The 57,671-nt window shown below is 74.8% G+C and carries 12 protein-coding genes and 1 pseudogene (1 of these 13 running past the window's edge); 9 read left to right on the top strand and 4 right to left on the bottom strand.

What is annotated here, in order from left to right:
* The 4 genes from ACFYYT_RS34565 to ACFYYT_RS34550 form a co-directional block, all read right to left on the bottom strand.
* Positions 1-294: the 5' portion of a VC0807 family protein gene (locus ACFYYT_RS34565; RefSeq protein WP_351820744.1), read on the bottom strand. Its footprint begins 393 nt before the window's first position; the window shows 294 of its 687 coding nt (coding positions 1-294); it begins with the start codon at positions 292-294; the stop codon falls past the left edge of the window.
* A gap of 184 nt (positions 295-478) precedes the next feature.
* Complete coding sequence (locus ACFYYT_RS34560) at positions 479-1,603, bottom strand: histidine kinase (protein WP_351820747.1); 1,125 nt, start codon at positions 1,601-1,603, stop codon at positions 479-481.
* A gap of 281 nt (positions 1,604-1,884) precedes the next feature.
* Entirely contained in the window at positions 1,885-4,392 is a 2,508-nt protein-coding gene (locus tag ACFYYT_RS34555; RefSeq protein ID WP_388610488.1) for a TOMM precursor leader peptide-binding protein, read from the bottom strand.
* Positions 4,389-4,577 (bottom strand): hypothetical protein, encoded by a 189-nt coding sequence (locus ACFYYT_RS34550; RefSeq protein WP_351820750.1) that lies wholly within the window; start codon positions 4,575-4,577, stop codon positions 4,389-4,391. Before ACFYYT_RS34550 ends, ACFYYT_RS34555 begins: the two co-directional genes overlap by 4 nt.
* A 249-nt stretch (positions 4,578-4,826) precedes the next feature.
* Between ACFYYT_RS34550 and ACFYYT_RS34545 the strand changes: the two genes are divergently transcribed.
* From ACFYYT_RS34545 to ACFYYT_RS34505, 9 genes and pseudogenes are all read left to right on the top strand, one after another.
* Entirely contained in the window at positions 4,827-5,630 is an 804-nt protein-coding gene (locus ACFYYT_RS34545; protein WP_351820753.1) for an AfsR/SARP family transcriptional regulator, read from the top strand.
* Between the two features lie 2 nt (positions 5,631-5,632).
* Positions 5,633-8,434 (top strand): AAA family ATPase, encoded by a 2,802-nt coding sequence (locus ACFYYT_RS34540; RefSeq protein WP_351820756.1) that lies wholly within the window; start codon positions 5,633-5,635, stop codon positions 8,432-8,434.
* Positions 8,435-8,639: 205 nt separating this feature from the next.
* Complete coding sequence (locus ACFYYT_RS34535; protein ID WP_351820759.1) at positions 8,640-9,914, top strand: activator-dependent family glycosyltransferase; 1,275 nt, start codon at positions 8,640-8,642, stop codon at positions 9,912-9,914.
* On the top strand, positions 9,914-10,666 hold the full coding sequence (locus ACFYYT_RS34530) for an NAD-dependent epimerase/dehydratase family protein (RefSeq protein ID WP_351820762.1): 753 nt from the start codon (positions 9,914-9,916) through the stop codon (positions 10,664-10,666). The genes ACFYYT_RS34535 and ACFYYT_RS34530 overlap by 1 nt, the downstream gene beginning before the upstream one ends.
* Positions 10,667-10,728: 62 nt before the next feature.
* Positions 10,729-21,399, top strand: coding sequence for an SDR family NAD(P)-dependent oxidoreductase (locus ACFYYT_RS34525; RefSeq protein ID WP_388610483.1), 10,671 nt, complete (start codon positions 10,729-10,731; stop codon positions 21,397-21,399).
* A 58-nt stretch (positions 21,400-21,457) separates the two neighbouring features.
* On the top strand, positions 21,458-28,018 hold the full coding sequence (locus ACFYYT_RS34520; protein WP_351820768.1) for a type I polyketide synthase: 6,561 nt from the start codon (positions 21,458-21,460) through the stop codon (positions 28,016-28,018).
* A 121-nt stretch (positions 28,019-28,139) separates the two neighbouring features.
* Positions 28,140-38,801 carry an SDR family NAD(P)-dependent oxidoreductase gene (locus ACFYYT_RS34515; protein WP_351820771.1) on the top strand — a complete coding sequence of 3,554 codons (10,662 nt, stop codon included), beginning with the start codon at positions 28,140-28,142 and terminating at the stop codon, positions 38,799-38,801.
* A gap of 130 nt (positions 38,802-38,931) precedes the next feature.
* A pseudogene (locus ACFYYT_RS34510) lies at positions 38,932-53,094 on the top strand (type I polyketide synthase); the annotation flags it as partial.
* Between the two features lie 102 nt (positions 53,095-53,196).
* Positions 53,197-57,671 (top strand): beta-ketoacyl synthase N-terminal-like domain-containing protein (locus ACFYYT_RS34505; protein WP_351820776.1); only part of this gene is annotated, 4,475 nt, incomplete at its 3' end.

The raw sequence follows: 57,671 nt of genomic DNA, 5'->3' as shown, positions 1-57,671 counted from the left end.
GCCGCAGGCCATGACGCTCAGGGTGAAGAGGGTGACGGAGGCGACGCGGCGCTCGGTGACCATCTTGTAGATCAGCTGGCCCAGGGGAAGGGCGCCGCTGATGAGCAGGGAGAGCCACTGGCCGAGGCCGGCCGCCCGCAGCCCGTAGTAGAGGCCGAGGGGCACGCCGACGTCCATGAACGCGGTGCGGATCAGGGCCGCCTTCGGGTCCTTGGAGTCCTTGGGGTCCTGCGGCGCCGTGGTGGCCGGCTTCTGCTCGTCGGCCGGCTGTCCGTTCGTCTGCTGCTGCTCCACCGTCATCACCGTGTGCTTCCCCTCGCCTTGCCTCGACCGGCCCGTTGTCCGGCCGCCTTCACACCCATGACGCTACGGGGCGGGCAACGGGCCCGTAATGGAGCTGTGAGCACACCTGGAGTGGAGAAAACTCCACCCCCGGAGCCGCGTGGGCTGCCGGGGGTGGGGGTGGGGCGGGGGGAGGTCAGACGGTGGCGTTGGGGCGGCCCGCGAAGCGGGGGCCCGGCGTGGGGGCCGACTCGTGCGGGACCTCCGGTACGAGCGGCGCGACGGCGGTGAGCCGGAAGTTGCCCTCGTCGTCGATGTCGGAGGTGAGGTGGCCGCCGACGGCCGCGAGCCGCAGGCGCAGGTTGCCCAGGCCGTTGCCGGAGTCCGGTGCGACCGCCTGGGGGCCCCGGCCGACGCCGTCGTTGACGAGGGAGAGCGATACGTGGGCGCCCTCGCGGGTGGCGCGGATCGTGCAGTGCCGCATCGTGCTGTGGCGCAGTGCGTTGGTGACTCCCTCGCGCAGCACGGTGGCGAGGACGGTGTCGATGTCCGGGTCGAGCGCGCCCAGGGTGACGTCGACCTCGGCGGTGATGTCGGCGGCGGTCAGGATGGCGCGGGCCGAACGGGCTTCGGTGCTCAGGGACATGTCGCGGTAGCCGCTGGCGACCGTGCGGACGTCCGCGAGGGCCTGGCGCGACAGGTCGAGGACGCCCGCGACTTCCTCCTGGGCCCGCTCGGGGTAGGTGGTGATCAGGCGGGCCGTCAGCTCGGACTTGAGGGTGATGGCGGACAGGCTGTAGCCGAGGAGGTCGTGCAAGTCCTGGGCGAAGCGCAGCCGTTCGTTGGAGACGGCGACGCGCGCGAGTTCCTTGCGGGCGGCGAACAGCGCCACGATCAGCCGCGACAGGGTGGACAGGCCGTAGATGACGAGTCCGGTGAGGGCCGTGGCGATGGCGAAGTAGGCGGTGTCGTTGGGGCCCATGCCGAGGGCGACCGGGTAGGCGATCATGCTGAGCGTGATGGCCAGGTAGAGGACCCAGCCGACCCAGAGCGGGGTCAGCAGGAGGACGGAGGCGGCGAGGAAGCCGGCCATGCCGCCCCACTCCCAGCCGAACAGCGTCAGCGGCAGGTACGTCATGAGGGCCTGCGCGGAGAGCGTCATCGCGCGCGAGCGGCGCGAGGCGAGGCGGGCGCCGGGGGCGGAGTGCTTCATCTGGAGGACGAACAGCACGGCCAGGCAGGCGCAGCAGGCGAGGAAGGTCGGGCGGTCCGGGTGCACGGCGCGGACGTTGAGCAGGGAGATCACCGCGTAGCAGGTCACGGCCACGACGGTGATCGACCGGGCGAGGGTCGGTGCGGGTACCGGCTCCTCGGCGAGGGAGGGCTTCCCGGCCGCCTCGGAGCCGTGGGGCGCGGAAGGTTCGGTGGGTCTGGTTCGGCTCGTTCGACTCGCTGACGATCCGGACCAGCGAAGACCGAACATCTTCCACCCCTTTTTTGCAACCCCGTGATGACTCAGAGTCGAATATAGGTCGAATATGGCTTGAGTGCCCCGGGGTGGAATGTAACGTCGAACACGTCCGGCGAGTCGGCTTGGGATGTTCAGACGAACAGCGGTACGGGGTTGAGGTCCTCGTAGCGAGTCGGTTCGGAGAGTCTGCCGAGGGCGACGGGCACGTCGAAGAGGCGGCCGGGCGCGAAGCGGGCCCAGAAGTGACGCAGCCCCGGGACCAGGACCTTCACCACGGGCAGGCCGATGTCGGGCCGGGTCTGGTCGAGGACCATCAGGTCGAGTCCCCGGGCGCGGGTGAGACCGACGATCGCGTCGACGTCCTCGCGCAGGTCCGCCCGGGGCACGAAGGTGTAGCTGCCGGGGGTGCGGGGGGCCTGGTTCGGGTCGGGCAGCAGGTACGGCTGGCCGGCCACGGTCGCGCCGGTCCACCAGGCTCGGGCGGTGGGGTCGTCCACGCCGTAGCCGGTGCCGTCGGGGCGGACGTCAGCGACGGCCGGGAGGAGCTGGTTCATCTCGGTGACCGCGCGGCGCAGCGCGATGCGCGGGTCGAAATGGGCGCCGAAGCCGAACAGGACGTCCTCGGCCGGCTTGTCGGTGCGCCGGGACAGCGCCACCATCACCGGGATGCCGAGGTCGGAGGTGAGGTCGAGGACCCAGGTGCGGCGGTTCATGTCCGCGTACGCGCGGGTGGTCCGCTCCAGCCACGGGTCGTCGAAGGAGGTGAGGTCGACGGCGGGCTGGCGGGTGCGGTTGTACCACCACAGGGCGACGGCGTCCCGCTCGACCAGTTCCAGGAAGCCCTGGACGATGGCGTCCTCGCGGCTGCTGCCGGCGGCGTTGCCGTTGGAGTCGGCGCGCACGGCCGTCGTCCGCGCGACGGTGTCGAAGTAGAGCAGGGAGGTGGGCAGCAGCCGTTGGCGCTGTTCGCCGAGCGACCACACAGGCGTCCAGTCCATGGCCTCGCGCTCGTCGAAAGCGGAGCACACGTACTGGAAGCCGGAGTGGAGGGCGTTCCACCGCTCGCGGTCGCGGACCTGCCGGGGGTCGAACAGCTGGCTGGTGTCGGGGTGGACGGCGATCTCGCCGAGGCCGCGCAGGCTGTCGCGGACGACGAGTTCGTCGCCCTGGCGGGTGCCGCAGTAGCGCTCGACGGTTTCGCAGAGGGTGCTGACCTTGGCGTCGAGCTCGGTCACGCCCTTGCCGCCGCTGAGCGAACGCAGGCCGGCGCGGAGCGAGGCCAGGTTCTGGCCGGAGCCCGCGGCGAGGTTGCGGCCGGAGGTGTACGAGTGCAAGAACGGGGGAGTGCGGGGGTCGCGGCGCAGTTGCTGGACGACGCCGGTGACGGGGCTGACCAAGTGGCCGTAGCGGTCCAGCATCTGTTGGGGCGTCAAGGCGCGGTGTCCGCCGGAGACTTGCACCGCCTTGGGCCGGGATTCGACGGTGACCGGGCGGCGGGTCTGCTCGGCGACGAGCCCGGGGTTGCCGCAGTCGGGGCACTGGGGGCGTCGGGAGACGGTGTGGTGGCGGCTTTCGAGGGTGAGGGTGTCGAGCGTCCACACCGCGTCCTGGCCGGGGTGGCGGGTGCCGGCGAGCCACTTGGCGGCTTCCAGGACGGCGGTGTGCAGGCCGAGGGCGCGGCCGGCGGCGATCGAGGCGTGCGGGCGGGGCACCGGTCCGTCGAGGCCGAGGGCCTGTCGGACGGGTGACTCCGACATGCGGTGGTCGCGCAGCCGGGAGGCCAGGCAGGACCAGCAGGCGCCTTCGCCGGGACGGAAGAGCGGGCCGACCCAGGTGTCGGCGCCGGAGGTCCGGGCGAGCAACCAGGGCCGGCCGGCCGCGCGTTGGCGGGCGTCGATCGCCCGCAGCCGCGGATCCAGGTAGTCGTCGCACAGCACCAGCGTCAGCGCGGGCGACGCGTCCGCGTCGGGGTTGGGGTTGGTGGCCGGGTTCGCGTCGGTGGCCGCGTGGGCGGCCGGGTCCCCGTCCGGGGCTGCGTCCCCGCCGGCGGCCGGGTCGGGGGTCCGTGTGGCGTCCGCGTGGGTGGCCGGGTCGGTGGCCGCGTGGGCGGCCGGGTCCCCGTCCGGGGCTGCGTCCCCGCCGGCGGCCGGGTCCGCGGCCGGGTCGGTGGGCCGGGGAGTCGGGGACACCGTGAGGCCCGAGGCGCGGCAGGCTTCTGCGGCGGGCTTCGGGTCGGTGTCGCCGAGGGCGAGGATCTCGACGGTGCGAGTGGCGAGGCGGGCGGAGGAGCGGGGGCCGTCCAGTCCGGCGAGGTCCCAGTAGGCGTCGGCGCTCGGATCGGCCGGGGCCCCGTCGGCGCGGAAGCCGACGAGGCCGGCGGAGGCCAGCCCGCGCAGCGTCCGGCCGACTTCGGCCGCGGTCAGTTCCGCCGACGCCTCGTCGACCAGCTCCCGCATGGTGCGGGTGCCGTCCAGCAGCGGCGCGAGCACCTGCATGGAGGGGCTCGGCAGCGCGGTCACGTTCCGCTCCGACAGGAGGTAGGTGGCCTCGCCCGGGACGACCTCGGCGCGCAGGTGGTTCTTGAACCCGATGCGCGGCGCGCCCGCCCCGCCCCCGCCCCCGCCCCCGCCCGACGTCACGCGGCGACCGCGCCGATCGTGGCGAAGGGACCGGTGGACTCGATGGGCTGGGACATGCAGAAGGTGAGCATGGCGACGTTGTTGTCGCGGAAACCGTCCAGGTCCTCGACGATGAATCCGTCCCCCGTGGTGGCGGGACCGCAAAGGGCCAGCAGCTCGGCTTCGAACGCGTCAACGACCTTCATGAACTTCTCCCCGTGATGATTCGGCCGCTCACGTCCTTCGACGACGTGATCGGCTTGATACGGAGGATTCTGCGCGAGGGGTGATCGCTCTGCCAGTGCCCGGGTCATGACGTGCATGTGAGATCTTCACCGCCGTCTCGTTAGCCCGGCACTGGGGCCGAGGGGGTCCCCGGTGCCAGGATCCGTAGCGGCCGGTCGGCACTCGACCGACCGCAACCGGAACATGTGCGACGCCTGGGGGACAGTCACGTGGAGGTCAAGGTTTTGGGCCCGATGGAGGCCTACGAAGACGGTGTGCCGATCGTGCCGAGCGCGCCGAAGCAACGCCAGATCCTGGCGCTGCTCGCGTTGCAGGCACCGCAGGCGGTCACGGTCCCGAGCCTGATGGAGGAGCTGTGGGGGGAGGACATCCCGCGCAGCGCGTCGCCGACCCTGCAGACGTACGTCCTCCAGCTGCGCCGCCGCATCGGCGCGGCGTCCGCGGACCCCGGGGTGCGGCCCAAGGACGTGCTGGCCACCCGCTTCGGCGGCTACCTGCTGGACGTGCCCGCCGACCGGGTCGACGCCCGCGAGTTCGAGCGCCTCGCCCAGGCGGGGCGGCGCGCCTTCGACTCCGGTGACGATTTCACGGCCTCCGAACTGCTGCGCACCGCGCTGGACTTGTGGCGCGGGCCGGCCCTGGTCGACGTACCCGTGGGCCCGGTCCTGGAGCTGGAGCTGATGCGGCTGGAGGAGGGCCGGATGGCCGCCCTGGAGCAGCGCATCGAGGCCGACCTGCGGCTCGGGCGGCACGCCGTGCTGCTGGGCGAACTGCGGGTGCTGGTGGCCCAGCACCCGCTGCACGAGAACCTGTGTGCCCAGCTCATGATCGCGCTCTACCGCTGCGGAGCGGCCGGCCGGGCGCTGGAGGCCCATGCGCGGCTGAGCGACAGCCTGGTCGAGACGCTCGGGCTCAATCCGTCCCCGCGGCTCCAGCGGCTGCACCGTGCGGTCCTCACGGGGGACCCGGCGCTGGAGCTGCCCGACGCCGCCGCCCGGGTCGCGGCCCGCTGAGCATGCCGGGGGCCCAGGTGGAGACGACACGGCAACAAACGGAACGGCGGACGGAAGGACGGGCACGGCACCGCGGCGACGGCCTGGCAGGGCTCCGGGCGGAGCACCGGGCACGGCCGCACGCCCTCCGGGAGGCGTACTCCCGCACCGTCGCGGGCGAGGGAAGTGTGGCGGTCATCACCGGGCCGGTCGGCTGCGGGAAGACCGACGTCCTGCACGACCTGGTCCGGCACGCCGCCCTCGGCGGGGCGCTGGTGCTCACCGCCACCGGTGCGCGCGCCGAGCGGCACCTCGCGTTCGGGGTGCTCGGCCAGCTCTTCGACGACCCGGCGCTGCCGCACGGCACCGCCGAACGCGTCCACGCCCTGCCGGCCGCGGCGCAGCAGGAGCCCGACGGCCCGGCGGTGTCCGAGGGCCGGGCGGGGGAGGCGCCGATGCGGCCGGAGCTCGCCCGTGAACTGGACGCCCTGTGCGCCGCGCTGCGCACGGCGGCCCGGCAACGGCCCCTGGTCATCGCCGTGGACGACCTCCAGCACGCCGACCCGCTCTCCCTGGCCGCCCTGATGTACCTGCGGCGCCGGCTGCGGGCCGCCCGTGTGCTGCTGGTGTTCGCCGACGGCGGCGCCGACGGCCCGGACGGGGCCGGACCGCGCGCCGAGCTCGCCGGTGACCCGGACTGCCGTACGGTGCGGCTGGCCCCGCTGTCGCGCTCCGGCGTCGCCGAGCTGCTCGCCGCCCGCCTCGATCCGTGCGCCGCGGACCGGCTCGCCGCCGAGTGCCACGCGCTGACCGGCGGCAACCCGCTGCTCGTGCACGCCTTCGCGGACGACCGGCTGGCCGCCGCGGGCGTCGACGCGGACCTGCCCGTCGGCAGCTCCTTCGCCGCCGCCGTCCGCACCTGCCTGCTGCGCTGCGACCCCACGACGGCCGAGGCCGCGCGCTGCCTGGCGGTGCTCGCCGACATCGCCCCGGTCCCGCTGCTGGCCCGCATGCTCGGTACCGGCACCGCACCCGCCGCCCGGGCCGTGGCCGCCCTCACGGAGGCCGGTCTCCTGGACGACGGCCGGTTCCGCCACCCCGCCGCGCACGCCGCGGTGCTCGCGGGCTGCGAGGACGCGGACCGCCGCGCCCGTCACCTGCGCGCCGCCCTGCTGCTGCACGAGGACGGCGCCGCATGCACCGCCGTGGCCCGTCAGCTGGTCGCCGCGGACGAGGTTCCCGGCCCGTGGGCGGTCACCGTGCTGCGCGACGCCGCCGAAGCGGAACTCACCAACGAACCCGGCCGGTTCGGCGCCGACTGCCTCAAGCTCGCCGCGCGCGGCTGCCGCGATCCGCGCCGCCGGGCCGCGCTGACCGCGCTGCTGGTGCGCACCCAGTGGCGCAGCGGTCCCTCGGTCGCCGCCCGCCACCTGGGCGCGCTGGAGGCGGACGCCCGCGACGGACTGCTCGACGCCCGCGACACCGCCGCCCTGACCCTGGGGCTGCTGTGGCTGGGCCGCGACGCGGACGCCGTGCCGCAGGCCCCGGCCACGCCCCGGGCGGCCTCGTACGCGGACTTCGACCCGTACCGCGGCGAGGTGCTCAGGGCTCGGCGCTGGCTCTACTGGGACCTCGCCGGCGACGATCCGCAACCCTCCGGCGAGGCCGTCACCGCGGACGCCGAACTGACCTTGCAGAGCACCCGTATCGGCGACACCTCCGTGGAGTCGGCGATGTCCGCCCTGTTCGCACTGCTCTACGCCGACCGCCCCGACCAGGCCGCCCAGTGGTGCGACGCGCTCCTCGCGGAGGCCACCGCCCGCCGCGAGACCACCTGGCGGGCCGTGCTGACCGGCGTCCGGGCGGAGATCGCCGTGCGCCAGGGCGCACTCGCCGACGCCGAACGCCACGCCCGTACGGCGCTGGCCCTGCTGCCGGCGGAGGACTGGGGCGTCGCCGTCGGCCTGCCGCTGGCCGCCCGGCTCGTCGCCTGCACCGTCACCGGCCGGACCGAGGAGGCCCAGCGGGTGCTGGCGCAGCGCGTGCCCGAGGAGATGTTCCGCACCCGCTTCGGCGCCCAGTACCTCTACGCCCGGGGCCGGCACTACCTGGCCGCCGGCCGGCTGCGGGCGGCCCGGGAGGACTTCCTGCGCTGCGGGGAGCTGATGCGGGCCCGCGGCGTCGACCGGCCGGCCCTCATCCCCTGGCGCGGCGGCGCCGCGACGGCCTGCCTGGGCCTGGGCGTACGGGAGTGGGCCGGTGAACTCATCGGCGAGCAGATGGAACTGTCGGACCCCGAGCACGCCCGGGTGCGCGGCGCTTCGCTGCGCACCATCGCGGCCCTCGGTGAGGCGCGCCGCCGCCCGGCCCTGCTGTGGGAGGCGGTGGCGCTGCTCCAGGCCGCCGGTGACCGCCTGGAACTGGTGGGTGCGCTCGCCGACCTGAGCAGCGCCCACCACGAACTCGGCGACTACAACCGGGCCCGGATGATGGCCCGCCGGGCCATGCAGCTCGCCCGGGACTGCCAGGCGGAGTCCCTGTGCGAACGGCTGCTGCCGCATCCGGCGGCCCTCGACCTGACGGCGCGCACGGAGAAGGGCCCCGCCGACGCCCGCACCCGGGCCATCGCCACACTGAGCGACGCCGAACGGCGGGTGGCCGCGCTGGCCGCCGTCGGCCACTCCAACCGGGAGATCGGCCGCGAGCTGTTCATCACCGTCAGCACCGTCGAACAGCACCTGACCCGGGTCTACCGCAAGCTGCGCATCAACCGCCGCGCCGACCTGCCCGCCGAGCTTCCGCTCGGCCTCACCGGCACCGCCTGACGCCTGACGCCCGCCGCGGCCGGCGCCGCCCCACGGTCCCGCCCCACGATCCCGCCCCACGATCCCGCCCCACGATCCCGCCCCACGATCCGCGCCGGTGACACCACCGGCCGCCCAGCCCGGTCCGTGAGCCCCCTCGGCAGCTCCCGGACCCTCGCACCACCGTGCCGAACCGTCCCTCGACACCTCGCAGACGGGAATACCCATGCGCGTCCTGTTCACCACCTTCTCCGAACGTGCCCACTTCTACAGCCAGGTGCCCCTGGCGTGGGCGCTGCGCGCCGCCGGGCACGAGGTGCGCATCGCCTCGCAGCCCAAGCTCACCGACACCATCACCGAGGCGGGCCTGACGGCCGTACCCGTCGGCGAGGACCACCGGCTGGCCGAGATGCAGAAGGACCACGCCGACGCCTGGGGCGACGGCGCGGGCTTCGGCGGCCTCCACCAGGGGGAGGGCGAGACGGCGACCCTGGAGGAGCAGCTGCGCCGCCAGAAGCTCCTCACCAACCTGTACAACGGCCCCATCAACAACGACGCGTTCGTCGACGGTCTCGTCGAGTTCGCCCGCGGCTGGCAGCCCGACCTGATCATCTGGGAGCCGCAGACGTACGCGGGCGCCGTGGCCGCCCGCGTCGTCGGCGCCGCCCACGCCCGCCTGATGTGGGGCCCGGACGTGATGATGCGTTCCCGCGAGACCTTCCTCGCGCGGATGGCGGAGCAGCCCGAGGCCGAGCGCTGCGACCCGCTCGCCGAGTGGCTCACCGGGCTGCTGGAGCGGCACGGCGCGACCTTCGACCCGGAGGTCATCACCGGCCAGTGGACGATCGACCCCTGCCCCGCCGGGGTACGGCTGCCCGTCGGCGTGAACACCGTCCCGATGCGGTACGTCCCCTACAACGGCCCGGCGGTCGTGCCGGACTGGCTGCGCGAGGAGCCCACCAAGCCGCGCGTTTGCCTCACCATGGGCGGCTCGCTGCGCGAGCACATCGGCCACGACGGCTTCCCCATCTCGGCCCTCGGCATGTTCGCCGACCTGGACATCGACCTGATCGCGACCCTCGTCCCCTTCCCGGGCGAGACCGACCCGCAGGTTCCCGACAACGCGCGCGTCATCCCGTTCGTCCCCATGCACGCGCTGCTGCCGACCTGCTCGGCCATCGTCCACTACGGCGGCGGCGGCACCTGGTCGACCGCCCTGACCTACGGGGTGCCGCAGCTGCTCATCCCCAAGATCTGGGACACCGTCGCCAAGGCCGAACACCTCCAGGAAGAGGGCGCGGGCCTGTTCGTGCACGCCGACAACGTGACGGGCGAGGCCCTGCACGACGCGCTCGCCCGGCTCATCGAGGAGCCCTCCTTCAAGGAGAACGCCCTGCGCCTGCGCGACGGAATGCGCGCGGACCCGAGCCCGGCCGAACTCGTGGCGACCCTGGAGAAGCTCACCGCGGAATACCGCGAGAACACCGTGGCGACCGTCTGATGGAGGTCATCGGACGGGGATTCCTCGCGGGGAATTTCCATAGGATTTCCGGCCGGCACCCCGACGTCACCGTCATCGCCGCCGGGGTTTCCGCCACCGGAGTCGAAAATCCGGCGGAATTCGCCCGCGAATCGGAACTCGTCCGCTCGGTGACCGACGGGTGCCGGCGGCGGGGCCGCACCGTGGTGTTCTTCTCCACGGCCTCGCACGCCATGTACGGCACCACCCGGGTGCCCGCCGCCGAGGCGGACCCGGTGACGCCGGCCAACCCCTACGGGCGTCACAAGGCCGCCCTGGAGGGCGAGGTCGCCGCCCGGGCGCACCACTGGCTGACCCTGCGGCTCAGCCACGTCGTGGGGCCGCACCAGCGGCCCCACCAGCTGATCCCCGCCCTCACCGCGCAGGTGAGGGCGGGGGCGGTACGCCTGTACGAGGGCGCCCACCGGGACCTGGTCGACGTCGCGGACGTCGTCGGCGCGGTCGACGCGCTGCTCGGCGCGGGCGTGCGCGACCAGGTGGTGAACATCGCCGCCGGCACCCCCTACCCCATCGGGGACATCGTGCGGGGCATCGAGACCCGGCTCGGCCGGACGGCCGCCCGGGAGCACGTGCCCGCCGCACCGCAGCGCACGGAGGTCTCCGTCGAGCGGCTGCGCGCCCTCGCCCCCGACGCGTGCCCGCGCGGCGGGACCGCATATCTCTCCGCGCTCCTCGACCGCCACGTCGGGCCGGCCGATTGCGGGGTGTCCTAGGGGCACATAGGGGTGGGGGCGACGGAGGTCGGCTCTTTAACGTGGAATTTGCAGAATGGCGCATGACGGGTCGCGGGGTGTTCTCGATGAGCAGGACGGCATTTCTCTTTACCGGCCAGGGTGCGCAGAGGGCGGGAATGGGGGGTGCGCTGGCGGCACGGTTCCCCGAATTCGACGAGGAACTCCGGGCGGTCTGCGCCCAGATGGACCCCCACCTCCCCCGCCCGCTGCGCGAGGTGCTCACGGGCGAGGACGGCGGGCTGGACGCGACACAATTCGCCCAGCCCGCCCTCTTCGCCCTGGAGACGGCCCTGTTCCGGCTGGTCACGGCACGGGGCATCGTCCCCGACGTGCTCCTCGGGCACTCCCTCGGCGAGATCACGGCCGCCCACGTGTCCGGCGTGTTCGACCTGCCGGACGCGTGCCGGCTGGTCGCCGCCCGCGGCCGGCTGATGCAGGAACTGCCCGCCGGCGGAGCCATGCTCGCCGTGCGCGCCCCGCACGAGCAGCTCGCCCCGCTCCTGCCCGAGCACCCCGGCGTGGCCGTCGCCGCCGTCAACGGACCCACCGCGCTGGTGCTGTCCGGTACCGCCGGCGAGGTCGCCGCGCTCGGCGCGCGGCTGGCCGGGCAGGGCATCAGGACCCGACCGCTGACGGTCAGCCACGCCTTCCACTCGCCGCTGATGGAACCGGTACTGGACGCCTTCCGCGAGGTCCTCGACACCGTGGACTTCCGGCCGCCGTCCCTCCCCGTCGTCTCGAACCTCACCGGCGACGTCGCCACCGCCGAAGAGCTCCGCTCGGCCGACTACTGGGTCCGCCACGTCCGCGCCACCGTCCGCTTCGCCGACGGCGTGCGCACCCTCCTCGACACCGGCGTCACCCGCTTCCTGGAACTGGGCCCCGACGGCGTGCTGACCGCCCTCGCCCAGGACTGCGCGGCCGCCCGGCCCGGCCCGGCCGGACCCGTACGCTTCGAGGCCGTCCTCGACCGGCGCCGCCCCGAACCCGACACCCTGCTGGAGGCGCTGGACCGGATCCGGTCCGCCCGGACCGCGCCCGGTCCGGCCCCCGCCCTCGCGGCGGGCGCCGGACCGGAGCCGGGCCGCCGACTGCTGGAGCTCACCCTCGGCCACGTCGCCGACGTACTCGGCGCAGCCGCCCCCCGCCCCGTCGACCCCGACCGCAGCTTCGAGGACCTCGGCTTCGACTCGCTGGCCGTCGTACGCCTGCGCACCCGCCTCACCGAAGCCACCGGACTGCCGCTGCCCGCCACCGTCGCCTACGACCACCCCACCCCCGCGGCGCTCGCCGCCCACCTCGCCGCCCGGCTCTCGGGCCACGGCCACGCGCCCGACCGGAACGAAGCCGCCGCCGCCCCGGGCGCGACGGACGACCCGGTCGTCATCGTCGGCATGGGCTGCCGCTACCCCGGCGGCGTGAGCACCCCCGAACAGCTGTGGCGGCTCGTCGCCGAAGGCACCGACGCCGTCTCGGCGTTCCCCACCGACCGCGACTGGGACCTCGCCGCCCTCCACGACCCCCGCCACGAACGGCCCGGCACCTCCATCACCGCCTCCGGCGGCTTCCTCGACGACCCGGCCGGCTTCGACCCGGCCTTCTTCGGGATGTCCCCGCGCGAGGCCCTCGCCACCGACCCCCAGCAGCGCCTGCTGCTGGAAACCGCCTGGGAGGCGGTCGAGCGGGCCGGCATCGACCCGGCCGCCCTGCGCGGCACCCGCACCGGGGTCTTCGCCGGCTCCAACGGCCAGGACTACTCCCTGGCCCTGAGCGGGGCACCCGGCAGCGCCGAGGGCTACGAGAACACCGGCAGCGCCGCCAGCGTCCTGTCGGGGCGCGTCGCCTACGTCCTGGGCACCGAAGGCCCGGCCCTCACCGTCGACACCGCCTGCTCCTCCTCCCTGGTCGCCCTGCACCTGGCCGCCCAGGCCCTGCGGGGCGGCGAGTGCTCCCTGGCACTGGCCGCGGGCGTCACCGTCATGGCCACCCCGCGCCGCTTCGTCGAATTCACCAAGCAGCGCGGCCTCGCGGTCGACGGCCGCTGCAAGTCCTTCGCGGCGGCCGCGGACGGCACGGGCTGGTCCGAGGGCGTCGGCGTCCTCGTCCTGGAACGGTTGTCGGACGCCCGCGCGAACGGCCACCGGGTCCTGGCGGTCCTGCGCGGCTCCGCCGTCAACCAGGACGGCGCCAGCAACGGCCTCACCGCCCCGAGCGGCCTCGCCCAGCAGCGCGTCATCCGCCAGGCCCTCGCCAACGCCGGCCTGACCGGCGCCGACGTCGACGCCGTCGAGGCCCACGGCACCGGCACGACACTCGGCGACCCCATCGAGGCGCACGCGCTGCTCGCCACGTACGGCCAGGAGCGCGGCGAGGGCGGGCCGCTGTGGCTCGGCTCCCTGAAGTCCAACATCGGCCACGCCCAGGCCGCCGCCGGGATCGGCGGCATCATCAAGATGGTGCAGGCCCTGGAACACGGCCTGCTGCCCAGGACCCTGCACGTGGACGAGCCGTCCCCGCACGTGGACTGGGCCGCCGGGGCGGTGGAGCTGCTGACCGAGGAGCGGGAGTGGCCGCGGGGCGAACGCCCGCGCCGGGCCGGCGTCTCCTCCTTCGGCATCAGCGGCACCAACGCCCACGTCGTCATCGAAGAGGCCCCCGCCGAAGCGGCCGGAGCGGCTGAAGTGGGTGCACCGGGTGCTGCCGCCGAGGCGCGCGCCGCGGCCGTTCCGTGGCTCCTCTCCGGCGGCTCGGACGAGGCGCTGCGCGCCCAGGCCGCCCGCCTCGCCGCGCAGGTCCGCCGCCACCCCGAGTACGCGGCGGCCGACATCGGCCGGGCCCTCGCCACCACCCGCACCGCCTTCGAGCGGCGCGCCGCGGCCGTCGGCAACGACACCGCCCAGCTCCTCACCGCCCTCGACGCGCTCGCCGCGGGCGCGACCGCCCCCGGCCTCACGTACGGAACCGCGCGCCACCGGGCCCGCGTCGCCTTCTTGTTCACGGGGCAGGGTGCGCAGCGTGCGGGGATGGGGCGCGAGCTGTACGACGCGTTCCCGGTGTTCGCGCAGGCGTTGGATGCGGTGTGTGCGGCTGTGGATGAGGAGTGGGGGCGGTCACTGCGGGAGGTGATGTTCGCGGAGGGCTCTGGCGGGGAGTTGGACCGTACGGAGTTCACGCAGCCTGCGTTGTTCGCCATCGAGGTGGCGTTGTTCCGGCTGGTGGAGAGCTGGGGTGTGCGGGCTGATTATCTGCTCGGGCATTCGGTGGGTGAGATTGCGGCTGCGCATGTGGCGGGGGTGTTCTCGCTGGCGGATGCGGCGAGGCTGGTCGTGGCCCGTGGGCGGCTGATGCAGGCGCTGCCCGAGGGCGGGGCGATGGTGTCGGTGCGTGCGGCTGAGGCGGAGGTGGCCGAGCTGGTCGCCTCGTACGAGGGCGTGAGCATCGCGGCGGTGAACGGTCCGCAGTCCGTGGTGATTTCGGGTGCGGCCGAGGCCGTGAGTGAGATCGCGGGTGTGCTCGGCGGGCGCGGGGTGAAGACGAAGCGGCTGACCGTCAGCCATGCCTTCCATTCGCCGCTCATGGACCCCATGCTGGACGACTTCCGGGCTGTTCTGGATGCCGTTGAGTTCGCGGCGCCGTCGATCCCCGTCGTTTCGAACCTCACGGGTGACGTCGCCTCGGCGGAAGAGCTGTGCGCGCCGGAGTACTGGGTGCGGCATGTCCGTGAAGCTGTCCGCTTCGCCGACGGGATGGCCGCCCTGGAGGCCCAGGGCGTGACCCGGTTCGTGGAGCTCGGACCGGACGGCGTGCTGTCCGCGATGGGCGCCGACTGCGTCGAGGACGCCGTGTTCGTCCCCGTCCTGCGCAAGGACCGGGCGGAGCCGGAGGCGGCCGTCGGCGCACTCGCGCGGGCGCACGTCCACGGCGTACCGGTGGACTGGGCCGCGTACTTCGCCGGGAGCGGCACGCGCCGCGTGGACCTGCCGACGTACGCCTTCCAGCGGCGGCGCTACTGGCCCGAGGCCCCGGCGCGGGCCGCCGGTCTGCGGTACCGGCTCGACTGGCTGCCGCTCGCCGAGCGGTCCGATCCCCCCGTCCTGGCCGGGCGGTGGCTGGTGGTGCGGCCCGTCGGCGACGGCGTGCGGGAGGTGGCCGAGGACCTGGCGGCCGGCCTGCGCCGGTACGGGGCCGAGGTGGTCACCGCCGAGCTCGACCCGGCGGTGACCGGCCGCGGCGCTGTGGCGCGGACCCTGCGGGACCTGCTGCCCGCCGACGCCGCCGAGCCGTTCGGCGTCCTGTCCCTGCTCGCCCTGGGCGCCACCGGGCCGTTCCCCGACGGCGGGGCGAGCGCCGCCACCGCGGCCCTCGTACAGGCCCTGGGCGACCTCGGCGGCTCCGCCCGCCTGTGGTGCGTTACCTCGGACGCGGTGGCCGCCGGGGCGGACGACCTCGTCACCGCGCCCGGCCAGGCGCAGCTGTGGGGGATGGGGCCCGTGGTGGCGGCGGAGTACCCCCACCTGTGGGGCGGCCTCGTCGACCTGCCGCGCGGGCCGCTGGACGAGACGGCGGTACGCCGCACGTGCGCCGTCCTCGCCGGTGAGGTCGGTGTGACTGGTGAGACCGGCGAGACCGGCGAGGACCAGGTGGCCGTGCGGGCGACCGGTGTCCTGGTCCGCCGCCTCGGCCGGGACGTGGCACCGCGCCGCCCCCGGCGGAGCTGGCGGCCGTCCGGCACCGTGCTGATCACCGGCGGTACGGGCGCCGTGGGGTCCCGCATCGCCCGCCGCATGGCCGAACGGGGCGCCGCCCACCTGCTGCTGCTCAGCCGGGCCGGCGAACGGGCCGAAGGCGCCGGGCGGCTGCGCGCGGAGCTGACCGCGCTGGGCGTCGACGTCACCATCGCCGCCTGCGACGCGGCCGACCGCGAGGCGCTCGCCGCCGTGCTGGCCGCCGTACCGGCGCACCAGCCGCTCACGGCCGTCGTGCACGCCGCGGGCGTCCTCGACGACGGGGTGATCGACTCCCTGACCCCGCAGCGGTTCGCCGCCGTGGCGCGCCCGAAGGCCGAGGCGGCCGCCCACCTGCACGAGCTGACCCGCGACGCGGACCTGTCCGCCTTCGTGCTCTTCTCCTCCGACACCAGCGTCCTCGGCGGCGCGGGCCGCGCCAACTACGCCGCCGCCAACGCCTACCTGGACGCGCTCGCCGCGCACCGCCGCGCCGCCGGTCTGCCCGCCACCAGCGTCTCGTGGGGCGCGTGGGCGGAAACCGGGATGGCCACCGGCGAAGCGGCCGCCGAACACCTGCTGCGCCGGGGCATCCTGCCGATGGACCCCGACACCGCGCTCACCGCCCTGGACCAGCTCCTCGACGAGGACCTCACCTGGCGGCTCGTCGCCGACGTCGACTGGTACCGGGCGGCCGGCGCGGGCCGGGCGCAGCGCCCCGACCGGCTGCTGCGCTCCCTGACGGCGGACACCGCGACGGCTCCGGCCGCGCCGGCCGCTCTTGCCGCGGGGACCGTACGGGCCACGACGGATGGCGGGGCCGACGGCGGGGACCCGTTCGCCCGCCGGCTGGCCGACGCGGCGCCCGCCGAGCGCGGGCGGCTGCTGCTGGACGTCGTGCGCACGCACGTCGCCGCCGTGCTCGGGCACGCGGCCCCGGCCGGCATCGACCCCGACCGGGCCTTCAAGGACCTCGGCTTCGACTCGCTCACCGGAGTCGAACTGCGCACCCTGCTCGGCGCGGCGACCGGCCTGCGCCTGCCCGCTTCCCTGATCTTCGACCACCCGACGCCCCGGGCGCTCGTCGACCACCTCCGTACGGAACTCCTCGGCGAGGAGGGCGAGGAGGGTGACGAGGGCGGCCCGGCCGAGGACCCCGCCACCGGCACCGGCGGATCCGCCGACGAGCCGCTCGCCGTCATCGGCATGAGCTGCCGCTTCGCGGGCGGCGTCGACAGTCCCGAGGACCTGTGGCGGCTGGTGCTCGGCGAGCACGACGCCACCTCGGACTTCCCTGCCGACCGCGGCTGGGACCTGGCCGCCGTCCACGACCCGGACCCGGACCGCACCGGCACCTCGTACACCCGGCGGGGCGGCTTCCTGAACGACCTGTCCGGCTTCGACCCGGGCTTCTTCGGGATCTCGCCGCGCGAGGCCCTCGCGATGGACCCGCAGCAGCGGCTGCTGCTGGAGACCTCGTGGGAGGCGTTCGAGCGCGCGGGCATCGACCCGGCCTCGCTGCGCGGCAGCCGTACCGGCGTGTACGTCGGCACCAACGGCCAGGACTACGTGCCCGTGCTCATGGACTCCGTCGACGACGTCGAGAGCCACCGCGCCACCGGCAACGCGGTCAGCGTCATGTCCGGCCGCATCGCCTACACCTACGGCTTCGAGGGGCCCGCCGTCTCGGTGGACACCGCCTGCTCCTCCTCCCTGGTGGCGCTGCACTGGGCGGCCCGGTCGCTGCGCGGCGGGGAGTGCTCGCTGGCCGTCGTCGGCGGCGTGACGCTGATGTCGACGCCGCGCCGGTTCGTGGAGTTCTCGCGCCAGCGCGGCCTCGCGGTCGACGGCCGCTGCAAGGCCTTCGCGGCCGGGGCGGACGGCACGGCCTGGGGCGAGGGCGTCGGCATGCTGCTGGTGGAGCGGCTTTCGGACGCCCGCCGCAACGGCCACCCGGTCCTCGCGGTCATCCGCGGCTCCGCGATCAACCAGGACGGCGCCAGCAACGGCCTGACCGCGCCCAACGGCCCGGCGCAGCAGCGGGTGATCCGTGCCGCGCTGGCCGATGCCGGACTCGGGGCGTCCGAGGTCGACGTGGTGGAGGCGCACGGCACCGGCACGAAGCTGGGTGACCCGATCGAGGCGCAGGCGCTGCTGGCCACGTACGGGCAGGAGCGCGGCGAGGGCGGCCCGTTGTGGCTGGGCTCGCTGAAGTCGAACATCGGCCACACCCAGGCCGCGGCCGGTGTCGCCGGGATCATCAAGATGGTCGAGGCGATGCGGCACGGCGTGCTGCCCAGGACCCTGCACGTCGACGAGCCGTCCCCGCACGTGGACTGGTCGGCGGGGGCCGTGGAGCTGCTGGCCGAGGCGCGGGAGTGGCCGGAGACCGGCCGTCCGCGCCGGGCCGGCGTGTCCTCGTTCGGCATGAGCGGGACGAATGCCCACGTGGTGCTGGAACAGGCCCCGGCACACGATTCGGAGCAGGACGTCGCGCCCCCCGTGGCCCGTACGCCGCTCGCCGTCGTGCCGTGGGTGCTCTCGGGTCGCTCCGAGGCCGCCGTACGGGACCGGGCCGGGGATCTCGCCGCGTACACGGCGGAACACCCGCAGGAAGCCGATCCCGTCGACGTCGGATCCTCGCTCGTGGCCACCCGGGCCGTGATGGAGCACCGCGCGGTCGTCCTCGGACCGGATTTCACCGGTTCCCTGACGGCCCTGGCCGACGGCCGGGACAGCTCGGACGTGGTGTTCGGCCGGGCGACGGCCTCGGAGGCGGTGTTCGTCTTCCCCGGGCAGGGCTCGCAGTGGGTCGGCATGGCGGCTGAACTGCTGGATTCCTCGCCGGTGTTCGCGGCGCGGATCGCGGAGTGCGAGGAGGCCCTCGCCGACTACGTGGACTGGTCGCTGACGGAGGTGCTGCGTTCTGACGACCCGCTGGAGCGGGTGGACGTGGTCCAGCCGGTGCTGTTCGCGGTGATGGTGGCGCTCGCGGAGGTGTGGATCTCGTACGGGGTCCGGCCGTCGGCGGTCATCGGCCACTCACAGGGTGAGATCGCCGCCGCGTGCGTCGCGGGGGCGCTGTCGCTGGAGGACGCCGCGAAGGTCGTGGCGTTGCGCAGCCAGGCCATCGACGCCCTCTCCGGGATCGGCGGCATGGTCTCCGTGGCCCTGTCCGCGCAGGCGGCGCTGGAACGCATCGCTCCGTTCGGCGGCCGACTGGCGGTGGCCGTGGTGAACGGCCCCTCCTCCACGGTCGTCTCCGGTGACACGGGCGCCTGCCTGGAGCTGGTCGCGGCGCTGGAGGCCGAGGGCGTCCGGGCCCGCCGGGTCGCGGTGGACTACGCCTCCCACTGCGCGCACGTGGAGAAGATCGAGCCGGAACTGGCCGAACTGCTGGGCGGGCTGGAGCCCCGGGCGTCCCGCATCCCCATGTACTCGACCCTGACGGGCCGGCTGCTGGACACCACCGGGCTCGACGGCGGCTACTGGTACCGCAACCTGCGCAACACCGTCCTCTTCGAGGACGCCGTGAAGGCCGCTGTGGCCGACGGGCACCGGCTGTTCATCGAGTCCAGCCCGCACCCCGTCCTCGCCGTCGGCCTCGCCGACATGGACGTGATCGCGGTCGGCACGCTCCGCCGCGACGAAGGCGGCCCCCGCCGGGTGCTCACCTCCCTCGCCGAGGCGTGGGTGAACGGCGCCGGCGTCGACTGGTCCGCGGTGTTCGACGGCACCGGCGCCCGGCCCGTCGACCTGCCCACCTACCCCTTCCAGCGCAGCCGCTACTGGCCGCAGCCCAAGACCCCCGTCGCCCCGCCCGCCGACGACGCCGACCGGCTCCGGTACCACCTGGACTGGACGGCGCTGCCCGACCCCGAGGACGGTTTCCTGCCGGGCGGCTGGCTGCTCGTGGTGCCCGCCGACGCGGCGGACGACCCGCTGGTGGCCGGCTGTGCGGCGGCGCTCGACGCGCGCGGCGCCGACGTACTGCGCATCGACGTACCGGCCGGGGAACTCGACCGGGCGGCGCTCGCCCGTCGCATCGTGCGGGCCACCGACGGCCACGCCCCCGAGGGCATGCTGTCCCTGCTGGCCCTGGCCGGCGGCGAACTGCCCGGGCAGCCCGGCCTGCCGGCCGGCCTCGGCGGGACGGCCGCCCTGGTCCAGGCGCTCGGCGACACCGGCGGCGACGCCCCGCTGTGGTGCCTGACCCGAGGCGCCGCCGCCGTGGACCCGGACGACACCGTCGACCCGGACCAGGCCCTGGTGTGGGGCTTCGGACAGGTCGCGGCCCAGGAACACCCGGCCCGCTGGGGCGGCCTCCTCGACGTGGGCCCGGAGCCGGGTGCGCCGACGGCCGGTCTGCTCGGCCGGGTGCTCGCCGCCTCCCGCGACGGCGCCCTGCCGGAAGACCGGCTGGCGCTGCGCCCCTCGGGCCTCCACGCCCGCCGGGTGACCCGCGCCGTACCCCGCGCCGGCCGGCCTCCGGTGCGCGACTGGACCCCGCGGGGCACCGTCCTCGTCACCGGCGCCGACGGCCGCACCGGCGGTCACATCGCCCGCTGGCTCGCCGCACAGGGCGCGGAACACCTGCTGCTCCCCGTAGCGGGGGAGGACGCCCGGGCCCGGGTACGCGCCGAGCTGGCCGATGCCGGACTGGCGGAGACCGGTCTGGCGGAGACCGGTCTGGCGGAGACCGGTCTGACCGGTGCCGGTGCCGCGGACGCCGGTGCCGGTGCCGCCGACGGCGCAGTGGACGGCGGCCCGCGCCGCACGCTCCGCGTCTCCGTCGTCGACTGCGACGCCACCGACCGCGCCGCGCTCGCCGCGCTCCTCGCCACCACCGCCACCACGGCCCCCGGCGAACCGCCGCTGACCGCCGTCGTGCACGCCCCGCAGGTCGGCCTGCGGGGCCCCGTGGACGGCCTCACGCCCGCCGCCCTCGCCGCCGCGCTGGCCCCGGCCGTACGCACCGCCGTCCACCTGCACGAACTCACCGCCGGCCGGGACCTCGACGCGTTCGTCCTGTGCGGCACCACCGCCGGCGCCTTCGGGGCGACCGGACAGGGCGCCCTCGCCCCCGGCGACGCCTTCCTGTCCGCCCTCGCCGCCCGGCGCCGCGCCGACGGGCTCCCCGCCACCTGCGTGCACTGGGGCTCCTGGCCGGGCGCCACGGACACCGACGCGGAGCGGGCGGCGACCGAGCTGCGCACCCTCCACGGCATCCCGCCCATGGACCCCGCCCGGGCGCTGGACGCGCTGCGCCGGACCGTCGAACACGACGAACCGTACGCGGTGGTCACCGCCGTCGACTGGGAGCGCTTCGCGGTCGCCTTCACCGCGGCCCGGCCCAGTCACCTCCTCGACGGCGTCCCCGAGGTCCGTCGCGGCGACGCCGAACCCGCCGCCACGGCCGCCCGAGCGGATACCACCGCACCGGAGCGTTCCCTGCGCGACGAACTGGCCGCACTGCCGGAAGCCGAACGCGACCGGGCCCTGACGGCCCTCGTACGCGGCCAGGTGGCGGCCGTGCTCGGCCATGCCGACCCCGACGGCATCGACCCCCGCCAGCCGTTCAAGCACCTGGGCTTCGACTCCGTGACCGGGGTCGACCTGCGCAACAGGCTCGGCGCCGCCACCGGTCTGCGGCTGCCGGCCGGTCTCGTCTTCGACCATCCGACGCCGGAGGCGCTCGTGGCGCACCTGCGCGCCGGACTCCTGCCGCCCGGCGCCGCCGACGACGTCGCCCGCGGCCTGTCCGCACTCGACGCCTTCGAGGCGGTGCTCGCCGCGGTCCCCGAGGAGGACGGCGCCCGCAGCGGGTTCGCCGACCGGCTGCGGTCGCTGCTGCGCCGCTGCGGCGAAACCGTCCCGGGACCGGTCCCGTTCCCGGTGTCCGCCGCCGGCGCCGACGACGCGGACCTCGCGCTCGCCAGCCACGAAGAGCTGTTCGACCTCATCGACGAAGAACTCGGAAGCCGGTGAGGCGTTCTCGCCGCCCTGCCGCCCACGCTGCCTGAATAGCCACCCCGGAGGACCTTCCATGGCGAATGAAGACAAGCTCGCCGACTACCTGAAGCGGGTCACCGTCGACCTGCGCCACACCCGCCGCCGCCTGGCCGACCTGGAGGCCCGCCAGCACGAGCCGCTGGCCGTCGTCGGCATGAGCTGCCGCTACCCGGGCGGCGTCCGGTCCCCCGAGGACCTGTGGACGCTCGTCAGCGACGCCGTCGACGCCACGTCCGAGTTCCCCACCGAACGCGGCTGGCCCCTCGGCGACCTCTTCGACCCCGACCCGGACCGGCAGGGCCACAGCTACGTGCGGCGCGGCGGCTTCCTGCACGACGCGGCGGACTTCGACGCCGACTTCTTCGGGATCTCGCCGCGCGAGGCCCTCGCGATGGACCCGCAGCAGCGGCTGCTGCTGGAGACGTCCTGGGAGGCGTTCGAGCGCGCGGGCATCGACCCGGCCTCGCTGCGCGGCAGCCGCACCGGCGTCTACGTCGGCACCAACGGCCAGGACTACGCGGCGCTGCTCGCCGACCCTCCGGAGGGCACCGAGGGCTACCGCGGCATCGGCAGCACCGGCAGCGTCATGTCCGGGCGGCTGTCCTACACCCTCGGGCTCGAAGGGCCCGCGGTGACCGTCGACACCGCCTGCTCGTCCTCCCTGGTCGCCCTGCACCTCGCCGCCCAGGCGCTGCGGGGCGGCGAGTGCGCCCTCGCCCTCGTCGGCGGCGTCTGCGTGATGTCCACCCCGCGCCGCTACGTCGAGTTCTCCCGGCAGCGCGGCCTCGCCGCCGACGGGCGCTCCAAGGCGTTCGCCGCGGACGCCGACGGCATGGGCATGTCCGAGGGCGTCGGCCTGCTCGTCCTGGAGCGGCTCTCCGACGCCGAACGCAACGGCCACCGCGTCCTCGCGGTCGTCCGCGGTACGGCCGTCAACCAGGACGGCGCCAGCAACGGACTGACCGCCCCCAACGGCCCCGCCCAGCAGCGCGTCATCGGCGCCGCGCTCGACAACGCGGGCCTCGCGCCGCAGCAGGTCGACGCGGTCGAGGCCCACGGCACCGGCACCGCCCTGGGTGATCCGATCGAGGCGGACGCCCTGCTCGCCGCCTACGGTCAGGGCCGCCCCGCGGACCAGCCCCTCTACCTCGGCTCGGTGAAGTCCAACATCGGCCACACGCAGTCCGCCGCCGGCGTCGCCAGCATCATCAAGATGGTCGAGGCGATGCGGCACGGCGTGCTGCCCAAGACCCTGCACGTCGACGAGCCGACCCCGCACGTCGACTGGTCGGCGGGGGCCGTGGAGCTGCTGGCCGAGGCCCGGGAGTGGCCGGAGACCGGCCGTCCGCGCCGGGCCGGCGTCTCCTCCTTCGGCGTCAGCGGTACCAATGCCCACGTGGTGCTGGAACAGGCCCCGGAGGCCCCTGAGGCCCCGGAGGCCCCTGAACCGGATTCCGCGGGCCGTACGGCCGTCGCTGTCGTGCCGTGGGTGCTCTCCGGCCGCACCGAGGCGGCCGTCCGGGGGCAGGCCGAGCGTCTCGCCGCGTACACGGCCGGGCGCGCCGGGCTGGAACCGGTGGACGTCGGCCTCTCGCTGGCGACGACCCGCGCCGCGATGGAGCACCGCGCCGTCGTCCTCGGCCCGGCCTTCGACGCGCCCCTGACGGCCCTCGCCGAGGGCCGCGACGTGCCCGACGCCCTACGCGGCCGGGCGACGGGCGCGGCCTCGGACGCCGTCTTCGTCTTCCCGGGGCAGGGTTCGCAGTGGGTCGGGATGGCCGTCGAACTGCTGGATTCCTCGCCGGTGTTCGCGGCGCGGATCGCGGAGTGCGAGAAGGCGCTGGCCCCGTATGTGGACTGGTCGCTGACGGAGGTGCTGCGTTCGGACGACCCGCTGGAGCGGGTGGACGTGGTCCAGCCGGTGCTGTTCGCGGTGATGGTGGCGCTGGCCGAGGTGTGGATGTCCTACGGGGTCCGGCCCGCTGCCGTCATCGGACACTCGCAGGGTGAGATCGCCGCCGCCTGTGTGGCCGGGGCCCTCTCCCTGGAGGACGCGGCGAAGGTGGTGGCCCTGCGCAGCCGGGCCATCGACGCCATCGCGGGTCTGGGCGGCATGGTCTCCGTGAGCCTGTCCGCCGCCGATACCGCCGAGCGGATCGCCGCGTCCTTCGAGGGCCGACTGGCCGTGGCCGCCGTCAACGGCCCCGCCTCCACCGTGGTGTCGGGCGACGCGGATGCCTGCGCCGAGCTCGTCACCGTCCTGTCGGCCGAGGGCGTCCGGGCCCGCCGGGTGGCCGTGGAGTACGCCTCCCACTGCGCGCACGTGGAGAAGATCGAGCCGGAACTGGCCGAACTGCTGGGCGGGCTGGAGCCCCGGGCGTCCCGCATCCCCATGTACTCGACCCTGACGGGCCGGCTGCTGGACACCACCGGGCTGGACGGCGGCTACTGGTACCGCAACCTGCGCAACACCGTCCTCTTCGAGGACGCCGTGAAGGCCGCTGTGGCCGACGGGCACCGGCTGTTCATCGAGGCCAGCCCGCATCCCGTCCTCGCCGTCGGCCTCGCCGACATGGACGTGATCGCGGTCGGCACGCTCCGCCGTGACGAAGGCGGGCCCCGCCGGGTGCTCACCTCCCTCGCCGAGGCGTGGGTGAACGGCGCCGACGTCGACTGGTCCGCGGTGTTCGACGGCACCGGCGCCCGGCCCGTCGACCTGCCCACCTACGCCTTCCAGCGCCGCCGCTACTGGCCCGAGACCGCCGGCCGCGCCGTCGGCGACCTGTCCGCCGCCGGGCTCAGCGAGTCCGCGCACCCCATGCTCGGCGCCGTCGTCACCCGGGCCGGCGGGGACGACGTGCTGTTCACCGGGCGGGTCGCCCGGGACACCCACCCGTGGCTCGCCGACCACGCCGTCGGGGGAACGGCGCTGCTGCCCGGCACCGCGTACGTCGAACTGGCGCTGCACGCGGCCCACCAGACCGGCTGCGGCCATGTCGAGGAGCTCACCCTCGAAGCGCCGATGCTCCTGCCCGCCGGAGCGGGCCTGCGGCTCCAGGTCACCGTGGCCGCCCCCGACGCGACCGGCCGGCGCGCCCTGGAACTGTATTCCCGGCCCGAGGACGACGCCCACGGCCGCCCGGCCGACTGGACCCGCCACGCCAGCGGCGTCCTCGCCCCCGGAACCCCGCAGCTCCCCGGCGGGGCCGGCGCGGACCTCGCCGTCTGGCCGCCCAGCGGCGCCGAGCCGGTCGACGTCTCCGGGATCTACGACACCTTCACGGCCCTCGGCTACGACTACGGTCCCGCCTTCCAGGGCCTGCGCCGGGCCTGGCGGCTCGGCGACGAGGTGTACGCCGACGTCGTGCTGCCCGCCGGGGCGGCCGGCGACGCCACCGCGTTCGGCATCCACCCCGCACTGCTCGACGCGGCCCTCCAGGCCCGCCGGGTGGCCCTCGGCGACGGCCCGGACGCCCCCGGCGTCCGGCTGCCCTTCGCCCTCCACGACGTCGCCCTGCACGCCGTCGGGGCCGCTGCCCTGCGGGTGCGGCTGACGCCCGCCGGACCGGACTCCGTGGCGCTGCTCGTCGCCGACGTCACCGGCGCCCCCGTCGCCTCGATCGGCACGTTCGTCTCCCGTCCGGTGCCCGAGGGCGAACTGCGCGCCGCCCACCGCGCCCGTACCGACGACGTCCACGCGCTCGCCTGGCGCGAGCTGGCCCTCCCGCCCTCCGCCGGCCCGCGGCCCACCGTGGCCGTCCTCGGCGGTGCCGGATCGCCGGCCGGCCCGGCGGGCGCCGAGACGTACCCGGATCTCGACGCCCTGCGCGCCGCCGTCAAGGACGGCCGGGCGGTGCCCGGGCTGGTGCTCGTCGACCACACCGCCGCCCCCGACGGGGCCACCACCCCCGACGGGGTGCGCGGCACCGTACGGCAGGCCCTCGCCACCGTCCAGCAGTGGCTCGGCGACGACCTCTTCGACGACGCCCGCCTGGTCTTCCTCACCCGCGGCGCCCTGGCGGCCGGCGACCACGAGGACGTCACCGACCTCACCCGCGCCGCCCTGTGGGGCATGCTCCGCTCCGCCCAGTCCGAGGCCCCCGGCCGCTTCACCCTCCTCGACCTCGACGGCACGCCCGAGTCCGCCCTCGCCCTCCTCGACGCCCTCGCCACCGGCGAACCCCAGCTCGCGCTGCGCCGCGGCGCGGCCACCGTGCCCGCGCTGGCACCCGTGGACGCCGGCGCCGCCCTGGCCGTCCCCGAAGGCACCGGAGCCTGGCGGCTCGGCACCGTACGGGAAGGCACCCTGGAGGACCTGCGGCTGCTGCCCTGCCCGGAAGCCGAAGCCCCCCTCGCGCCCCACGAAGTGCGCATCGCCGTACGCGCCGCCGGACTCAACTTCCGCGACGTCCTCATCGCCCTCGGCATGTACCCCGACGAAGCCCTCATGGGCACCGAAGGCGCCGGCGTCGTCGTCGAGACCGGCAGCGCCGTCACCGATCTCGCCCCCGGCGACCGCGTCACCGGCCTGCTCACCGGCGCCATCGGACCGCTGGCCGTCACCGACCGCAGGCGCGTCGCGCCCGTCCCGGACGGCTGGAGCTTCGCCCAGGCCGCCGCCGTACCCGTCGTCTTCCTCACCGCCTACCACGCCCTCGTCGACGTCGCACGCCTCCAGCCCGGCGAATCCGTACTGGTCCACGCCGCGGCCGGCGGCGTGGGCATGGCCGCCACCCAACTCGCCCACCACCTCGGCGCGACCGTCCACGCCACCGCGTCCCCCGCCAAGTGGGACACCCTGCGCGCCCTCGGCCTGCCCGACGCGCGCATCGCCTCCTCCCGCACCGGCGACTTCGAACAGCGCTTCGCGGACGCCGGGGACGGCCACGGCGTCGACGTCGTGCTCAACTCGCTGGCCGGCGAACTCACCGACGCCTCGCTGCGGCTGCTGCGCCCCGGCGGACGCTTCGTCGAGATCGGCAAGACCGACCTGCGCGATCCCGCCTCCCTCGCCGCCGACCACCCGGGCGTGGCCTACCACCCCCTCGACCTCGGCGACGTCGCACCGGACCGGATCCAGGCCATGCTGACCGAAGTCCTCGGCCTGTTCGCCCGCGGCCACCTCACCCACCTGCCGCTGCGCGCCTGGGACGTACGGCAGGCGCGCGACGCCTACCGCCACGTCGCCCAGGCCAAGCACGTCGGCAAGAACGTCTTCACCGTGCCCGCGCCCCTCGACCCCGACGGCACCGTCCTGATCACCGGAGGCACCGGCACCCTCGCCCGCCACCTGGCCCGCCACCTCGTCACCGAACACGGCGTACGCCACCTGCTGCTCGCCGGCCGAAGCGGCCCCCGGGCCGCCGGCGCGGCCGAGACCGCCGCCGAACTGGGCGCCCTCGGCGCCGAGGTCACCGTCGTCGCCTGCGACACCGCCGATCGCGACGCACTCGCCGCCCTCCTCGCCGCCGTACCGGCCGCACACCCCCTGACCGGCGTCGTGCACACCGCCGGCGTCCTCGACGACGGCACGCTCACCGCCCTGACCGACGGACAGGTCGACGCCGTGCTGCGGCCCAAGGCGGACGCCGCACTCCACCTGCACGAACTGACCGCAGGCCTCGACCTGTCCGCGTTCGTCCTGTTCTCCTCCATCTCCGGCACCTTCGGCGGCCTCGCCCAGGCCAACTACGCCGCCGCCAACGCCTTCCTCGACGCCCTCGCCCGCCACCGCGCCGCCCGCGGCCTGCCCGCGCTCTCCCTGGCCTGGGGCCTGTGGGCGCAAGCCAGCGGCCTCACCGGCCACCTCGGCGCCGCCGACGCCCAGCGCATGGCCCGGCGCGGCCTCGCACCCTTCACCACCGATCAGGGCCTGGCCGCCTTCGACGCCGCCCGCGCCACCGGCCTGCCCGCCCTGGTCCCCGCACGGATCGACGCCTCCGCGCTGCGCGCCGACGACCCGGCGCTGCCCGCCGTACTGCGCGAACTCGTCCGCTCCGCGACCTCCAGCGGCCGACCGCGCACCGCCGCACAGCCGACCACCATCCCCCTCGACCCCGCCGCTGACCTGCAAGAACGCCTCGCCCGACTGACCGATACCGAACGCGGCCGGGTCCTCACCTCCCTCGTCTGCGGACAGGCCGCCGTCGTCCTCGGACACAGCGACCCGGCCGCCATCGAACCCACACGAGGATTCCTCGACCTCGGATTCGATTCACTGACCGCTGTGGAATTCCGCAACCGCCTCAACGCAGCCACCGGACTGCGCCTCTCCGCCACGCTCGTCTTCGACCACCCCACCCCCGCCCACCTGGCCGACCATCTGCACACCCGGCTGGCACCGGACGGGGCGGGCCCGGCGGACGGGACCGACGCCGTGGAAGCCGAGCTGGAACGACTGGAAGCGATGCTGCTCCCGCTCGACGCGGCGGACGAGGCCTCCCACAAGATCACCGCGCGCCTGGAGACCCTGCTCTTCAAATGGCGCGACAAGCACGGCGCCGGGACGGCCACGTCCCTCGTCGAGGACGCGATCGAAACCGCCAGCGACGACGAGATCTTCGACCTGATCGACGAAGAACTCGGACTGTCCTGACGGGACCGCGCCGCACCGGACGCACACACGCCCCCGGGAACCCGCCGCCACGCGCGCGGCCCCGGGGGCGGCTCCCGTCGACCGCCGCGACGGGCTCGACGAAGCGATGGGTTGGATGAAGATGGACAACGAAGCGAAACTCCGCGACTACCTCAAGCGCGTCACCACCGACCTGCGGCGCACCCGACAGCGGCTCCGCGACATCGAGGCCGCCGAGCGGGAACCCATCGCCATCGTCGGGATGAGCTGCCGCTTCCCCGGCGGCGTACGCACCCCCGAGGGCCTGTGGACGCTGCTCGACGCGGGCACCGACGCCATCGCGCCCTTCCCCGACGACCGCGGCTGGGACCTGGCGGAGCTGTACGACCCCGAGCAGGCCCGGACCGGTACCAGTTACGCGCGCGAGGGCGGCTTCGTCGACGGCGTCGCCGACTTCGACCCGGAGTTCTTCGGCATCTCCCCGCGCGAGGCCCTCGCCATGGACCCGCAGCAGCGGCTGCTGCTGGAGACCGCCTGGGAGGTCTTCGAACGGGCCGGGATCGACGTGTCCGGCCTGCGCGGCACCCGTACCGGCGTGTTCGTCGGCGCGGGCGCCGAGAACTACGACGGCCGCCTGCGCAACGCCGGCGGGGGCATCGAGGGCCACGTCCTCACCGGAAACGCCGCCAGCCTGATATCCGGCCGCGTCTCCTACACGCTCGGCCTCGTCGGCCCCGCCGTCACGGTGGGCACCGCCTGCTCCTCCTCCCTCGTCGCCCTCCACCTCGCCGTCCAGGCCATCCGGCAGGGCGACTGCTCGCTGGCCGTCGCGGGCGGCGTCACCGTCATGTCGACCCCTCGGCTGTTCACCGAGTTCAGCCGCCAGCAGGGCCTCGCCCGCGACGGCCGGTGCAAGGCGTTCTCCGCCGACGCCGACGGCGCGGGCTTCTCCGACGGCGTCGGCCTGCTGCTCGTCGAGCGCCTCTCCGACGCCCGACGGCTCGGCCATCCCGTCCTCGCCGTCGTGCGCGGCTCCGCCGTCAACCAGGACGGTGCGAGCAGCGGCCTCACCGCCCCGAACGGACCGTCGCAGCAGAGCGTCATCCGCCAGGCCCTCGACAACGCCCGGCTGCTTCCGGGTGACGTCGACGCGGTGGAGGCCCACGGCACCGGCACGAAGCTGGGCGACCCGATCGAGGCGCAGGCGCTGCTGGCCACGTACGGGCAGGGCCGCGCCGACGCGGAGCCGCTGTGGCTCGGCTCGCTCAAGTCGAACATCGGGCACACCCAGTGCGCGGCCGGCGTCGCGGGCGTGATCAAGATGGTCGAGGCCATGCGCCACGGCTCGCTTCCCCGCACCCTGCACGCCGACCGGCCGTCCCCCCACGTCGACTGGACGGAGGGCGCGGTCGAGCTGCTGACCGAGGCGCGGGACTGGCCGGAGACGGGACACCCGCGCCGGGCGGGCGTCTCGTCGTTCGGCATCAGCGGTACGAACGCCCACGTCATCCTGGAGCAGGCCCCTGCCGAGGAGCCCGCCGTGGAGTCTGCGGAGGGGGATGGCGAGGGGGAGCCGGCTGGTGCGGCTGGTGCGGCTGGTTCGGTTGGTGCGGCTGGTGCGGATGTGGTGCTGCCGGTGGTGCCGTGGGTGGTGTCGGGTCGTTCGGTGGAGGCGTTGGGTGCGCAGGCCGGTCGGCTGGGGTCGTTCCTGGGGTCGTCGTTGCCGGGTGTGGATCCGGTGGATGTGGGTTTTTCGTTGGCTACGACGCGTGCGGTGTTCGAGCACCGTGCGGTGGTGGTGGGGGGTGAGCGTGGTGCGGCGCTGGAGGCGCTGGCGCGCGGTGAGTCGGTGCCGGGTGTGGTGCGTGGTGCGGTGGTCCCGGGTCTGACGGGGTTCCTGTTCACGGGGCAGGGTGCGCAGCGGGCGGGGATGGGGCGTGAGTTGTATGCGGCCTTCCCGGTGTTCGCGCAGGCGCTGGATGCGGTGTGTGCGGCGATCGATCCGGAGCTGGGGCGGTCGCTGCGGGAGGTGATGTTCGCGGAGGGCTCTGGCGGGGAGTTGGACCGTACGGAGTTCACGCAGCCGGCGTTGTTTGCCATCGAGGTGGCGTTGTTCCGGCTGGTGGAGAGCTGGGGTGTGAAGCCCGATTATCTGCTCGGGCACTCCATTGGTGAGATTGCTGCTGCGCATGTGGCGGGTGTGTTCTCGCTGGCTGATGCGGCGCGGCTGGTCGTGGCGCGTGGCCGGCTGATGCAGGCGCTGCCTGCCGGTGGCGCGATGGTGTCCGTGCGTGCGGCTGAGGCGGAGGTGGCCGAGCTGGTCGCCGCGTACGAGGGCGTGAGCATCGCGGCGGTGAACGGCCCGCAGTCTGTGGTGATTTCCGGTGCGGCCGATGCCGTGAGTGAGATCGCGGGTGTTCTCGGCGAGCGCGGGGTGAAGACCAAGCAGCTCACGGTGAGCCATGCGTTCCACTCGCCGTTGATGGATCCGATGCTGGATGCGTTCCGGTCGGTGCTGGGGTCTGTTGAGTTCGCGGCGCCGTCGATCCCCGTCGTCTCGAACCTGACGGGTGCGGTCGCTTCGGCGGAGGAGCTGTGCGCGCCGGAGTACTGGGTGCGGCACGTCCGTGAGGCTGTGCGCTTTGCGGAGGGGGTTGGCACCCTGCGTGGGGAGGGTGTGACCCGGTTCGTGGAGCTGGGCCCGGATGGCGTGCTGTCGGCGATGGGTGCCGAGTGTGTCGAGGGTGCGGTGTTCGTGCCGGTGCTGCGCAAGGGCCGGGACGAGGCGCAGGCGGCTGTTGCCGGGGTGGGGCAGGCGTTCGCGTTCGGGGTGCCGGTGGACTGGGCGGCGTACTTCGCCGGGACCGGTGCGCGGCGCGTCGAGCTGCCGACGTACGCCTTCCAGTACCAGCGCTACTGGCCGAAGCAGGCGCCCGAGGCTGCGGCGGACGCGGGCGGGCTCGGCCTCCAGGCGGCGGACCACCCGCTGCTCGGCGCCGCCGTGGCCCTCGCCCACGCCGACGACACCGTCCTCACGAGCCGTCTGTCCCTGCGCGCTCACCCGTGGCTCGCTGACCACCGCGTGCTGGGCGCTGCGGTCCTGCCGGGTACGACGTTCGTGGAGCTGGCCGTCCGGGCCGGTGACCAGGTTGGTTGTGGTCGGCTGGTGGAGCTGACGATCGAGGTGCCTTTGGTGCTGCCGGAGTCCGGTGGTGTGCAGGTGCAGGTTGTCGTGGGTGCTGCGGATGAGGCCGGTCTGCGGTCGGTGGACTTCTTCTCGCGTGCCGATTCGGGGGAGCACGACGGCCCGTGGACGCGGAACGCTTCAGGCGCTCTGAGCGCCGAGGCGGGTGTGGCCGCGTTCTCGCAGGCGGTGTGGCCGCCCGCGGACGCCGTACCCGTCGACGTGGACGGCTTCTACGACGAATCCGGGGCCGTCGAGCACGGGCCCGCCTTCCAGGGTCTGCGGGCGGCGTGGCGATGCGGCGACGAGGTGTTCGCCGAGGTTGAGCTCCCGGAGGACGCGTCCGAGGAGGCCGCGCTGTACGGCGTCCACCCGGCGCTGCTGGACGCCGCGCTGCATGCGCTGCGTTTCGGCGGCCTGGGCGACGAGTCCGTCCGCGGACGTCTGCCGTTCGCCTGGTCGGGCGTGTCCCTGCACGCCGCGGGCGCCTCTCAGCTGCGCGTACGCCTCAGCCCGGCGAGCCCGGGAGCGGTGCGGGTGGAGGTCGCGGACGCGGCCGGTGACGCCGTGCTGTCGGTGGACTCCCTCGCGCTGCGCCCGGTCGACGGCCGGATCACTGCGCCCGGCGGTACGGACTCCCTGTACCGGCTGGAGTGGACGCCGGTGGAGATTGCCCCGGTCGAGGGTGACGGCGGCGCGGTCGTCGTCGATCTGGCCTCGTCCGGCGGAGAGAGCGTGCCCCAGGCTGCGTTGGCCGTGGCCTCGCGGGCCTTGGAGCTGGTGCAGGGCTGGGCTGATGAGGACCGGACGCTGGTTCTGGTCACGTGTGGTGCTGTTGCCACGGGTGAGCTGGATGTTGCTGATGTGGCGGCGTCTGTGGTGTGGGGTCTGGTGCGTTCCGCGCAGTCGGAGGGTGCCGGCCGCTTCGTTCTGGTGGATGTGGAGGAGCGTGCGGCGCTGACGCCGGAGGTGGTCGCTTCGGTGGTTGCCTCGGGTGAGCCGCAGGTGGCCCTGCGGGGTGGCCGGGTGTTGGTGCCCCGTCTCGTCCGGGCGTCGCAGGGCATGCCGGTGGCTGGTGCTTTCGGTGCTGGTCCGGTGCTGGTGACGGGTGGTACGGGTGGTCTGGGTGCGGTGGTGGCGCGGCATCTGGTGACCGTGCACGGGGTGCGGGGGCTGGTGCTGGTGAGCCGGCGTGGTGCGGCTGCGCCGGGTGCCGAGGCGCTGCGGGGTGAGCTGGAGGCGCTGGGCGCGGCGGTGACCGTCGCGGCGTGTGACGTTGCCGACCGGGAGGCGCTGGCCGCTCTGCTGGCTGCCCATCCGGTCAAGGGTGTCGTCCATGCGGCGGGTGTGGTGGACGACGGCACCATCGCCTCGCTGACCCCCGACCGGCTGGCATCCGTACTGCGGGCCAAGGTCGATGCGGCCTGGCACCTCCACGAGCTGACCGCCGGCCAGGATCTGGACGCGTTCGTGCTGTTCTCGTCCGCCGCCGGTGTGCTCGGCAGCGCGGGCCAGGGCAATTACGCGGCCGCGAATGCCTTCCTGGACGCCCTCGCCGCCCACCGCCACCAGCTCGGCCTTCCCGCCACCTCCCTGGCCTGGGGCCTGTGGGAGGAGACGGCCGGCATGGGCGCCGCCCTCGGCAGCGCCGAGGTGGACCGCATCCACCGGGCCGGGATCCTCCCGCTAGCGGTGGGAGAGGGGCTCGCGCTCCTCGACGCGGGTACGGGCAGCGGGGAACCGGCCCTCGTACCGATGCGCCTCGACCTCACGGCACTGCGCGGGCGCGCGGACCGGGGCACGCTGCCGGTGGTCCTCGAACGCCTCGCGCAGCAGGCCGGCCGCCGCACCCGCCGGGCGCGCTCCCGGGCCGCCGACGCCGACTTCGCCCGCACCCTGGCCGGGCTCGCGGCTCCGGAACGGCAGCGCGTCGTCCTCGACCTCGTACGCTCCGCAGCGGCCGGCGTGCTCGGGCACGCGCCCGAGAAGATGTCCCACGAGCGGGCCTTCAGCGCGCTCGGCTTCGACTCCCTGACGGCGATCGACCTGCGCAACCGGCTCAACGCGGCCACCGGGCTGCGCCTCCCGGCCACGCTGGTCTTCGACTACCCCACCCCGCAGGCGCTCGCCGACTTCATCGGCGCCCAACTCGTTGACGAGGACGACAACGACCCGGCCCTGGCCCCGACCCCGGCCTCGACCACCGTGCGCTCCCCGGACGACGAGCCGATCGCGATCGTCGGCATGGGCTGCCGCTACCCGGGCGGCGTCCGGTCCCCCGAGGACCTGTGGGGCATGCTCCTCGCCGGGGACGACGGGATCTCACCGTTCCCGCAGGACCGCGGCTGGCGGCTCGACGGGCTCTTCGACGCCGATCCCGACCGACGCGGCACCTCCTACGTCCAGGAGGGCGGCTTCCTGCACGAGGCGGGCCAGTTCGACGCGGGCTTCTTCGGGATCTCGCCGCGCGAGGCCCTGGCCATGGACCCCCAGCAGCGGCTGCTGCTGGAAACGTCCTGGGAGGCCGTGCAGCGTGCGGGCATCGACCCCACCGCCCTGCGCGGCAGTGCCACCGGGGTCTTCGCCGGCCTCATGTACCACGACTACGCGGGCCGTCTCCAGAGCGTCCCCGAAGGGGTGGAGGGCTACCTCGGCACCGGCAACTCGGGCAGCGTGCTGTCCGGCCGCGTCTCGTACGCCCTCGGCCTGGAGGGTCCGGCGGTGACCGTCGACACGGCCTGCTCGTCCTCGCTGGTGGCCCTGCACTGGGCCGCCCAGGCGCTGCGCGGCGGCGAGTGCACGATGGCCCTCGCAGGCGGCGTCACCGTCATGGGGTCGCCCGCCACGTTCGTGGAGTTCAGCAAGCAGCGCGGGCTCGCCGCCGACGGCCGCTGCAAGTCCTTCGCGGCGGCCGCGGACGGCACGGGCTGGTCCGAGGGCGTCGGCGTCCTCGTCCTGGAACGGCTGTCGGACGCACGGCGCAACGGACACCAGGTCCTCGCGGTGGTCCGCGGCTCCGCGATCAACCAGGACGGCGCCAGCAACGGACTCACCGCCCCCAACGGTCCGGCCCAGCAGCGCGTCATCCGCCAGGCCCTGGCGGGCGCCGGCCTGACCGCCGCCGACGTCGACGCGGTCGAGGCGCACGGCACGGGTACCAAGCTCGGCGACCCGATCGAAGCGCAGGCGCTGCTGGCCACGTATGGGCAGGAGCGCGACGGAGACGAGCCGCTGTGGCTCGGCTCGCTCAAGTCGAACCTCGGCCACACGCAGGCCGCGGCCGGTGTCGGCGGCGTGATCAAGATGGTGATGGCGATGCGGCACGGGGTGCTGCCGCGCACCCTGCACGTGGACGAGCCGTCCCCGCAGATCGACTGGGAGGCGGGCGCTGTCGAGCTGCTGACCGAGGCCCGGGACTGGCCGCAGGGCGACCGTCCGCGTCGGGCCGGCGTCTCCTCGTTCGGCATCAGCGGCACGAACGCCCACGTCATCCTCGAAGAGGCCGGCGCGGAGCAGGGGCAGGGGTGGGAGGCGGACCGGCCCTCGGCCGGAGGCACCGTACGACTGTCCCGGATTCCGCTGGTCCTGTCCGCCAAGACGGTTTCCGCCCTGCCGCTTCAGGCCGACGCCCTCCTCGCGCACATGGACGCCCGTCCCGACGCCCACCCGCTCGACCTCGCCCGTTCCACCGCCGCCGTCGGCTCCTCGCTGGAGCACCGCGCGGTGGTGCTCGCCACCGACCGCGCCGAGGCGCTCGCCGGGTTGCGCGCGCTCGCGCGCGGCGAGACGGCGGAGCACACGCTCGCCGGCCGCGCGGAGCCGGGCTCCGTGGCCTTCCTGTTCACGGGGCAGGGTGCGCAGCGGACGGGGATGGGACGCGAGCTGTACGACGCGTTCCCGGTGTTCGCGGGGGCGTTGGATGCGGTGTGTGCGGCTGTGGATGCGGAGTGGGGGCGGTCGCTGCGGGAGGTGATGTTCGCGGAGGGCTCTGGCGGGGAGTTGGACCGTACGGAGTTCACGCAGCCTGCGTTGTTCGCCATCGAGGTGGCGTTGTTCCGGCTGGTGGAGAGCTGGGGTGTGAAGCCCGATTATCTGCTCGGGCACTCCATTGGTGAGATTGCTGCGGCGCATGTGGCTGGTGTGTTCTCGCTGGCTGATGCGGCGCGGCTGGTCGTGGCCCGTGGGCGGCTGATGCAGGCGCTGCCCGCCGGTGGCGCGATGGTGTCCGTGCGAGCCGCTGAGGCAGAGGTGGCCGAGCTGGTCGCCTCGTACGCAGGCGTGAGCATCGCTGCTGTCAACGGACCTGCGTCCGTGGTGGTTTCGGGCACGGCCGATGCCGTGAGCGAGATCGCGGACGTGCTCGCCGGGCGCGGGGTGAAGACCAAGCGGCTGACCGTGAGCCATGCCTTCCACTCGCCGCTGATGGATCCGATGCTGGACGAGTTCCGGGCGGTGCTGGATGCCGTTGAGTTCGCGGCGCCGTCGATCTCCGTCGTTTCGAACCTGACGGGTGCTGTCGCTTCGGCGGAGGAGCTGTGTTCGGCGGAGTACTGGGTGCGTCACGTCCGGGAGGCGGTCCGGTTCGCCGACGGGGTCGCCGCCCTGGCAGCCCAGGGCGTGACCCGGTTCATCGAGCTCGGCCCGGATGGCGTGCTGTCCGCGATGGGCGCCGACTGCGTCGACGGCGCAGTGTTCGTCCCCGTGCTCCGCAAGGACCGGGACGAGGCGGAGGCCTCGGTCGCCGCGCTGGGACGGGCCTACGCGTACGGGGTGGCCGTGGACTGGGAGGCCTTCTTCGCCGGGACCGGTGCGCGCCGCGTCGACGTCCCGACGTACGCCTTCCAGCACCAGCACTACTGGCTGCGGTCCACCACCGGCGCCGCCGATGCCACCGGCCTGGGCCTGCGCCCGGCCGAACACCCGCTGCTGGGTGCGGCGGTGGAGCTGGCCGGGGGCGGGGACGTGTTCACGGCCCGGCTGGGCCTGGACACGCACCCGTGGCTGGCGGGGCACGCGGTACGCGGCACCGTCATCCTGCCGGGTACGGCCTTCGTGGAGCTCGCCCTGCACGCCGGTGAGCGGCTCGGCTGCGACACCCTCGACGAGTTGACGCTGAGCACGCCCCTGGTCCTGCCCGAGCGCAACGGCGTGTCGGTGCAGCTGGTGGTGGGCGCGGCCGACGACGAGGGACGCCGCCCGGTGACCTTCCACGCGCGGGTCGACGGCGCGGACGACGGAGCGTGGAGCACGCACGCGACGGGCACCCTCGTGCCCGGCGCCGCGGTGCCCGCCGCCGGTCCGACCGCCTGGCCGCCGCAGGACGCCCAGGAGCTGTCCCTCGACGGGCTGTACGAGGAGATGGCGGACGGCGGGTTCGCGTACGGCCCGCTGTTCCAGGGGCTGGAGGCGGTGTGGCGTTCCGGTGACGAGGTGTTCGCGGAAGTGGCCCTGCCGCAGGACGCGGCGGGGGAGGCGGGCCGCTTCGGTCTGCACCCGGCGCTGCTCGATGCCGCGCTGCACGCCCTGGGCGTGGGCGGGCTCCTGCCGGAGGGGGCGGGCGGCCATCTGCCCTTCGCCTGGTCGGGGGTGACGCTGCACGCCTCCGGTGCCGCGCGGTTGCGGGTGCGCCTGAGCCGTACCGAGACGGGTGCGGTGTCGCTCGCCGTCGCGGACGCGGCCGGGGGTGCGGTGCTGTCGGTGGACTCGCTGGTGCTGCGCCCGGTCGACGGCCCGGTGGCCGCCTCCGGCGGTGCGGAATCCCTGTACCGGCTGGAGTGGACGCCGGCCCCCATGACGCCGACCGAGGGCGGCGGCGGTGACGCCGGTGACGGCGGCTCCGTCGTCGTCGATCTGGCCTCGTCCGGCGAGGAGAGCGTGCCGCAGGCCGCCTTCGGACTGGCCTCCCGGGCCCTGGAGCTGGTGCAGGGCTGGGGCGGCGATGAGGACCGGACGCTGGTTCTCGTGACGCGCGGTGCTGTTGCTGCCGGTGGCGAGACGGACGTCGCCGACGTGGCGGCGTCCGTGGTGTGGGGTCTGGTGCGGTCCGCCCAGTCGGAGGGCGCGGGCCGGTTCGTGCTGGTCGATGTGGACGAGCGTGCTGCCCTGACGCCGGAGGTGGTCGCTTCGGTGATCGCCTCGGGCGAGCCGCAGGTGGCCCTGCGCGGAGGCCGGGTGCTGGTGCCCCGTCTCGTCCGGGCCTCGCAGGTCATGCCGCCGGAGGCTGGTGCTTTCGGCGCCGGTCCGGTGCTGGTCACTGGTGGTACGGGTGGTCTCGGTGCGGTGGTGGCCCGGCACCTGGTGACGGCGCACGGGGTGCGGGAGCTGGTGCTGGCGAGCCGGCGCGGTCCGGCTGCGCCGGGTGCCGAGGCGCTGCGCGGCGCACTGGAGGCGCTGGGCGCGTCCGTGACCGTCGCGGCGTGTGACGTCGCCGACCGGGAGGCGCTGGCGGCTCTGCTGGCCGCCCATCCCGTCCAGGGGATCGTGCACGCCGCCGGTGTGGTGGACGACGCCCTGATCGCCTCGCTGACCCCCGACCGGCTGGCGAGCGTCCTGCGGGCCAAGGCCGACGCGGCCTGGCACCTGCACGACCTCACCCAGGACCTCGACCTGAAGCCCGATGCCTTCGTGCTGTTCTCCTCCGTCGCCGGTGTGCTCGGCAGCGCGGGCCAGGCCAACTACGCCGCGGCCAACGCGTTCCTCGACGCCCTCGCCGCACACCGGCACCAGCTCGGCCTCCCCGCCACCTCCCTGGCCTGGGGGCTGTGGGAGGAGACCGCCGGCATGGGCGCCGGTCTCACCCCGGCCGACCTCGACCGCATCCAGCGCGCCGGGATCGCGCCGCTGACGGTGGACGAGGGGCTCGCGCTCCTCGACACCGGCGCCGGCAGCGGCGAGCCGGCCCTCGTGCCGGTCCGCCTCGACCTCGCGGCACTGCGCGGGCGCGCCGCCCGCGGCACCCTCCCCGCCGTCCACCGGCGGCTGGTCCGCGGCACCCCGGCGCGCAGGACGGCGTCCTCCGCACAGGCCGCACCGGACCGGGCGGACGGGCTGCGCCGGCGCCTCGCCGGCCTCCCGGAGGACGGCAGGCGGGCGGCGGTGACCGAGCTCGTACGGGCGGCCGTCGCGAGCGTGCTGGGCCACGCCTCCGCCGCCGGCTTCGAGGACCGTCAGGCGTTCACCGAGCTCGGCTTCGACTCGCTGACCGCCGTGGAACTGCGCAACCGGCTCAACGCCGAGACCGGCCTGCGCCTCTCCGCGACGCTGGTCTTCGACCACCCGACCCTCGGCCACCTCGTCGAGCACCTCCATTCGGGCCTCGCCCCCGAGGCCGACGGCGCCGCCGCCATCCTCGGCGAGCTGGACCGGCTGGAGGCCGCCTTCGCGGCCATGGCGCCGGAGACCGTGGCGGCGCTCGTCCCCGACGACGCGGCGCAGACGGTGTTCGCCACCCGTCTCAAGGGGCTGGTGGGGAAGTGGGCCGACGCGTACGCGGCCCACGAGGCGGGCCCGGCCGCCACCGACGCGGGCGACGGGAACGAGGAGTCCGTCTCGGAGGAACTGGAATCCGCCTCCGACGACGAGCTCTTCGCCTTCATCGACCAGCGGTTCGGCGCCTCCTGACGGTACGGCCCGGCCCGCCCTTTCCGGCCTCCCGGTCTTCTCCGGTCTTCTCCGGTCTTCTCCGAATCCTCCGATCCTCCGATCCTCCGATCTTCTCCCGATCTCCTGACGTACCCGAAGGTGTGCTCCGATGGCTAACGAAGATAAGCTTCGTGAATATCTGAAAAGGGTCACCGCTGACCTCCACGAGACGACCGAGCGTCTGCGGGTGGCGGAAGGGAAGGGGCGGGAGCCCATCGCCGTCGTCGGCATCGGCTGCCGCTACCCCGGCGGCGTCCGGTCCCCCGAGGACCTGTGGCGGCTGGTGGAGTCGGGGACGGACGGGATCTCCGCCTTCCCGGCGGACCGCGGCTGGGAGTGCGAGGAACTGGTCGGCCCCGGGCCGGACGGCGAGGAGGCCTCGTACGCGCTGGAGGGCGGCTTCCTCCACGACGCGGGCGCCTTCGACGCCGAGGTCTTCAAGATCTCGCCGCGCGAGGCGATGGGCATGGACCCCCAGCAGCGCCTGCTGCTGGAGGCGTCCTGGGAGGCCGTCGAACGCGCCGGGGTCGCCCCGCTCTCCCTGCGCGGCCAGAAGGTCGGCGTCTTCGCCGGCCTGATGTACCACAACTACGGCGCCCGGCTGGAAGAGGTGCCCGCCGAGGTCGAGGGCTACCTCGGCATCGGCACCGCCAGCAGCGTGCTGTCCGGGCGCGTCGCCTACTCCTTTGGGTTCGAGGGCCCCGCCGTCAGCGTCGACACGGCGTGCTCGTCGTCGCTGGTCGCCCTGCACCTCGCCGTACAGGCGCTGCGGGCCGGCGAATGCACCATGGCGCTGGCGGGCGGCGTGACCGTGATGCCGACGCCCGCGACGTTCGAGGACTTCGCCCGGCAGGGCGGCCTGGCCGGTGACGGCCGCTGCAAGTCCTTCGCCGACACCGCCGACGGCACCGGCTGGTCCGAGGGCGTCGGCGTGCTGCTCGTGGAGAAGCTCTCCGACGCCCGCAGGCTCGGCCACCCCGTCCTCGCGGTGATCCGCGGCTCCGCCGTCAACCAGGACGGTGCCAGCAACGGCCTCACCGCTCCCAGCGGCCCCTCCCAGCAGCGCGTGATCCGCGCGGCGCTGGCCAACGCCGGTCTGACACCGGCCGACGTCGACGCCGTCGAGGCGCACGGCACCGGCACCTCGCTGGGCGACCCGATCGAGGCACAGGCGCTCCTCGCCACGTACGGCCAGGGGCGTCCCGCCGACCGGCCCCTCTACCTCGGTTCGCTGAAGTCCAACATCGGCCACACCCAGGCCGCCGCCGGTGTCGGCGGCGTCATCAAGATGATCGAGGCGATGCGGCGCGGGGTACTGCCCCGGACGCTGCACGTCGGAGAGCCGTCCACGCACGTCGACTGGTCGGCGGGAGCAGTGGAACTGCTGACCGAACAGCGGGACTGGCCCGCGACCGCCGAGGACCGGCCGCGCCGGGCCGGCGTCTCCTCGTTCGGCATCAGCGGCACCAACGCGCACGTGGTTCTCGAACAGGCCCGGGAAGAGGCGCCGGCCGCCCGTGAACACACGGGTGCCGACGTCGTTCCGTGGCTGCTCTCCGGCCGGTCGGAGAGCGCGGTACGGGCGCAGGCGCAGCGGCTCGCCGCGCACCTCGCGGAGCGTCCCGAGCTCCAGCCGGCCGATGTGGCCCTCTCGCTGGCGACCACGCGGCACGCCTTCGAGCACCGCGCGGTGCTCGTGGGCCGCGAGCGGGCCGAACTGGTGCAGGCCGTAGAGGCCTTGGCCCAGAGCGGCGGCCTCCTCGCCCAGGCGACCCCGGGCCGCACCGCGTTCCTGTTCACGGGGCAGGGTGCGCAGCGGGCGGGGATGGGGCGCGAGCTGTATGCGGCGTTCCCGGTGTTCGCGGCGGCGCTGGATGCGGTGTGTGCCGCTGTGGATGCGGAGTGGGGGCCGTCGCTGCGGGAGGTGATGTTCGCGGAGGACTCTGCGGGGGAGTTGGACCGTACGGAGTTCACGCAGCCTGCGTTGTTCGCCCTTGAGGTGGCGTTGTTCCGGCTCGTGGAGAGCTGGGGTGTGAAGCCCGATTATCTGCTCGGACACTCCATTGGTGAGATTGCTGCGGCGCATGTGGCGGGGGTGTTCTCGCTGGCTGATGCGGCGCGGCTGGTGGTGGCGCGTGGTCGGCTGATGCAGGCGCTGCCCGAGGGCGGGGCGATGGTGTCGGTGCGGGCGGCTGAGGCGGAGGTGGCCGAGCTGGTCGCCTCGTACGAGGGCGTGAGCATCGCGGCGGTGAACGGTCCGCAGTCCGTGGTGATCTCGGGTGCGGCCGAGGCCGTGAGTGAGATCGCGGGTGTGCTCGGCGGGCGCGGGGTGAAGACCAAGCGGCTGACCGTCAGCCATGCGTTCCATTCGCCGCTCATGGACCCCATGCTGGACGACTTCCGGGCTGTTCTGGATGCCGTTGAGTTCGCGGCGCCGTCGATCCCCGTCGTTTCGAACCTCACGGGTGCTGTCGCCTCGGCGGAAGAGCTGTGCGCGCCGGAGTACTGGGTGCGGCATGTCCGTGAAGCCGTCCGCTTCGCCGACGGGATGGCCGCCCTGGCGGCCCAGGGCGTGAGCCGGTTCGTGGAGCTCGGACCGGACGGGGTGCTGTCCGCGATGGGCGCCGACTGCGTCGAGGGCGCCGTGTTCGTTCCCGTACTGCGCAAGGACCGGGCGGAGCCGGAGGCGCTGGTCAGCGCGGTCGCCCGGGCGTACGCGCACGGCGCGCCGCTCGACTGGGCCGCGTACTTCGCCGGGACCGGTGCGCGCCGCGTGGACCTGCCGACGTACGCCTTCCAGCACCGGCACTACTGGCTGCGCGCGAAGCCCTCGGACGCGGCGGGCGGCGCGGGCCGTACGGCCGGCGATCCGGTGGAGGAGGGCTTCTGGACGGCGGTCCAGGGCCAGGACCTGGAAGCCGTCGCCGACATGCTGGCCCTCGACGCCGCCGACCCCGCGGGCGCCCCGCTCGGCGCCGTGCTGCCCGCGCTGTCGCAGTGGCACAGGCGCAGCCAGGAGGACAGGACGCTCGACGGATGGCGCCACCGCATCGTGTGGCAGCCGGTCCCGGAGGCCACCACCCCCGCCCCGGGCGGCGGCACCTGGCTCGTGGTCGTGCCGCAGGACGAGCACGCCCACCAGGAGACGGTCGCGGAGTGCCTGGCCGCCCTGGACGGGCCGGGCACGGACGTGCTGCGCCTGACCGTGCCCGCGACGGCCGACCGCGACGACCTCGCGCGCCGGCTGCGCGAAACCCTCGCGACCCTCGGCTCCGCGCCGGACGCGACCCCGCTCACCGGCGTCGTCTCCCTGCTCGGCCTGGTCGGGGCCCCGGCGGGCGAGGACCGGGTGACCCCTGCCGGTTACGCCGCGACCGTGGCGCTCGTCCAGGCCCTCGGCGACGCCGACGCGTCCGCCCCGCTGTGGGCCGTGACGCGGGGCGCCGTCTCCGTGGACCGCACCGACCCGCTGGACCATCCGGACCAGGCCCTCCTGTGGGGCCTCGCCGGAGTCCTCGGCGCCGAACACCCCGACCGCTGGGGCGGCGTCCTCGACCTGCCGCCCGGCCCGCTCGGGCAGCGGGGCCGCGACCGGCTCCGCACGGTGCTGCGCGCCGCCGCCGACGCCGGATCCGACGCCGGATCCGGCGCTGGATCCGGCGCCGTCGAGAGGGCGGTGGCCCTGCGCGCCTCGGGCACCTACCGGCGCCGCCTGGCGCACGCACCGGCCCGGGCCGCGCAGGCACCCGCCGCCCCGTCCGGGACCCCGACCGACACCTGGGAGCCGCGCGGCACCGTGCTGGTCACCGGCGGCACCGGCGCACTCGGCGCACAGGTGGCCCGCCGACTGGCCGGGCGCGGCGCCGCGCACCTCCTGCTGCTCAGCCGCCGGGGCCCCGACGCCCCCGGCGCGGCCGACCTGCGCACCGAGCTCGAAGCGGCCGGCGCGCGCGTCAGCGTCGTCGCCTGCGACACCGCCGACCGTACGGCCCTGGCCGCCGTCCTGGCCGACGTACCGCCGGAACTCCCGCTGACCGCCGTCGTCCACACCGCGGCCGCCCTCGACGACGCGATGGTCGACGCGCTGGACACCGACCGCATCGACGGCGTCCTGCGCGCCAAGGCCGCCACCGCACGGCACCTCCACGAACTCACCCGCGACCTCGACCTCGACGCGTTCGTACTGTTCTCCTCCCTCGCCGGCGTCCTCGGCGGCATCGGACAGGGCAACTACGCGCCCGGCAACGCCTACCTCGACGCCCTCGCCCTGCACCGGCGCTCCCTCGGCCTGCGCGCGACCTCCGTCGCCTGGGGCCTGTGGGGCGGCGCCGGACTCGGCGAGGGCGCGGTCGCCCAGCGCTTCGCCCGGCGCGGCGTACGCGCCATGGACCCCGAACTCGCCGTCACCGCCCTCGAACGGGCGGTGGCGCGCGACGAAGCCCTGACCCTCGTCGCCGACGTCGACTGGCGGCGCTTCGCCGCCACCCGCCGCCCCCGCACGGCCGGCCCGGACACGCTCCTGGCGGACCTGCCCGAGCTGCGCGAGGCCCCCGCCACGGACACGGGTACGGGTACGGGCGAGGACGGCCGTACGGGCAGCGGGCTGTCCGCCCTGCGCGCCCGCCTGCTGACCGCCACCGACGCCGAACAGCGCCGCCTGGTGGGCGAGCTGGTGCGCACCGAGATCGCCGGTGTCCTGGGCCACTCCTCGGCGGCGTCCATCGACCCCGAACGGGCCTTCCGCGACCTCGGCTTCACCTCGCTCGGCGCCGTGGAACTGCGCAACGCCCTCAACGACGCGACCGGGCTGCGGCTGCCCGTCACCCTGCTCTTCGACTTCCCCACCCCGGCCGTCCTGGCCGAGTACGTCCGCACCGGCCTGATCGGCGACCGCCCCACCGGGACCGGGACCGGGACCGGGGCGTCGGCACCCGCCACCGCCACCGCCACGGGCCTGCGCCCCGATGACGACGACCCCATCGCGATCGTCGGCATGAGCTGCCGCTTCCCCGGCGGCGCCGACACCCCCGAGCGGCTGTGGCAGCTCCTGGCCGACGGCGCCGAGGCCCTGACGGACTTCCCCGCCGACCGGGGCTGGGACCTCGACGCCCTCTTCGCGACGGACCCCGGCCGCCCCGGCACCTCGTACGCCTCCCGCGGCGCCTTCCTGTCCGGCGCGGGCGACTTCGACCCGTCCTTCTTCGGGATCTCGCCGCGCGAGGCCCTCGCCATGGACCCGCAGCAGCGCCTCCTCCTCGAAGCCTCCTGGGAGGTCCTGGAGCGCGCGGGCATCGACCCGTCCTCGCTGCGCGGCACCGCCACCGGCGTCTTCGCGGGCACCAACGGCCAGGACTACGTCGGACTCCTGCGACCCGTGGCGGAGGCCGTGCAGGGGTACGTGGCGACCGGCAACACCGCCAGCGTCCTCTCCGGCCGCATCGCGTACGCCCTCGGCCTGGAGGGGCCCGCGGTCACCGTCGACACCGCCTGCTCGTCGTCCCTCGTCGCCCTGCACCTCGCCGCGCAGGCGCTGCGGGGCGGTGAGTGCACCCTGGCGCTGGCCGGCGGCGTGACCGTGATGTCGACCCCGGGCGCCTTCGTGGAGTTCTCCCGCCAGCGCGGCCTCGCCGCCGACGGCCGCTGCAAGGCGTTCTCCGCCGACGCGGACGGCACCGCGTGGGGCGAGGGCGTGGGCATGCTGGTGCTGGAGCGGCTGTCGGACGCCGAGCGCAACGGGCACCGGGTGCTGGCCGTCGTGCGCGGTACGGCCGTCAACCAGGATGGCGCGAGCAACGGTCTGACCGCGCCGAATGGGCCTTCGCAGCAGCGCGTGATCCGCGCGGCGCTGGCGAACGCCGGGCTGACGGCCGCCGAGGTCGACGCGGTCGAGGCGCATGGCACGGGTACGAAGCTGGGCGACCCGATCGAGGCACAGGCGCTGCTGGCCACCTACGGCCAGGACCGGCCCGCCCACCGGCCGCTGCTGCTCGGCTCGGTGAAGTCCAACATCGGCCACACGCAGGCCGCGGCCGGTGTCGCGGGCGTGATCAAGATGGTGCTGGCGATGGGCCGCGGCATACTCCCGCGCACGCTCCACGCCGACGAGCCGACGCCACACGTGGACTGGACGGAGGGTGCGGTCGAGCTCCTGACCGAGGACCACCCCTGGCCGACGGGCGAGGACCGCCTGCGCCGGGCCGGCGTCTCGTCGTTCGGCTTCAGCGGCACGAACGCGCACGTCATCCTGGAGGAAGCCCCCGAGGCCTCCCCGGTTGTCCCGGAGCCGGTGGTGGCGCCCGTGGGTGCGGCTGGTGCGGATGTGGTGCTGCCGGTGGTGCCGTGGGTGGTGTCCGGTCGTTCGGTGGAGGCGTTGGGTGCGCAGGCCGGTCGGCTGGGGTCGTTCCTGGGGTCGTCGTTGCCGGGAGCCGATCCGGTGGATGTGGGTTTTTCGTTGGCTACGACGCGTGCGGTGTTCGAGCACCGTGCGGTGGTGGTGGGGGGTGAGCGTGGTGCGGCGCTGGAGGCGCTGGCGCGCGGTGAGTCGGTGCCGGGTGTGGTGCGTGGTGCGGTGGTCCCGGGTCTGACGGGCTTCTTGTTCACGGGGCAGGGTGCGCAGCGGGCGGGGATGGGGCGTGAGTTGTATGACGCCTTCCCGGTGTTCGCGCAGGCGCTGGATGCCGTCTGCGTTCACATCGACCCGGAGCTGGGGCGTTCGCTGCGGGAGGTGATGTTCGCGGAGGGCGCTGCGGGGGAGTTGGACCGTACGGAGTTCACGCAGCCGGCGTTGTTCGCGATCGAGGTGGCGTTGTTCCGGCTGGTGGAGAGCTGGGGTGTGAAGCCCGATTACCTGCTCGGGCACTCCATTGGTGAGATTGCGGCTGCTCATGTGGCGGGGGTGTTCTCGCTGGCGGATGCGGCGCGGTTGGTGGTGGCGCGTGGCCGGCTGATGCAGGCGCTGCCTGCGGGTGGCGCGATGGTGTCGGTGCGTGCGGCTGAGGCGGAGGTGGCTGAGCTGGTCGCCGCGTACGAGGGTGTGAGCATCGCGGCGGTGAACGGTCCTGCGTCCGTGGTGGTTTCGGGTGCGGCCGATGCCGTGAACCAGATTGCGGGTGAGCTCGGCGAGCGCGGGGTGAAGACCAAGAAGCTCACGGTGAGCCATGCGTTCCACTCGCCGCTCATGGATCCGATGCTGGACGAGTTCCGGGCGGTGCTGGGGTCTGTTGAGTTCGTGGCGCCGTCGATCCCGGTCGTTTCGAACCTCACGGGTGCTGTCGCTTCGGCGGAGGAGCTGTCCGCGCCGGAGTACTGGGTGCGTCACGTCCGTGAGGCGGTCCGGTTCGCCGATGGGTTCGCCACTCTGCATCGTCAGGGTGTGACCCGGTTCGTGGAGCTCGGGCCGGACGGTGTGCTGTCGGGGATGGGTGCGGATTGCGTCGAGGACGCCGTGTTCGTGCCGGTGCTGCGCAAGGGCCGGGACGAGCCGGAGTCGGCCGTTGCTGCCGTCGCCCGGGCGTACGTCCATGGTGTTGCGGTGGACTGGGCGGCGTTCTTCGCCGGGAGCGGTGCGCGTCGGGTGGACCTGCCGACGTACGCCTTCCAGCACCAGCGCTACTGGCCGGAGCCCACGGCTGACGTCGAGTCGACCGTTGCCGAGGCCGATGTGGTGGATGCGGCGTTCTGGGAGGCGGTGGAGCGCGAGGATCTGGGGGCTCTCGCGGAGACGCTTGAGGTGGAGGGTGGTTCGCTGGGTGCGGTGCTGCCTGCCTTGTCGTCGTGGCGTAAGCGTCGGCGTGAGCAGTCGGCGGTGGATGGGTGGCGTTATCGGGTCACGTGGAAGCCGCTGGCAGAGCCGGCGCGGGCCGAGGTGTCGGGTTCGTGGCTGGTGGTGGCTGATGAGGATGGTCCGCTGACGGGCTGGGTCGCTGACGCCCTGGGTGCGCGGACGTTGCTTGTGGGCCGGGGTCAGGGGCGTGCGGAGCTTGTTGCGGGGCTGACTGGTGAGTTTGCCGGTGTGGTGTCGTTGCGTGGGCTGGTGGGGACGTTGGAGCTGGTCCAGGCTCTGGGTGATGCCGGGGTCGGTGTGCCGTTGTGGTCTTTGACGCAGGGTGCGGTGTCGACCGGCCGTTCCGATGTGTTGACGGCTGCTGGTGTGGAGCAGTCCCTGGTGTGGGGGCTGGGCCGGGTCGTGGCGTTGGAGCATCCGGGGCGTTGGGGCGGGCTTATCGATCTTCCTGAGGTGTTGGATGAGCGGGCGGCGGTGCGTGTGCGTGGTCTGTTGTCGGGTGCTTCGGGTGAGGATCAGGTCGCGGTGCGGGCGGCGGGTGTGTATGGCCGCCGGTTGAGGGCTGCGGAGTCGGTTGCCGGGTCGGAGGGCTGGCGTCCTCGTGGCACGGTGCTGGTGACGGGTGGTACGGGTGCGCTGGGTGCGCATGTGGCCCGGTGGCTGGTGGCTGAGGGTGCCGGGCATGTGGTGCTGACGAGCCGTCGTGGTCTGGAGGCGCCTGGTGCTGCGGAGTTGGCGGATGAGCTGACGTCGGAGTCGGTGCGGGTGAGTGTTGTCGCCTGTGATGTGTCTGATGCCGGTCAGGTGCGTGCGCTGGTGGAGGGGCTGGAGAAGGACGGGCCCGTCCGGGGTGTGGTGCATGCGGCTGGTGTGGAGCAGTTGAATGCGCTGATGGCGGGTTCGGCTGAGGAGTACGAGCGGGTCATGGCCGCCAAGGTCCTGGGCGCTCGTCATCTGGATGCGCTGTTCAGTGAGCCTTCGCGGGCCGGCGGCCTGGACGCGTTCGTGTTGTTCTCGTCGATCTCCGCGGTGTGGGGTTCGGGTGGGCAGGGTGCGTATGCGGCTGCGAATACGTATCTGGATGCGTTGGCGCAGTGGCGTCGTGCGCGGGGTCTGGTGGCGACCTCGGTTGCCTGGGGTCCCTGGGGCGGCAGCGGGATGGCGACCGGCAGGGTGATCGCGGAGCACCTGCGCGAGCGCGGGCTCCTCGTCCTCGACCCGGCCCGGGCCATGACGGCCCTGGAGCGGGCGCTCGGCTCGGGGGAGGCCTGCGTGGCCGTCGCCGACGTGGCATGGGCGCACTTCGCGCCGACGTTCACCGCGATGCGGCCGAGCCCGCTGCTCTGCGAACTGCCCGCCGTACGGGCCCTGGACGAAGCCGCGCCCGACGGGCCGGTCCAGCCGGCCGACGCGCTGCGCGGACGGCTCGCCGCGCTGTCCGGGACGGACCGGCGGCGCCACCTGCTGGAGCTGGTGCGTACGGAGGCGGCGGCGGTGCTGGGGCACACGTCGACGGCGACGGTCGAACCGACCCGGGCCTTCCGCGAGCTGGGCTTCGAATCCCTGGCCGCGGTCGAGCTGCGGGACCGGCTGACCCGGGCAACCGGCGTACGGCTGACCACCACGGCCGTCTTCGACCACCCCACCGCGACCGCGCTCGCCCGGCACCTCGAAGCCGGACTCGGCCTCGGCGGGGACGGCGCCGGAGACGGCACTGCCCCCGCCGGAAGCGGCTCCCCGGTGCCCGTGACACCGGCCGACGAGGACCCGGTGGTCGTCGTCGGCATGAGCTGCCGCTATCCCGGCGGGGTGGCCGGCCCCGACGACCTGTGGCGCCTGCTGCGCGACGGCGGCGACGCCATCACCGGATTCCCCACCGACCGCGGTTGGCAGGTGCCGGCGGCCTCCGGCCCGGACGGCGACTACACCCGGTCCGGCGGCTTCCTGACCGGAGCCGCCGACTTCGACGCCGACTTCTTCGGGATCTCGCCGCGCGAGGCCCTCGCCATGGACCCCCAGCAGCGGCTCCTCCTCGAGGCGTCCTGGGAGGCCATCGAGGCGGCGGGCATCGACCCCGCCGCCCTGCACGGCACGCCGGTCGGCGTGTTCGCCGGAGCCGCCTCGCTCGGCTACGCGGGCACCTTGCGCGGCACGCCGAACGCCACCTCGGGGCAGGTGCTGGCGGGCAACGCGACGAGCGTGCTCTCCGGCCGGATCGCGTACGCGCTGGGGCTCCAGGGCCCCGCCGTCACCCTGGACACCGCCTGCTCGTCCTCGCTGGTGGCCCTGCACCTGGCTGCGCAGGCGCTGCGCACCGGCGAGTGCTCGATGGCGCTGGCCGGCGGTGTGACGGTGATGCCGACACCGGCGGCGTTCGCCGAGTTCCACCGGCAGGGCGGCCTCGCCGCCGACGGCCGGTGCAAGGCGTTCTCCGCCGACGCGGACGGCACGGGCTGGTCCGAGGGCGTCGGCGTGCTCCTCGTCGAGCGGCTCTCCGACGCCCGCCGCAACGGGCACCGGGTCCTGGCGGTCCTCCGTGGCTCGGCCGTCAACCAGGACGGCGCGAGCAACGGCCTGACCGCCCCCAACGGCACGGCGCAGCAGCGGGTCATCCGCGCCGCCCTCGCCAACGCCGGGCTGTCGGCCGCCGAGGTGGACGCGGTCGAGGCGCACGGCACCGGTACGTCGCTGGGCGACCCGATCGAGGCGCAGGCGCTGCTCGCGACGTACGGACAGGACCGCGACGGCGGCGAACCGCTGTGGCTGGGCTCGCTGAAGTCGAACATCGGCCATGCGCAGGCCGCCTCGGGCGTGGGCGGCGTGATCAAGATGGTGATGGCGATGCGGCACGGCTTGCTGCCGAGGACCCTGCACGCCGACGAGCCGACGCCGCACGTGGACTGGTCCGCGGGCGCCGTCGAGCTGCTGACCGAGGAACGGCGGTGGCCGCGGGCCGACGACCACCGGCCGCGCCGCGCGGCCGTCTCCTCCTTCGGCATCAGCGGTACCAACGCCCACGTCATCCTCGAAGCCCCGGAGGCCCCGGCAGCCGTCGGTACCCCGGCAGCCGTCGACGCCCCCGAGGCGGCCGGTCCGCAGCTGCCCTGGGTGCTGTCCGGCACCTCCGAGGCGGCCTTGCGCGCGCAAGCCGCACGCCTGGCGGAGCACCTCGCCGCCCGCCCCGGGCTGCGGTCCGAGGACCTGGCGCACGCGCTGGCCAACGGCCGTACCGCCTTCGACCACCGCGCGGCGCTGCTCCCCACCGGGGACCCCGACCGGACGCACGCCGCGCTCCTGGCCCTGTCCCGCGGCGAGCAGGCCCCCGGCCTGCTGCGCGGCACCGCGACCACGGAGCCGACCGCCTTCCTCTTCACCGGGCAGGGCGCGCAGCGCGCCGGCGCGGGCCGGGAGCTGTACGCCGCCTTCCCCGCGTTCGCGCGGGCGCTGGACGAGGCGTGCCTGCACCTGGACCCGTACCTGGACCGCCCGCTGCGGGAGGTGATGTTCGCCGACGACGCCACGGAACTGGACCGTACGGAGTTCACCCAGCCGGCCCTGTTCGCCCTGGAGGTGGCGCTGTTCCGGCTCGTGGAGAGCTGGGGCGTGCAGCCCGACCACCTCCTCGGGCACTCCGTCGGTGAGATCGCCGCCGCGCACGTCGCCGGGGTGTTCTCCCTGGCCGACGCGGCCCGGCTGGTGGCCGCGCGCGGCCGCCTGATGCAGGCGCTCCCGCCGGGCGGGGCGATGGTGGCGGTGCGGGCGGCCGAGGCGGTCGTGGCCGAGCTGGTCGCCGCGTACGAGGACGTCAGCATCGCGGCCGTCAACGGGCCGCTGTCCGTGGTGGTTTCGGGTGCGGCCGAGGCCGTCTCCGAGATCGCGGACGTGCTGGCCGGGCGCGGGGTGAAGACCCGGCGGCTGACCGTCAGCCACGCCTTCCACTCCCCGCTCATGGAGCCGATGCTCGCCGACTTCCGCAAGGTCGCGGAGGCCGTCACGTACGCGGCGCCGCGGATCTCCGTCCTCTTCAACCTGACCGGCGCGGCGGACGCCGAGGAGCTGTGCACGGCCGACTACTGGGTGCGGCACGTGCGCGGCGCGGTCCGCTTCGCCGACGGCATGGCCGCCCTGCACGGCCTGGGCGTGACCCGGTACCTGGAACTGGGCCCCGACGGCGTCCTGTCGGCGATGGGCGCCGACTGCGTCCCCGGCACCTTCCTCCCGCTGCTGCGCACGGGACGTCCGCAGACCCGGACGGTCCTCCAGGCGCTGGCGCAGGCCTGGACCCACGGCGTGCCGCTGGACCGGGAGGCGTTCTGGGCCGGCGCCCACCGGATCGACCTGCCGACGTACGCCTTCCAGCGCTCGCGCTACTGGCCCGACACGGTCACCGAAGCGACGGAAGCGACGGGCGCGGCCGAGGTCGCCCCGGCGGCTCCTGCCGGGCTGCGCTACCGCGTCGCCTGGCAGCCGCTGCCCGCCCCGGACGCCCCCGCTGCCGCTGCCGCTGCCGCTGCCCAGGGACGGTTCCTCGTCGCCGTGGCTCCGGGCCAGGCGGACGACCCGTTCACCGGGCGGCTGCTGGCCGCCCTCGGCGACGGCACCCCGGAGCGCGTGACGCTGGTGACGGCCGGCCCGGCCACCGAAAGCACCGGAACCACCGCATCCACCGCGGAGCTCGCCGCCGAACTGGCCCTCGCGGCCGGCGCCGGACCCGTCGACGCCGTGGTGTCCCTGCTGGCCGGGGACGGCACGTACGGCCTCGGCACGGCCGCCCTCGTACGCGCCCTCGGCGACGCCGGTGTGGACGCGCCGCTGTGGTGCGTGACGCGCGGAGCGGTGTCGGTCGACGCCACCGACCCGCTCGTCCGCCCCGAACAGGCCGCCGTGTGGGGCCTGGGCCGGGTCGTCGCCCTCGAACACCCCGAACGCTGGGGAGGCCTCGTCGACCTGCCCGGGACCCCCGACGAGCACGCCCTCGCCGCGCTGCGCGGCATCCTGCTCGGCACCGGCGCCGGTACCGGCAGCGAGGACCAGCTCGCCGTCCGCGCGGACGCCACGTACGGCCGCCGCCTGGAACGGCACACCGCCCCCACCCCCACCGACGGCACCCGCACCGACGGCTGGACCCCGCGCGGCACCGTCCTGGTCACCGGCGGCACCGGCGCCCTCGGCGCCCACGTCGCGCGCTGGCTGACGGACCGGGGCGCCGAGCACCTCGTCCTGACCGGCAGGCGCGGCCCGGACGCCCCCGGCGCCCGGGAACTCGCCGATGAACTCACCGCGAGCGGCGCACGGGTGACCGTCACCGCCTGCGACGTGGCCGACCGCGAACAACTGGACCGGCTGCTGACCGGGCTGCGCGCCGACGGAGACCCCGTACGGGCCGTCTTCCACGCCGCCGGAGTCACCGAGCCGGTGCCGCTCGGCGCGGCCGACGCGGACCACTGGCGGCGGGTCACCGCCGCCAAGGCCCTGGGCGCCGCCCACCTGGACGCGCTGTGCGGGGAGGGCACGGACACCGAGGCGTTCGTCCTGTTCTCCTCCATCGCCGCCACCTGGGGCAGCGGCGGCCAGGCCGCCTACTCCGCGGCCAACTCCGGCCTCGACGCCCTCGCCGAGCGGCGCCGGGCGCGCGGCCTGCCCGCCACCTCGGTGGCGTGGGGCCCGTGGGCCGGCGGCGGCATGGCCGCGGGCGACCTGGAACAGCAGATGCGACGGCGCGGCCTGCGCCCCATGGCGCCCGAGACGGCGCTCGCGGAACTCGGCCGCGCCCTCGACGCGGACGAGACGGTCCTGACCGTCGCCGACGTCGACTGGCAGCGGTTCGCCCCGCCGTTCACCGCCCGCCGCCCCAGCCCGCTCCTCGGCGGCCTGCCCGAGGTACGGGCGGCCCTGGAGCCGGCCGCGCCCCCCGCCGGAGCGCACGACGCGGCCCCGGCAGCCGACGCCCCGGACGGCGGCCCCGCCACCGCCCTGCGCGCACGGCTGGCCGGCCTGCCTGAAGCGGAACAGCTGCGGATCCTCACCGACCTGGTACGCGGCCACGCCGCCGCCGTGCTCGGCCACGAGGAACCCGACGCCGTCCGCGCTGCCCGCGGCTTCCTCGACCTCGGCTTCGACTCCCTGATGGCCGTCGAGCTGCGCAACCTGGTCACCGCCCACACCGGACTGCCCCTGGCCGTCACGCTGGTCTTCGACCACCCCACCCCCGCGGCCCTCGCCGGGCACCTCCACGAACGGCTCGTCCCCGGGCCCGCGGAGGCCGCCCGGGCTGCGCTAGCGGAGTTCGACCGGCTCGAAGCTAGCCTCACAGCCGTAAAACTGGACGACGTCGGGCGGGCGAGCATCGCGTCACGCATGGAGGACCTGCTGGCCAAATGGGCCGGGGCAGGGAACGCAACGGAGGTGGAAGAGACCGCCGGGGAACTGGAGACGGCCACCCCCGACGAGCTCTTCGACATCATCCAGCGTGAGTTCGGCAAGTCGTAGCAGACGCTGTGACGGATCCCCGTACTGCTCCGCGTGACTCGCCCCGACCGGTTGACGGCGGTCCGGACACCGCAGCGGCCGTTCGACGGGGGTGTTTCCCAGATGGGGAACGAAGAGAAGCTTCTGGACCACCTGAAGTGGATGACGGGCGAGCTCCGCCAGACCAGGCAGCGCTTGCGCGAGGTGGAGGAAGAGCGCCAGGAGCCCATCGCGATCGTGGGAATGGGATGCCGCTATCCGGGCGGCATCCGCACCCCCGAACAGCTGTGGGACCTGGTCGCCACCGGCGGGGACGCCGTCACCGGCTTCCCCGCCGACCGGGGCTGGGACCTCGAAGCCCTCTACGACCCCGACCCGGACGGGACGAACACCTCCTACACCCGCGAGGGCGGCTTCCTCGACGGCGCGGGCGACTTCGACGCCGCCTTCTTCGGGATCTCCCCGCGCGAGGCCCTCGCCATGGACCCCCAGCAGCGCCTGCTGCTGGAGACCGCCTGGGAAGCCGTCGAGCGCGCCGGCATCGACCCGGAGACGCTGCGCGGCACCGCCACCGGCGTCTTCGTCGGCTCCAACAGCCAGGACTACGCCTCCCTCGTGCGCCATGAGGCCGAGGAACTCGGCGGCTACCTGGCCATCGGCAGCTCGGCCAGCGTCATGTCCGGCCGCGTCTCCTACGCCCTCGGCCTGGAAGGGCCCGCGGCGACCGTCGACACCGCCTGCTCCTCCTCCCTCGTCGCCCTGCACTGGGCCGTACGCGCCCTGCGCGGCGGCGAGTGCACCATGGCGCTCGTCGGCGGCGTCGCGATGATGTCCACCCCCGGCGCGTTCATCGAGTTCTCCCGCCAGCGCGGCCTCGCCGCCGACGGCCGCTGCAAGGCGTTCGCCGCCGGGGCGGACGGCACCGGCTGGGGCGAGGGCGCGGGCATGCTCCTCGTCGAGCGGCTCTCCGACGCCCGCAGGCTCGGCCACCCCGTCCTCGCGGTGATCCGCGGCTCCGCCGTCAACCAGGACGGTGCCAGCAGCGGCCTCACCGCCCCCAACGGCCCCTCCCAGCAGCGCGTCATCCGCGACGCCCTGACCGACGCCGGCCTCACCGCACCCGACGTCGACGCCGTCGAGGCCCACGGCACCGGCACGAAGCTGGGCGACCCCATCGAGGCGCAGGCCCTGCTCGCCACCTACGGCCAGGGCCGCGCCGCCGGGCAGCCGCTGTGGCTCGGCTCGCTCAAATCCAACATCGGCCACACGCAGGCCGCCGCGGGCGTCGGCGGCATCATCAAGATGGTCCAGGCGATGCGCCACGGCGTGCTGCCCAAGACCCTCCACGTCGACGAGCCTTCCCCGCACGTCGACTGGTCGGCGGGCGCCGTGGAACTGCTGACCGACCAGCGGGACTGGCCCGCGGCCGACGAGCGGCCGCGCCGCGCCGCCATCTCCTCCTTCGGCATGAGCGGCACCAACGCCCACGTCATCGTCGAAGAGGCCCGGGAGGAAGCCCCGGACGGGAACGGTGACACGTCCGAGGCACCCGACGCGCCCCGCGCCCGCCCGCTCCCCGTCGTCGCCTGGCCGCTCTCCGGCCGCACGGAGGACGCCCTCGCCGCCCAGGCCGCACGCCTGACGGCCCACCTCGCCGCCCTCGCCGCACAGCCGGACACGGAGCGCCCGCACCCCGCCGACACCGGCCGCGCGCTGGCCACCACCCGTACCGCCTTCGACCACCGTGCCGTCGTGCTCGGCGCCGACCCCGACGAACTGGCCGCGGGCCTCGCCGCGCTCGCCGCGGGCGAAACCCACCCGGCCCTCGTCCGCGGCCTCGCCACGGACGACGCCCGCGTCGCCTTCCTGTTCACGGGGCAGGGTGCGCAGCGGGCCGGGATGGGGCGCGAGCTGTACGCGGCCTTCCCGGTGTTCGCCGAGGCGCTGGATGCGGTGTGCGCGGAGATCGATCCGGAGCTGGGGCGGTCGCTGCGGGAGGTGATGTTCGCGGAGGACTCCGCCGAGCTGGATCGTACGGAGTTCACGCAGCCTGCGCTGTTCGCCCTTGAGGTGGCGTTGTTCAGGTTGGTGGAGAGCTGGGGTGTGAAGCCCGACTATCTGCTCGGACATTCGGTGGGTGAGATTGCTGCGGCGCATGTGGCTGGGGTGTTCTCGCTGGCTGATGCGGCGCGGCTGGTCGTGGCCCGTGGGCGGCTGATGCAGGCGCTGCCTTCGGGCGGGGCCATGCTGTCGGTGCGTGCGGCTGAGTCGGAGGTGGCCGAGCTGGTCGCCTCGTACGCGGGCGTGAGCATCGCGGCTGTGAACGGTCCGCAGTCCGTGGTGATTTCCGGCGCGGCCGATGCCGTGAGTGAGATCGCGGGCGTGCTCGGCGCGCGCGGGGTGAAGACCAAGCGGCTGACCGTCAGCCATGCGTTCCACTCGCCGTTGATGGATCCGATGCTGGATGAGTTCCGGGCCGTGCTGGGGTCTGTTGAGTTTGCGGCGCCGTCGATCCCGGTCGTCTCGAACCTCACGGGTGACGTCGCCTCGGCGGAGGAGCTGTGCGCGCCGGAGTACTGGGTGCGGCACGTCCGTGAAGCCGTGCGCTTCGCCGACGGCGTCGCCACCCTGCATGGCCAGGGTGTGACCCGGTTCGTGGAGCTGGGCCCGGATGGCGTGCTGTCGGCGATGGGTGCCGAGTGTGTCGAGGGTGCGGTGTTTGTGCCGGTGCTGCGCAAGGGCCGGGACGAGCCGCAGGCGGCGGTTGTCGGGTTGGGGCAGGCGTTCGCGTTCGGGGTGCCGGTGGACTGGGCGACATACTTCGCCGGGACCGGTGCGCGGCGCGTCGAGCTGCCGACGTACGCCTTCCAGCACCAGCGCTACTGGCCGAAGAAGGCCCGCTTCACGCCCGGTGACGTCACCGGCCTCGGGCTCGGAGCCGCCGACCACCCGCTGCTCGGCGCGTGCGTGTCGCTCGCCGGGGGAGACGGCCTCGTACTGACCGGCCGGATCGGGCCGGAGACGCACCCGTGGCTGGCGGAGCACGCCGTGCACGGCCGGGTCCTGTTGCCCGGCACCGCCTTCGTCGAGCTGGCCGTGCAGGCCGGCGACCGGATCGGCTGCGACCTGCTCGACGAGCTGACGCACCACCAGCCGCTCGTCCTGCCCGAACACGGCGGGGTCTTCCTCCAGCTGCTCGTGGGCGAACCGGACGCGACGGGCCGTCGCCCGCTGCGCGTCCACTCGCGCCCCGCCGAGGCTCCGGACGCCGACGACGCGCCCTGGACCCTGCACGCCTCCGGCTCCCTGACCACCGCCGGGCCGGCCGCGCCCGCCACCGCCTTCGACCTGGAGGCCTGGCCGCCGGCCGGCGCCGTCGAGGTGCCCGTGGACGGCCTGTACGAGCGGCTCACCGGGGCCGGATTCGGCTACGGACCCGTCTTCCGCGGGCTGCGCGCCGCCTGGCAGCGTGACGGCGAGCTGTACGCCGAGGTGGCGCTGCCCGCCGACGACCGCAGCGCCGACGGGTTCGGCCTGCACCCGGCGCTCCTCGACGCCGGGCTGCACGGCCTGGGCCTGGGCGTCGTCGACGCCCTCGATGCCTTCGACGAGGGCTCCGGGGGCGGCGCGGCCGCCTGGGTGCCGTTCTCGTGGAACGGCGTCACCCTGCACGCCAGCGGGGCCAGGGCCCTGCGGGTCCGCATCGCCCCGGCCGGCAAGGGCGCGGTCTCCGTCCACCTCGCCGACCTGGGCGGAGCGCCCGTGGCCTCCGTCGCCTCCCTCGTCCTGCGCCGTGCCACGGCCGCCGACGGGCCGGAGCCCGCCGGCCCGGGCACGGACGCGACGTACCTCCTCGACTGGGTCCCGACCGTCCCCGTCCCCGTCCCCGACGCCGACGCCGACGCCGGGGAGGAGCCCGACGGCTGGGCGCTGCTCGGTGACCAGCCGGACATCGCCGCGCTGCTGCCCGGCGTACCCGTCCACCCGGACCTGTCCGCCCTGGCCGACGCCGCCCCCCGGGTGGCGCTGGTCTCCTTCGCGGCCCGTTCCGGCGAGGACCCGGTCGCCGCCGCCCACCGGCTCGTCCCCGAAGCGGTACGCCTGCTCCAGGACTGGCTCGCCGACGACCGGCTCGCCGACGCGCGGCTGGTCGTCCTCACCCGTGGCGCGCTCGCCGCCGACCCCACCGAGCGGGCGGAGCCCGCCGCGGCGGCGGTCCACGGCCTGCTGCGCTCGGCCCAGTCCGAGAACCCCGGCCGCTTCCTGCTGCTCGACCTCCCCGCCGGTCCCGCCGGCCCGGCCGGCCCGCTCCGGGCGGCGGTCGCCGCCGCCCTCGCCGCCGACGAACCACACCTGATGTGGCGCGCCGGGACGCTGCGGGCGCCCCGCCTGGTGCGTCCCGCGTCCGTGGGCTCGCTGCTCACGCTGCCCGCCGACGGCTCCGCCTGGCGCATGGACTCCGACGGCGGGGGCGCCGTGGACGGCCTGTCCCTCCAGCCGTGCCCGGAGGCGTTGCGGGTGCTGGGTGTGGGTGAGGTGCGGGTGGGGGTGCGTGCCGCGGGGGTGAACTTCCGGGATGTGCTGATCGCTCTGGGGGT

The sequence above is a fragment of the Streptomyces sp. NPDC002032 genome (genome assembly GCF_042890765.1).
Taxonomy (GTDB): domain Bacteria; phylum Actinomycetota; class Actinomycetes; order Streptomycetales; family Streptomycetaceae; genus Streptomyces.
Note: the sequence above shows the minus strand (reverse complement) of the source record. Positions and strands in the feature narration are given on the sequence as shown.

Excerpts from the sequence above, each read along its gene's own strand:
- ACFYYT_RS34530 (WP_351820762.1), top strand. The coding sequence starts at position 9,914 with ATGGAGGTCATCGGACGGGGATTCCTCGCGGGGAATTTCCATAGGATT.
- ACFYYT_RS34550 (WP_351820750.1), bottom strand. The coding sequence starts at position 4,577 with ATGAAGGTCGTTGACGCGTTCGAAGCCGAGCTGCTGGCCCTTTGCGGT.
- ACFYYT_RS34525 (WP_388610483.1), top strand. The coding sequence starts at position 10,729 with ATGACGGGTCGCGGGGTGTTCTCGATGAGCAGGACGGCATTTCTCTTT.
- ACFYYT_RS34515 (WP_351820771.1), top strand. The coding sequence starts at position 28,140 with ATGGACAACGAAGCGAAACTCCGCGACTACCTCAAGCGCGTCACCACC.
- ACFYYT_RS34520 (WP_351820768.1), top strand. The coding sequence starts at position 21,458 with ATGGCGAATGAAGACAAGCTCGCCGACTACCTGAAGCGGGTCACCGTC.
- ACFYYT_RS34535 (WP_351820759.1), top strand. The coding sequence starts at position 8,640 with ATGCGCGTCCTGTTCACCACCTTCTCCGAACGTGCCCACTTCTACAGC.
- ACFYYT_RS34540 (WP_351820756.1), top strand. The coding sequence starts at position 5,633 with ATGCCGGGGGCCCAGGTGGAGACGACACGGCAACAAACGGAACGGCGG.